This window comes from Haloarchaeobius iranensis, assembly GCF_900103505.1.
GTDB lineage: Archaea > Halobacteriota > Halobacteria > Halobacteriales > Natrialbaceae > Haloarchaeobius > Haloarchaeobius iranensis.
Genome location: NZ_FNIA01000011.1, coordinates 56,019 through 108,905, shown reverse-complemented (window position 1 = coordinate 108,905; position 52,887 = coordinate 56,019). Strand labels below are relative to the sequence as shown.

General features: G+C 69.0%; 65 protein-coding genes (2 of these 65 running past the window's edge). 31 read left to right on the top strand and 34 right to left on the bottom strand.

The window, feature by feature from the left end:
• Positions 1-9, bottom strand: partial view of a tyrosine-type recombinase/integrase gene (locus tag BLT27_RS11390; protein WP_217639136.1) — the 5' end (the start) only. 966 nt of this gene lie to the left of the window's left edge; 9 of the gene's 975 nt are visible here — the first part of the coding sequence; its start codon is at positions 7-9; its stop codon lies beyond the left edge, outside the window.
• Between the two features lie 387 nt (positions 10-396).
• Positions 397-1,164 carry a DUF429 domain-containing protein gene (locus BLT27_RS11385; RefSeq protein ID WP_175526438.1) on the bottom strand — a complete coding sequence of 256 codons (768 nt, stop codon included), beginning with the start codon at positions 1,162-1,164 and terminating at the stop codon, positions 397-399.
• A gap of 228 nt (positions 1,165-1,392) precedes the next feature.
• Between BLT27_RS11385 and heR the strand changes: the two genes are divergently transcribed.
• A complete protein-coding gene (gene heR, locus BLT27_RS11380; RefSeq protein WP_175526437.1) occupies positions 1,393-2,172 on the top strand; it encodes a heliorhodopsin HeR in 780 nt (259 codons plus the stop codon).
• A 101-nt stretch (positions 2,173-2,273) separates the two neighbouring features.
• Complete coding sequence (locus BLT27_RS11375) at positions 2,274-3,059, top strand: HpcH/HpaI aldolase family protein (RefSeq protein ID WP_089733959.1); 786 nt, start codon at positions 2,274-2,276, stop codon at positions 3,057-3,059.
• A gap of 21 nt (positions 3,060-3,080) precedes the next feature.
• On the opposite strand, the gene BLT27_RS11370 is transcribed toward BLT27_RS11375, so the two are convergent.
• Complete coding sequence (locus tag BLT27_RS11370) at positions 3,081-4,526, bottom strand: MATE family efflux transporter (RefSeq protein WP_089733957.1); 1,446 nt, start codon at positions 4,524-4,526, stop codon at positions 3,081-3,083.
• Positions 4,527-4,821: 295 nt separating this feature from the next.
• On the opposite strand from BLT27_RS11370, the gene BLT27_RS11365 reads away from it, so the two are divergent.
• The 3 genes from BLT27_RS11365 (at position 4,822) to BLT27_RS11355 (ending at position 6,842) form a co-directional block, all read left to right on the top strand.
• On the top strand, positions 4,822-5,478 hold the full coding sequence (locus BLT27_RS11365; protein ID WP_089733956.1) for a helix-turn-helix domain-containing protein: 657 nt from the start codon (positions 4,822-4,824) through the stop codon (positions 5,476-5,478).
• A gap of 122 nt (positions 5,479-5,600) precedes the next feature.
• The gene (locus BLT27_RS11360) at positions 5,601-5,936 is read left to right on the top strand and encodes a CHY zinc finger protein (protein ID WP_089733954.1); all 336 of its coding nucleotides are present in this window, start codon (positions 5,601-5,603) and stop codon (positions 5,934-5,936) included.
• Positions 5,937-6,035: 99 nt separating this feature from the next.
• Positions 6,036-6,842: a hypothetical protein gene (locus BLT27_RS11355; RefSeq protein WP_089733952.1), complete on the top strand. Its 807-nt coding sequence runs from the start codon at positions 6,036-6,038 to the stop codon at positions 6,840-6,842.
• 12 nt (positions 6,843-6,854) lie between these two features.
• Here the strand turns inward: BLT27_RS11355 and BLT27_RS11350 are convergent, their stop codons facing one another.
• Positions 6,855-7,334: a deoxyuridine 5'-triphosphate nucleotidohydrolase gene (locus BLT27_RS11350; RefSeq protein WP_089733950.1), complete on the bottom strand. Its 480-nt coding sequence runs from the start codon at positions 7,332-7,334 to the stop codon at positions 6,855-6,857.
• A gap of 209 nt (positions 7,335-7,543) precedes the next feature.
• On the opposite strand from BLT27_RS11350, the gene BLT27_RS11345 reads away from it, so the two are divergent.
• The 8 genes from BLT27_RS11345 (at position 7,544) to BLT27_RS11310 (ending at position 12,892) form a co-directional block, all read left to right on the top strand.
• Entirely contained in the window at positions 7,544-9,517 is a 1,974-nt protein-coding gene (locus tag BLT27_RS11345) for an aconitate hydratase (protein WP_089733948.1), read from the top strand.
• 75 nt (positions 9,518-9,592) lie between these two features.
• Positions 9,593-10,081, top strand: coding sequence for an HPP family protein (locus BLT27_RS11340; RefSeq protein ID WP_089733946.1), 489 nt, complete (start codon positions 9,593-9,595; stop codon positions 10,079-10,081).
• Complete coding sequence (gene rimI, locus BLT27_RS11335) at positions 10,078-10,551, top strand: ribosomal protein S18-alanine N-acetyltransferase (RefSeq protein WP_089733944.1); 474 nt, start codon at positions 10,078-10,080, stop codon at positions 10,549-10,551. The genes BLT27_RS11340 and rimI overlap by 4 nt, the downstream gene beginning before the upstream one ends.
• A gap of 41 nt (positions 10,552-10,592) precedes the next feature.
• Entirely contained in the window at positions 10,593-11,000 is a 408-nt protein-coding gene (locus BLT27_RS11330) for a DUF5810 domain-containing protein (protein WP_089733942.1), read from the top strand.
• Between the two features lie 24 nt (positions 11,001-11,024).
• Positions 11,025-11,438, top strand: coding sequence for a DUF5809 family protein (locus BLT27_RS11325; protein ID WP_089733940.1), 414 nt, complete (start codon positions 11,025-11,027; stop codon positions 11,436-11,438).
• Positions 11,439-11,475: 37 nt separating this feature from the next.
• A complete protein-coding gene (locus tag BLT27_RS11320) occupies positions 11,476-11,853 on the top strand; it encodes a hypothetical protein (protein ID WP_089733938.1) in 378 nt (125 codons plus the stop codon).
• Complete coding sequence (locus BLT27_RS11315; RefSeq protein WP_089733935.1) at positions 11,846-12,382, top strand: NUDIX hydrolase; 537 nt, start codon at positions 11,846-11,848, stop codon at positions 12,380-12,382. The genes BLT27_RS11320 and BLT27_RS11315 overlap by 8 nt, the downstream gene beginning before the upstream one ends.
• Positions 12,383-12,544: 162 nt before the next feature.
• Positions 12,545-12,892 (top strand): rhodanese-like domain-containing protein, encoded by a 348-nt coding sequence (locus BLT27_RS11310; protein WP_089733933.1) that lies wholly within the window; start codon positions 12,545-12,547, stop codon positions 12,890-12,892.
• A gap of 40 nt (positions 12,893-12,932) precedes the next feature.
• Here BLT27_RS11310 and yciH read toward each other — a convergent pair whose 3' ends face one another.
• The 5 genes from yciH to BLT27_RS11285 form a co-directional block, all read right to left on the bottom strand.
• The gene (gene yciH, locus BLT27_RS11305) at positions 12,933-13,226 is read right to left on the bottom strand and encodes a stress response translation initiation inhibitor YciH (protein WP_089733931.1); all 294 of its coding nucleotides are present in this window, start codon (positions 13,224-13,226) and stop codon (positions 12,933-12,935) included.
• A 96-nt stretch (positions 13,227-13,322) separates the two neighbouring features.
• Positions 13,323-15,599, bottom strand: a complete 2,277-nt coding sequence (locus BLT27_RS11300; protein ID WP_089733929.1) for a transglutaminase TgpA family protein — start codon at positions 15,597-15,599, stop codon at positions 13,323-13,325.
• The gene (locus tag BLT27_RS11295) at positions 15,596-16,603 is read right to left on the bottom strand and encodes a DUF58 domain-containing protein (protein ID WP_089733927.1); all 1,008 of its coding nucleotides are present in this window, start codon (positions 16,601-16,603) and stop codon (positions 15,596-15,598) included. Before BLT27_RS11295 ends, BLT27_RS11300 begins: the two co-directional genes overlap by 4 nt.
• Positions 16,600-17,592 (bottom strand): AAA family ATPase, encoded by a 993-nt coding sequence (locus tag BLT27_RS11290; RefSeq protein WP_089733925.1) that lies wholly within the window; start codon positions 17,590-17,592, stop codon positions 16,600-16,602. Before BLT27_RS11290 ends, BLT27_RS11295 begins: the two co-directional genes overlap by 4 nt.
• Before the next feature lie 202 nt (positions 17,593-17,794).
• The gene (locus tag BLT27_RS11285; RefSeq protein WP_089733923.1) at positions 17,795-18,013 is read right to left on the bottom strand and encodes a DUF7573 domain-containing protein; all 219 of its coding nucleotides are present in this window, start codon (positions 18,011-18,013) and stop codon (positions 17,795-17,797) included.
• Between the two features lie 72 nt (positions 18,014-18,085).
• On the opposite strand from BLT27_RS11285, the gene BLT27_RS11280 reads away from it, so the two are divergent.
• Positions 18,086-18,319, top strand: a complete 234-nt coding sequence (locus BLT27_RS11280) for a DUF8024 family protein (protein ID WP_089733921.1) — start codon at positions 18,086-18,088, stop codon at positions 18,317-18,319.
• Here BLT27_RS11280 and BLT27_RS11275 read toward each other — a convergent pair.
• Together BLT27_RS11275 and BLT27_RS11270 are read right to left on the bottom strand one after the other, a co-directional pair.
• Positions 18,270-19,259 (bottom strand): 5,10-methylenetetrahydromethanopterin reductase, encoded by a 990-nt coding sequence (locus BLT27_RS11275; RefSeq protein ID WP_089733919.1) that lies wholly within the window; start codon positions 19,257-19,259, stop codon positions 18,270-18,272. The genes BLT27_RS11280 and BLT27_RS11275 overlap by 50 nt on opposite strands.
• Complete coding sequence (locus tag BLT27_RS11270; protein WP_089733917.1) at positions 19,252-20,013, bottom strand: coenzyme F420-0:L-glutamate ligase; 762 nt, start codon at positions 20,011-20,013, stop codon at positions 19,252-19,254. The genes BLT27_RS11275 and BLT27_RS11270 overlap by 8 nt, the downstream gene beginning before the upstream one ends.
• A 129-nt stretch (positions 20,014-20,142) precedes the next feature.
• Between BLT27_RS11270 and BLT27_RS11265 the strand changes: the two genes are divergently transcribed.
• Complete coding sequence (locus tag BLT27_RS11265) at positions 20,143-21,402, top strand: eIF2B alpha/beta/delta subunit family protein (RefSeq protein ID WP_089733915.1); 1,260 nt, start codon at positions 20,143-20,145, stop codon at positions 21,400-21,402.
• A gap of 233 nt (positions 21,403-21,635) precedes the next feature.
• Here the strand turns inward: BLT27_RS11265 and BLT27_RS11260 are convergent, their stop codons facing one another.
• Positions 21,636-22,082: an NUDIX domain-containing protein gene (locus tag BLT27_RS11260; RefSeq protein ID WP_089733913.1), complete on the bottom strand. Its 447-nt coding sequence runs from the start codon at positions 22,080-22,082 to the stop codon at positions 21,636-21,638.
• Positions 22,083-22,124: 42 nt separating this feature from the next.
• Positions 22,125-22,742, bottom strand: coding sequence for a GTP-binding protein EngB (gene engB / locus BLT27_RS11255; RefSeq protein WP_089733911.1), 618 nt, complete (start codon positions 22,740-22,742; stop codon positions 22,125-22,127).
• 91 nt (positions 22,743-22,833) lie between these two features.
• Here engB and BLT27_RS11250 point away from each other — a divergent pair, with 91 nt between their 5' ends.
• Both BLT27_RS11250 and BLT27_RS11245 read left to right on the top strand, forming a co-directional pair.
• Entirely contained in the window at positions 22,834-23,106 is a 273-nt protein-coding gene (locus tag BLT27_RS11250; RefSeq protein WP_089733909.1) for a hypothetical protein, read from the top strand.
• A 192-nt stretch (positions 23,107-23,298) separates the two neighbouring features.
• Positions 23,299-24,669, top strand: a complete 1,371-nt coding sequence (locus tag BLT27_RS11245) for a TIGR00341 family protein (RefSeq protein ID WP_089733907.1) — start codon at positions 23,299-23,301, stop codon at positions 24,667-24,669.
• Here BLT27_RS11245 and BLT27_RS11240 read toward each other — a convergent pair.
• From BLT27_RS11240 to BLT27_RS11220, 5 genes are all read right to left on the bottom strand, one after another.
• Positions 24,666-25,634 carry an NOG1 family protein gene (locus tag BLT27_RS11240; protein ID WP_089733905.1) on the bottom strand — a complete coding sequence of 323 codons (969 nt, stop codon included), beginning with the start codon at positions 25,632-25,634 and terminating at the stop codon, positions 24,666-24,668. The two genes, BLT27_RS11245 and BLT27_RS11240, sit on opposite strands and share 4 nt — an antisense overlap.
• A 65-nt stretch (positions 25,635-25,699) precedes the next feature.
• On the bottom strand, positions 25,700-26,011 hold the full coding sequence (gene hisE, locus BLT27_RS11235) for a phosphoribosyl-ATP diphosphatase (RefSeq protein ID WP_089733903.1): 312 nt from the start codon (positions 26,009-26,011) through the stop codon (positions 25,700-25,702).
• Positions 26,008-26,457 carry a bifunctional nuclease family protein gene (locus BLT27_RS11230; protein ID WP_089733901.1) on the bottom strand — a complete coding sequence of 150 codons (450 nt, stop codon included), beginning with the start codon at positions 26,455-26,457 and terminating at the stop codon, positions 26,008-26,010. Before BLT27_RS11230 ends, hisE begins: the two co-directional genes overlap by 4 nt.
• 39 nt (positions 26,458-26,496) lie before the next feature.
• On the bottom strand, positions 26,497-27,105 hold the full coding sequence (gene pdxT / locus BLT27_RS11225) for a pyridoxal 5'-phosphate synthase glutaminase subunit PdxT (protein ID WP_089733899.1): 609 nt from the start codon (positions 27,103-27,105) through the stop codon (positions 26,497-26,499).
• A gap of 84 nt (positions 27,106-27,189) precedes the next feature.
• On the bottom strand, positions 27,190-27,351 hold the full coding sequence (locus BLT27_RS11220) for a preprotein translocase subunit Sec61beta (RefSeq protein ID WP_089733897.1): 162 nt from the start codon (positions 27,349-27,351) through the stop codon (positions 27,190-27,192).
• Positions 27,352-27,476: 125 nt separating this feature from the next.
• Here BLT27_RS11220 and trxA point away from each other — a divergent pair, with 125 nt between their 5' ends.
• Complete coding sequence (gene trxA, locus BLT27_RS11215; protein WP_089733894.1) at positions 27,477-27,746, top strand: thioredoxin; 270 nt, start codon at positions 27,477-27,479, stop codon at positions 27,744-27,746.
• A gap of 82 nt (positions 27,747-27,828) precedes the next feature.
• On the opposite strand, the gene npdG is transcribed toward trxA, so the two are convergent.
• The 4 genes from npdG to BLT27_RS11195 all read right to left on the bottom strand — a co-directional run bounded on the left by npdG (position 27,829) and on the right by BLT27_RS11195 (position 30,080).
• Positions 27,829-28,497: an NADPH-dependent F420 reductase gene (npdG, locus tag BLT27_RS11210; RefSeq protein ID WP_089733892.1), complete on the bottom strand. Its 669-nt coding sequence runs from the start codon at positions 28,495-28,497 to the stop codon at positions 27,829-27,831.
• Positions 28,498-28,706: 209 nt separating this feature from the next.
• Positions 28,707-29,111, bottom strand: coding sequence for a hypothetical protein (locus BLT27_RS11205; RefSeq protein WP_089733890.1), 405 nt, complete (start codon positions 29,109-29,111; stop codon positions 28,707-28,709).
• A 51-nt stretch (positions 29,112-29,162) separates the two neighbouring features.
• Positions 29,163-29,690, bottom strand: a complete 528-nt coding sequence (locus BLT27_RS11200; RefSeq protein WP_089733887.1) for a hypothetical protein — start codon at positions 29,688-29,690, stop codon at positions 29,163-29,165.
• A 99-nt stretch (positions 29,691-29,789) separates the two neighbouring features.
• Positions 29,790-30,080, bottom strand: a complete 291-nt coding sequence (locus tag BLT27_RS11195; protein ID WP_089733885.1) for a MarR family transcriptional regulator — start codon at positions 30,078-30,080, stop codon at positions 29,790-29,792.
• A gap of 116 nt (positions 30,081-30,196) precedes the next feature.
• Between BLT27_RS11195 and BLT27_RS11190 the strand changes: the two genes are divergently transcribed.
• From BLT27_RS11190 to BLT27_RS11170, 5 genes are all read left to right on the top strand, one after another.
• A complete protein-coding gene (locus tag BLT27_RS11190) occupies positions 30,197-30,535 on the top strand; it encodes an EMC6-like membrane protein (RefSeq protein ID WP_089733883.1) in 339 nt (112 codons plus the stop codon).
• 3 nt (positions 30,536-30,538) lie between these two features.
• Entirely contained in the window at positions 30,539-32,353 is a 1,815-nt protein-coding gene (locus BLT27_RS11185; protein ID WP_089733881.1) for a ribosome biogenesis/translation initiation ATPase RLI, read from the top strand.
• Positions 32,354-32,426: 73 nt separating this feature from the next.
• Positions 32,427-32,972 (top strand): hypothetical protein, encoded by a 546-nt coding sequence (locus BLT27_RS11180; protein WP_089733879.1) that lies wholly within the window; start codon positions 32,427-32,429, stop codon positions 32,970-32,972.
• Between the two features lie 158 nt (positions 32,973-33,130).
• Positions 33,131-33,721 carry a 50S ribosomal protein L15e gene (locus BLT27_RS11175; protein ID WP_089733877.1) on the top strand — a complete coding sequence of 197 codons (591 nt, stop codon included), beginning with the start codon at positions 33,131-33,133 and terminating at the stop codon, positions 33,719-33,721.
• Between the two features lie 109 nt (positions 33,722-33,830).
• Positions 33,831-34,697 (top strand): DMT family transporter, encoded by an 867-nt coding sequence (locus tag BLT27_RS11170; protein WP_245707725.1) that lies wholly within the window; start codon positions 33,831-33,833, stop codon positions 34,695-34,697.
• A gap of 39 nt (positions 34,698-34,736) precedes the next feature.
• Here BLT27_RS11170 and BLT27_RS11165 read toward each other — a convergent pair whose 3' ends face one another.
• Positions 34,737-35,177, bottom strand: coding sequence for a hypothetical protein (locus BLT27_RS11165; protein WP_089733875.1), 441 nt, complete (start codon positions 35,175-35,177; stop codon positions 34,737-34,739).
• Between the two features lie 308 nt (positions 35,178-35,485).
• Here BLT27_RS11165 and BLT27_RS11160 point away from each other — a divergent pair, with 308 nt between their 5' ends.
• Both BLT27_RS11160 and BLT27_RS11155 read left to right on the top strand, forming a co-directional pair.
• A complete protein-coding gene (locus tag BLT27_RS11160) occupies positions 35,486-36,370 on the top strand; it encodes a mechanosensitive ion channel family protein (RefSeq protein ID WP_089733873.1) in 885 nt (294 codons plus the stop codon).
• 114 nt (positions 36,371-36,484) lie between these two features.
• A complete protein-coding gene (locus tag BLT27_RS11155) occupies positions 36,485-37,522 on the top strand; it encodes a sensor histidine kinase (protein WP_089733871.1) in 1,038 nt (345 codons plus the stop codon).
• Between the two features lie 18 nt (positions 37,523-37,540).
• On the opposite strand, the gene BLT27_RS11150 is transcribed toward BLT27_RS11155, so the two are convergent.
• Genes BLT27_RS11150 through BLT27_RS11140 form a run of 3 tightly spaced genes read right to left on the bottom strand, consistent with a single transcriptional unit; the run spans position 37,541 to position 39,422 of the window.
• Entirely contained in the window at positions 37,541-38,551 is a 1,011-nt protein-coding gene (locus tag BLT27_RS11150; RefSeq protein ID WP_089733869.1) for an AIR synthase family protein, read from the bottom strand.
• Between the two features lie 50 nt (positions 38,552-38,601).
• Positions 38,602-39,003: a low molecular weight phosphatase family protein gene (locus BLT27_RS11145; protein ID WP_281241457.1), complete on the bottom strand. Its 402-nt coding sequence runs from the start codon at positions 39,001-39,003 to the stop codon at positions 38,602-38,604.
• Positions 39,000-39,422, bottom strand: coding sequence for an ArsR/SmtB family transcription factor (locus BLT27_RS11140; protein ID WP_089733867.1), 423 nt, complete (start codon positions 39,420-39,422; stop codon positions 39,000-39,002). The genes BLT27_RS11145 and BLT27_RS11140 overlap by 4 nt, the downstream gene beginning before the upstream one ends.
• A 201-nt stretch (positions 39,423-39,623) precedes the next feature.
• Here BLT27_RS11140 and psmA point away from each other — a divergent pair, with 201 nt between their 5' ends.
• From psmA to BLT27_RS11125, 3 genes are all read left to right on the top strand, one after another.
• Positions 39,624-40,370: an archaeal proteasome endopeptidase complex subunit alpha gene (gene psmA / locus BLT27_RS11135; RefSeq protein ID WP_089733865.1), complete on the top strand. Its 747-nt coding sequence runs from the start codon at positions 39,624-39,626 to the stop codon at positions 40,368-40,370.
• On the top strand, positions 40,367-41,056 hold the full coding sequence (psmB, locus tag BLT27_RS11130; RefSeq protein ID WP_089733863.1) for an archaeal proteasome endopeptidase complex subunit beta: 690 nt from the start codon (positions 40,367-40,369) through the stop codon (positions 41,054-41,056). Before psmA ends, psmB begins: the two co-directional genes overlap by 4 nt.
• Before the next feature lie 181 nt (positions 41,057-41,237).
• Positions 41,238-42,158 carry a thiamine-phosphate synthase family protein gene (locus BLT27_RS11125; RefSeq protein WP_089733862.1) on the top strand — a complete coding sequence of 307 codons (921 nt, stop codon included), beginning with the start codon at positions 41,238-41,240 and terminating at the stop codon, positions 42,156-42,158.
• On the opposite strand, the gene BLT27_RS11120 is transcribed toward BLT27_RS11125, so the two are convergent.
• Together BLT27_RS11120 and BLT27_RS11115 are read right to left on the bottom strand one after the other, a co-directional pair.
• Positions 42,159-42,731: a hypothetical protein gene (locus BLT27_RS11120; protein WP_089733860.1), complete on the bottom strand. Its 573-nt coding sequence runs from the start codon at positions 42,729-42,731 to the stop codon at positions 42,159-42,161.
• Positions 42,728-44,071, bottom strand: a complete 1,344-nt coding sequence (locus tag BLT27_RS11115; RefSeq protein WP_217639135.1) for an NRAMP family divalent metal transporter — start codon at positions 44,069-44,071, stop codon at positions 42,728-42,730. The genes BLT27_RS11120 and BLT27_RS11115 overlap by 4 nt, the downstream gene beginning before the upstream one ends.
• Before the next feature lie 113 nt (positions 44,072-44,184).
• Here BLT27_RS11115 and BLT27_RS11110 point away from each other — a divergent pair, with 113 nt between their 5' ends.
• Together BLT27_RS11110 and thiD are read left to right on the top strand one after the other, a co-directional pair.
• Positions 44,185-44,568, top strand: coding sequence for a hypothetical protein (locus tag BLT27_RS11110; RefSeq protein ID WP_089733858.1), 384 nt, complete (start codon positions 44,185-44,187; stop codon positions 44,566-44,568).
• Positions 44,569-44,667: 99 nt separating this feature from the next.
• The gene (thiD, locus tag BLT27_RS11105) at positions 44,668-46,032 is read left to right on the top strand and encodes a bifunctional hydroxymethylpyrimidine kinase/phosphomethylpyrimidine kinase (RefSeq protein ID WP_089733856.1); all 1,365 of its coding nucleotides are present in this window, start codon (positions 44,668-44,670) and stop codon (positions 46,030-46,032) included.
• Between the two features lie 466 nt (positions 46,033-46,498).
• On the opposite strand, the gene BLT27_RS11100 is transcribed toward thiD, so the two are convergent.
• The gene (locus BLT27_RS11100) at positions 46,499-48,376 is read right to left on the bottom strand and encodes a PINc/VapC family ATPase (RefSeq protein ID WP_089733855.1); all 1,878 of its coding nucleotides are present in this window, start codon (positions 48,374-48,376) and stop codon (positions 46,499-46,501) included.
• A gap of 310 nt (positions 48,377-48,686) precedes the next feature.
• Here BLT27_RS11100 and BLT27_RS11095 point away from each other — a divergent pair, with 310 nt between their 5' ends.
• Positions 48,687-49,838, top strand: a complete 1,152-nt coding sequence (locus BLT27_RS11095; protein ID WP_089733853.1) for a tubulin/FtsZ family protein — start codon at positions 48,687-48,689, stop codon at positions 49,836-49,838.
• Here BLT27_RS11095 and BLT27_RS11090 read toward each other — a convergent pair.
• From BLT27_RS11090 to kdgK1, 5 genes are all read right to left on the bottom strand, one after another.
• On the bottom strand, positions 49,835-50,071 hold the full coding sequence (locus tag BLT27_RS11090) for a DUF8132 family protein (protein ID WP_089733851.1): 237 nt from the start codon (positions 50,069-50,071) through the stop codon (positions 49,835-49,837). The genes BLT27_RS11095 and BLT27_RS11090 overlap by 4 nt on opposite strands.
• Before the next feature lie 188 nt (positions 50,072-50,259).
• Positions 50,260-50,721 (bottom strand): Hsp20/alpha crystallin family protein, encoded by a 462-nt coding sequence (locus tag BLT27_RS11085; protein WP_089733849.1) that lies wholly within the window; start codon positions 50,719-50,721, stop codon positions 50,260-50,262.
• An 87-nt stretch (positions 50,722-50,808) separates the two neighbouring features.
• Positions 50,809-52,215, bottom strand: coding sequence for a dihydrolipoyl dehydrogenase family protein (locus BLT27_RS11080; RefSeq protein ID WP_089733847.1), 1,407 nt, complete (start codon positions 52,213-52,215; stop codon positions 50,809-50,811).
• Positions 52,216-52,287: 72 nt separating this feature from the next.
• The gene (locus BLT27_RS11075; RefSeq protein WP_089733845.1) at positions 52,288-52,770 is read right to left on the bottom strand and encodes a universal stress protein; all 483 of its coding nucleotides are present in this window, start codon (positions 52,768-52,770) and stop codon (positions 52,288-52,290) included.
• Positions 52,771-52,842: 72 nt separating this feature from the next.
• Positions 52,843-52,887: the 3' portion of a bifunctional 2-dehydro-3-deoxygluconokinase/2-dehydro-3-deoxygalactonokinase gene (gene kdgK1 / locus BLT27_RS11070; protein ID WP_089733843.1), read on the bottom strand. Its footprint extends 912 nt past the window's final position; 45 of the gene's 957 nt are visible here — the last part of the coding sequence; the start codon falls outside the window, past its right edge; its stop codon occupies positions 52,843-52,845.

Below are 52,887 nucleotides of genomic sequence, written 5' to 3'. Positions count from 1 at the left end.
GAGGTACATTTCTACGGCTTCTCTCGGACGAATCGATTCGAGCTTGTACTGATTTTCCGTGGGCATTTGTGGGTCCGATGCCCATGTGTTCCGAGAGTGGTGCGCAGGTTCTACCAAGATGTCGCGGGTTCAAATCCCGTCGGGTCCGTTTTGCAGTTCTCTGCGACGAGTGAAGCGAGGAGCCTGAACTGCAAAACGCAACAGCGGGATTTGAATCAGGAAGGACACGCGCAGCGAAGCGAGCATGTCCGACCGAGGTTCAAATCCCGTCGGGTCCGTTCCCTCGTTTCACTTCGGTCACTCCCCCGACGTACTCCCACTCGCTCGCTAGCGCTCGCTCGCGGGAGTCCCGTCGGGTCCGTTCTGCAGTGTGTGTCGATGACCCGTCACCCGCAGTCACTGGTGTGCGCTCAGACTCGACAGCCGTGTCTGCCTGGTGTTGGAGGGGTAGACCATCTGCATCGGGAGTCCGCGCTCGTCGGTCGGCGGGGCGTCCGGGAGGGTCAGGCGTTCGTCGGCTGGGCGTCGTGCCGTCAGTGCTGCGACCAGGGCGTCGAGGATGTCGTCGGCACCACCGACCATCGGTGCGTAGTCGGGGGTGGTGTACCGTGGGAGGCACTCCGCGACGATCTCCTTCGCCTCGGGTGTCTCGTCGACGAGGAGCGACTTGCGCTGTCGGAAGCCGTCGCGGGTCGTCTTGGCGCTGTCGAGCGGGGTCTGTCCGTGGAGTGAGTAGAAGCAGACCTCGGGATGCGTTTCCCGCAACCGGTCGCGGGCGCCGGGGTTCGCGTCGAGGAACTCGTCGACCTCCCGGATGCGCGGCACGATGCCCCACGCCTGGTTCTGGATGCTGAACCCGGCTCGCTTCTCGTTCGTCGCCTTCGCCTCGTCGATGTTCTGTGAGTACACGGCCTCTCGGATCGGGGTGTAGAACACGCTGCGCTGTTGTCGAGAGAGCTTCTCCTTCGCCTTCACGTCACAGACCCGCTTCCCTTCGCTGGGGAGTCCGATGGGGACGTCGACGAGGATGCTGGCGGCGTCGCTGTGGTACTTCCAGACGCTCCAGATGGATGGAAAGAGGTCGGTCTCCCAGCTCCCGTCGTCGCGGAGCACCACGCCGAACCACCCTTTCGAGGCCCAGTCGAGACCGACGTACTTCGCCATACTGCCACCTACACGAATATCCGTGTTAACTCTTGATTCCCTGCGGACCCGGGGCGGTTCGTGCCCGGACGATGGTCGGGTCCGTCGGTGTGGACGACCGTCTCCCAGTGCTGACCAGTCTGTGGCACTGTTCTCCGTCGTCAGCGCCGTGTGGTCGGAATGGGGACGGGTTCGAATCTGTCGGTCCGGGGGCATAGCCTCATTGCTATCGAGTTCCTTGCAGTAGGAATGGCACCTTCGAACCAGCCCTATCGCCGGCTCCGCCAGTTCAACGCGGCGATGGCCGTGCTGCACTTCGTGCAGGGCGCGCTGATGATCTACCTGAGCACCTCGCTCAAGTGGACCATCACCGTCACGCGGCTCGACTTCCAGGCGGACGCCCAGCGTCTCGAACCCGTGCTCGAACCCTGGACGACGATCCAGTTGTCCTACCTCGTCGCCGCGTTCCTGCTCATCTCGGCGCTTGCGCACCTGCTCATCGCGACGGTGCTCTACGACTCCTACGTCTCGTACCTCGAACGTGGGATGAACCCCTACCGCTGGTACGAGTACGCGGTCAGCGCCTCGGTGATGATAGTCGTCATCGCGATGCTGGCCGGCGTCTGGGACCTCGGGACCCTGGTGGCGCTGTTCTCGCTGGTCGCCGTGATGAACCTCATGGGCTGGATGATGGAGCTCCACAACCAGACCACCGAGCGGACGGACTGGACGGCCTACATCATCGGGAGCTTCGCCGGTCTCGTCCCCTGGGTCGTCATCGCCATCACCATCCTGAGCACCGTCGCTGGGAGCGACGGCGGCGGACCGCCGGACTTCGTGCTGGCGATCTACGCCAGCCTGTTCGTGTTCTTCAACCTGTTCGCCATCAACATGGTGCTGCAGTACCGCGAGACCTGGAAGTGGGAGGACTACCTCTTCGGGGAGAAGAGCTACATCGTCCTGAGTCTGGTCGCGAAGTCGCTGCTGGCCTGGCAGGTGTTCTTCGGCGCGCTCAACGCCCCGGTCTGAACGCCCGGTCAGTGGCGGCGACGGTGCTCCGACGATGATGCCGTGGCGCGCCGGACCACCGGCAGCCAAACATCCTTCACACCGCTCTCCGAAGCGCCGCCATGGACCGGCTGGAACGATTCGAGCGGCTGTGGCACCGATTCCACGACGGCGAGCAGCTCCGGGGCGGCTGGGTCTCCATCCCACACGGGGAGGTCGCCGAGCTGACCGCTAGACACGACTATGACTTCGTGGTCGTGGACATGGAGCACGCACCGACGGACGTGGGCGACCTGGGCGACCTCGTTCGAGGCATCGACGCCGCGCCGGGCGACACGGTCCCGCTGGCCCGCGTGCCGAGCAACGACGAGGTGGTCATCAAGCGGGCGCTGGACGCCGGCGTGGGTGGCCTGATGGTGCCCAGAATCGACACTGCCGCGGACGCCGAAGGGGTGGTCGCGGCCTCGACGTACCCTCCCGATGGCATTCGCGGGACGGCCGGCACCCGGGCCTCCGGCTTCGGCGCGGACCTGCCGGCGTATCTGGACGGGGCCGACGACGCGCTGACCAGAATCGTGCAGGTCGAGACGCTGGCGGCGGTCGAGAACGCCACGGAGATCGCCGCCGTGGCGGGTATCGACGCCCTGTTCGTCGGGCCGGCGGACCTCTCGGTGGCACTCGATGCCCCACTCGACTACGGGGCCGCGGCGTTCGAGGAGGCGGTCGCCGAGGTCGTCGCGGCGGCCGACGACGCGGGGGTGCCGGTCGGCGTGTTCGCCACGGACCCCGACCGCTTCAGGACGTGGGCCGGACTCGGCTTCGACTTCGCCGTCTTGGGCTACGACGCCGGCTTCCTGCGGGCGGGGAACGAGCGGCTGCTGGCGGCGTACGACGAGGACTGGGGTTGAGTCCCGGCGGGCGACCTGGGTTCAGTCGTCGGCGACGGGCTGGTCGGGACGGTACTCGCGGCTGATAGCCTTCCACTCGCCCGAGGCGAACCGCCAGTAGTTGATGGCCGCCGGGACGCTCGTCTCGGCGAGGAACGAGAGGTAGAGCCCGTAGATGCCGAGCGGCGTGGTCGCGCCGAGGTACGCGAGCGGGATGGCGACACCGAACATCCCGATGGCCTGGCTGTAGAACGGCCACCGCGTGTCGCCGCTTGCGTCGAGCGGGCCGGCGGTCGCGGCCTTGACGCCGCCGGCGATGACGGCGATGCAGGCGGCGTAGACGAGTCCCCTGGCGACGGGGATGGCGGTGTCATCGGGATCGCCGACGAACGAGGCGACGATGGGGTCGGCGAAGACGGCGACGACGATGGCCGCGACGGCGTAGGTGGCGACGGAGAACGCGATGATGTCGCGGGCGTAGGACTCCGCGGCTGCCTCGTCGCCCGCGCCGAGCTCCTGGCCGACGAGGCTGCTGGCGGCGAGTCCGAACCCCCAGCCGGGCGTGTTCATCAGGCCCCAGATACGGCGGCTGATGACGTAGGCGGCGACGACCGTCGAGCCGAACAGGCCGACGATGGCGAGCATGGGGAACTTCGCGACGGTCCAGACGAGGTTGCGTCCGACGACCGGCAGCCCGATGCGGACGAGGTCGCGAAGGTCGCCGAGGACCGCGTAGGGGCCGGTCGGCGAGACCCGGACTGGGAGTTCGCCCAGGAGGGGGAGTCGGCCGGCTGCCAGCGCGACGGCGAAGACGCCGGTGATGAGCGCGTTCGAGAGCACGGTGCCCCACGCCGCCCCCTCGACACCGAGGTCGAACCCGAAGATGAGCACGGCATTGAGGGCGATGTTCATGACTGCGCCGCCCGCCCGGAGGACCATCGGCGTCCAGGCGTCGTCGAGCCCGATGTAGATGCGGCTCCCGACGAGGTTCAGCCCGGCGAACGGCACCCCGAGGGCGAGGATCTTGAGGTACGCCCCGCCGAGTTCGACCGGGCGTGCCTCGCTGGTCAGGAGGCCGACGAGTTCGGTCGGGACCGACCAGAAGACCGCTGCAACCGGGAGCGTGACGACGACGACGAGGAGCGCGCTCGCCCGGATGGCGTCGCCGAGTTCGTCGAACGCCTCGCCCCCGAATCGCTGTGAGACGAGGGCGATGGTGCCCGCGGCGAAGCCACCGCCGAGTGAGAAGGCGACGCCCCAGTACGGAGAGGCGAAGCCGACGCCGGCGATGGCAGTGCGGCCGACGGCGACGCCGACCATCGCCACGTCGACGGCGTTCTTCGACATCCGCGCGAGCCCCGTGACGATGCGCGGCCAGGCGAGGTCCGTCGTCCGGTGTACGTGCTCCCGGGAGACGAGGCCGACGCGGGCCAGGGCGAGGCCGATCCAGAGGATGACGAGCCGGACCGGGTTCGGCGGACGGTACACAGCGTACCTATTTCGAACCGAAACAAATGAGTTGCGTCTCGTCGGCAATCTGGTTCCGTGTTCTGTACAACGACACGTCTCGAAAGTTCAACTGTTGGTAATATGATGTTATAGCGGTGGTGCAGAATACACGGCAGAAACGCCCGGAAAACCTGTATATTCAGGCATCACAGATATATGGGTCTGCCATCCAGCGAGTAGTAGTGGTCACACCTACGTCATGTCCTCTCGACTACGGAACCGAGGCCAGACTGCAGCGAGCAACCCCTCCTGAGTCTCTCCAGTCGCTCCGCTAATGTACGTTCAATTCACTCACGACTCGCCACTTCTCGACCGGGCCGTCTCTGCAGTCCCCGACGTCAGCCTCGACATCGAGAAGCTCGACGCCTCGCCGACTATCCCGCTCCGTATCATCTTCCGGGCGCACGGCGTCCCGTTCGAGGAGTTCGAAGCAGGGCTGGAGCACGACGCCACCGTCGCGGAGTTCAACATCCTCGCGGACGACCAGCAACAGCGGCTGTACTGTGTTGTCGCCGCCGAGACCATCCCCTGTGTCGAGCTGTACAGCCGCTCGATCGAGCTCCAGGGCGTCATCGTCGACGCCACCCGAAACGCGTCCGGCTGGACGATGGGGATGCTGTTCCCCGACCGCGACGCGTTCGGGTCGTTCAGGCGAGCCTGTGAGGCGGCCGACCTGACAGTCTCCGTCGAGTCCATCCACAGCGGGCAGGTCGACTGGTCGAACGACGATGCGGACCTCACGCCCGCCCAGCGCGAGATTCTCTCCCGGGCCGTCGAGGTCGGCTACTTCGACATCCCGCGCGAGACGACGCTCCGGGGACTCGGCGACGAGGTCGGCGTCTCCGGACAGGCCGCCTCCGAACGACTCCGTCGCGGGATGGAGACGCTGGTCCGCGACACCCTCTCCGACCAGCTGGGCGACGAACAGTAGCTCAGTCGTCGGCGGTGCTCCCGTCGCCGGGGCAACCCCCCGCCTGCGCCTCCCGACTAACGACCCACACGGCAGCGCCGTGAACCACAAGACAGGTGTCGTCGCCACCCGACACATCCTTCGTGCGACGAATCGCCGACCACCACGTCTTCGGCGTCGCCGTCGACCCGGAGACGCGCTGTGCCCACTACGACGACGAGTACGACGTGCTGGCGCTGCGGTTCGGCTGCTGTGAGCGATTCTTCCCCTGTTTCGAGTGCCACGCCGCCGTCGCGGACCACGCCCCCGAGCCGTGGCCGCGTGACCGGTTCGACGAGGTGGCCGCGCTCTGTGGCCGCTGTGGCGCGGGCCTGACCGCGAGCGAGTACCTCGCGGCTCCCGAGACGTGTCCGGTCTGTGGCGGGGCGTTCAACCCCGGCTGTGCGGCCCACCACGACCGGTACTTCGAGGGCGAGTAGCCTCGCAGCCGTGGTCAGCCGTCCCGACGTTGGCGACGCCGCCGGACCAAAAAGGTTGTAGCGACGTGGCCGCAACCCTCGCCGCAACGGCCGACCGCAATGTCCACACGAACCCACCTCCTCGTTCCACTCGCGCTCGCCCTCCTCGTCGCGCTCGCCGGCTGCACCGCCCTCGGCGGCGGTGGCGGCCCCCAGGACGACGACCTCGGTGAGGGCCAGGAGATCCGGAGCGAGGTCGCCAACGAGATGGCCACCGTCGACTCCTACAACTTCTCCATGGTGACCGCCGTCGAGTTCGGCGAGAACGAGCAGGTGACCGAGTCCGCCGGCACCGTCGACGTCGCCGCCCAGCGGATGGTCACCGAGAGCGTCACCACGATCCGGACGAACTCCTCGCGGACCCGTCAGGGCTCTACCGCCTACGTCTTCGGCGAGCAGCAGTGTCTCAACCTCGGCGGCAGCTGGGAGCAGTCCACCGTCGACCGCAGCCCGTGGCGCTCGGCCACGAACGTCAGCGTCCTCACGGACCTGCTCAACAGCTCCGACGCGCGGCTCTACAACGACACGCTGGACGGCCAGGACGTCCACGTCATCGTCGTCGAGCCGAGCAACGAGGCGGTCCAGTCGCTGCTCGGGGACACCGAGACGGACGTCGAGTTCAACGACGTGACCTACACGCAGTACGTCGACACGGAGTCGAAGCGGCTCGTCCGGTCGGACATGAACGCGACCTACTTCACCAGTGGTCGGGAGGTCGACATCACCGTCTCGATGCGCTTCTCGGACTTCAACACGAGCCACGAGATCGAGCTGCCCCGGTCCGCGGCGAACCCGGATCGGGAGCGCGGTCCGTGCTGGGAGATGGCGAACAGCTCGGACAGTACGACCGCCAGCGTCGCACCGTAACCGCGACTCCCACTACAGGTTCTCGCCCTGATAGCTGCCGTCGTACTCCCCTACGTGTTCGGCCTCCGCGAGCACCAGCTGGGCGATGCGAGCGCCCGCCTCCAGTTCGACGTCGTGGTGGACCTGCAGCAACCCCTCGCCGCGCCCCTCGTAGCCGGCGTCCCAGACCGCCGTGTTCAGCATGCAGGAGTTGCGCATGAGCGACGAGCGCGGGTAGACGAAGCCGACGTGGTCCCCGGGGATGGCGATGCGCTCGCCGTAGCGGGCGACGTAGGTGCCGGCCTCGAGGTAGTACGTCGGTGACCCCTCGTCGGTGTACTGCTCGGACTCGACCGCCTGTCGCTCCCCGATCTCCTTCCCGTCGGTCCGGATGCGCCCCGGTTCGCGCTGCTCGAAGACGGCCTCGACGGTGAGGTCGACGCCGTTGGGCTGTATCTGGTCGTCGGTCGTCGGCGACACGTGCTCCGCGACGAACTGCCCGGAACGGTACATACTCCGACGGCCGTCCGATGCCGGCAAAGGCGTTGTCGTTTCGGCGCGCTCGAGGGCGGTCCGTCCCTCGACGGTCGCCAGTCGCTACATTCCGACCCCCCGGCTGGCAAGCATTGCGTGAATCGACAGCAATAGGCCCGAAATCCGCACGGTCGTCCATCCAAAACACGCGGGATTTATGGTCGCGGGCGGCCGAACTTTACCTTGCTATGGGACAGACGCTTACAGAGAAGATTCTCGATGACCACCTCGTCGAGGGGGAACTCGAAACCGGCGAGGAAATCGGTATCGAGATCGACCAGGTCCTCACACAGGACACGACGGGAACGATGGTCTGGCTGCAGTTCGAGGCGATGGGTCTGGACGAGGTCCAGACGGAGATCGCCGCGCAGTACTGCGACCACCAGACCTATCAGTTCGACTTCAAGAACACTGACGACCACCGCTTCCTGCGGTCGGCCGCCGGCACCTACGGGGCACATTTCTCTCGCCCCGGCAACGGTATCTGCCACAACGTCCACAAGGAGAACTTCGCCGCACCTGGCAAGACGATGCTCGGCTCGGACTCCCACACGCCGACCCCGGGCGGGCTCGGTGAGCTCGCCATCGGCGCGGGCGGGATCGACGTCACCGTCGCGATGGGCGGTGCGCCGTACTACATCGAGATGCCCGAGGTCGTCAACGTACGCCTCGAGGGCGAGCTCCCCGAGTGGGCGACCGCGAAGGACGTCATCCTCGAGATGCTGCGACGCCTCTCCGTGAAAGGCGGCGTCGGCAAGGTGCTCGAGTACACCGGTCCGGGCGTCGAGACGCTCTCCGTGCCCGAGCGGACCACCATCACCAACATGGGCACCGAGCTCGGTGCGACCTCCTCCATCTTCCCGACCGACGAGAAGACGAAGGACTACCTCGCCCGCCAGGGCCGCGAGGAGGACTTCGTCGAGGTCGGGCCCGACGAGGACGCCGAGTACGACGACGAGATCGTCGTCGACCTCTCCGACCTCGAGCCGCTCATCGCCGAGCCGTCCATGCCCGACAACGTCGTCCCCGTCCGCGAGGTCGAGGGCGTCGAAGTCAGCCAGGTCATGATCGGCTCCTGTACGAACGGCGGCTACGAGGACATCCTCCCGGCCGCGAAGATGCTCGAGGGTCGCGAGATCAACAAGAAGACCGAGATGATCGTCGCGCCCGGCAGCAAGCAGGCCTCCGAGATGCTCGCCCGCGACGGCTGGGTCGCCGAGATGATGGCGGCTGGCGTCAACTTCTCCGAGGCGACGTGTGGTGCCTGTATCGGCATCGGCCACGTCCCCGCCAGCGACTCCGTCTCCCTGCGTACCTTCAACCGCAACTTCGAGGGCCGCTCCGGCATCGACGACGACTCCGTCTACCTCTGCTCCCCGGAGGTCGCGGCCGCCGCCGCGCTCAAGGGCGAGATCGTCGACCCGCGCGACCTCGCCGACGAACTCGGTGACCTCGAGGACCCCGGCTTCGAGCTCCCCGACGAGTACGACGGCTCCAAGGCCGACCTCATCTCGCCCGACGAGGCCGTCGACGACGAGCTCGTCAAGGGCCCGAACATCAAGGACGTCCCGCTGAAGGACGCGCTCGACGCCGAGCTCTCCGGCGAGAACCTCCTCAAGATGGAGGACAACATCACGACCGACCACATCACGCCCGCGAACGCGGACGCCCTGATGTACCGGTCGAACATCCCGGAGTACGCGAAGTTCACCCTGACCCGGATCGACGAGACGTTCCCCGAGCGCGCCGAGGCCGCCGACGGTGGCGTCCTCGTCGCCGGCGAGAACTACGGCCAGGGCTCCTCGCGCGAGCACGCCGCGATGTGTCCGATGTACCTCGGTATCGACGCCGTCTTCGCACAGAGCTTCGCCCGCATCCACAAGGCGAACCTGTTCAACTTCGGTATCGTCCCGTTCATCATCGACGAGGACACCTACGCGAAGATCGACCAGGGCGACGAGCTGACCGTCGTCGACGACATCCGCGAGGGCGTCGAGTCCGGTCAGGAGGAGTTCACCGTCAGCGTCAACGGCGACTGGGAGTTCACCGCGACGCTCGACGCCTCCGAACGCGAGCGCGACATGCTCGCGGTCGGCGGCAAGCTCCCGTGGACGAAGCAGCGCGCTCAGGGCGGCGACGGCGCCGCGCCCGCTGACGACTGAGCTCGCACTCGCGACTGCAGCACCGACCTCGTTCTTTCGACGCGCTCAACACGGACGAGTCACAACGCCAGCCCGATGCACTCCCTCAGGCACGCGCTGGCGGGGCTGTTGCTCGCGATTCCGGCCGCCGTCGCCTGGGTCTCGGGTGCGGCGTTCGTCTTCCCGAGCCTGGGCCCGACGGCGTTCGTGCTCACCGGCGGCGACGACCCCGGCCCGCGACGGGTCGTCGGCGGCCACGTCGTCGGTGCGCTCGCGGGGCTGCTCGCCTACCGCGCCGTCGCTGCGGGACTCGTCGTCCAGACCGAGGCCGCGGCCTTCGCGCCCGCACAGGGCCGTATCGCCCTCGCGGGCGTGCTCGCCGTCGCTGCGACGGCGGTCGGAATGCGGGCGACCGGGACCGTCCACCCCCCGGCGTGTGCGACCACGCTCATCGTCTCGCTGGGGCTGCTCGCGACAGTCCCCGACGTGGCGGTCATCGTCTTCGGCGTCTGTCTCCTCTACGCCGCCTTCCGGGCTGGCACCCACGTGATTGATAATCGCGCCAGCCCAACGGTCGGGGCGTGACGACCGTCTCCCGGGACGCTGCGGACGACGACCTCCACATCCGGCAGGCCGAGCACGCGGATCTGCTCGCGGTCTTCCGCATCGAGAAGGCCGTCTTCCCGCAGCCGTGGCCGTTCGACGCCTTCCAGCAGTTCCTCGGCGAGCCGGGCTTCCTGGTCGCGACGGAGAACGGGAAGGTGACCGGTTACGTCGTCGCCGACACCATCCCGAACCACGGCCGCGCACTCGGGCACATCAAGGACCTCGCCGTCCACGAGTCGCGGCGCGGCGAGGGCATCGGCCGACGGCTGCTCGCCCGCGCGCTCGCGACGCTCGCGACCCGAGACGCGACCTCCGTCAAGCTGGAGGTCCGCGTCGGCAACGAACCCGCCCGCTCCCTGTACGAGGACTTCGGCTTCGAGGCGCTCCGGCGCGTCCCCCGGTACTACGACGACGGCGAGGACGCGCTCGTGATGGTCCGGGACCTCTGAGAAGCGCAAGGGCCTTTCCGCACGAACACCTGCACCCTGCCATGGGATACGAGTGTCCGGTCTGTTCGGTGCCACACGCCGACGCCGAGCATCTGGCGAACCACCTCGCGTTCACCGCGATGCTCCACGGCGACGAGCACGAGGACTGGCTCGCGGAGCACGCGCCGGCGTGGGAGTCGGCGAGTCCCGAGTCCCTCGCGCCGGTCGTCGCCGACGCCGTGCCGGAGACGGAGTTCGAACAGGTGTTCGAGGACACGACCGACGGACACGACCACGCCAGTTTCGAGGACGCCGTCGCCGAGGGCGTCCGCGACGGCAACCGGGGCTCGCCCCCGACGACTGCCGATCACGACGAGGTCCTGCAGGAGGCTCGGGAGCTGACTCGACGGATGCACGAGGACGGCGAGACCGACGCGGAAGACGATGCGTCCGACACCGAAAGCGAGTAACCGCTCCCGTTCTGCAGTTCACCCATGCACACCGTCGGAGAGCTTCGCCCCGAGACCGAGGAATCGGCACGCGAGGTGTACGAGGGCGTCGGCCCGACCGCACAGCTCGTCGTCAAGGAGGTCGCGAAGTCGATGCAGTTCGACCGCGAGGAGTACCAGGCACGCGTCGACTCCGACGTGGTCGAGACGGCCCGTGACGTGCTCTTCGCGGCCGAACTCGCCGTCAACGTCGGCACACGCGAGGAGTACGACGAGTGGGCCGCGGCGTTCGACGGCGAGATCCACGAGACCGGGAGCGAGCAGGTCGGACATGTCGCCTGGCACGTGGCCCCCTTCGCCGACGAGGCGGTCGCCGCGACGTTCGCCGACGAGGAGGACGCCGCGGTCGACACGCTCCGACGGCAGGCGCTCGGGCGCATCTACCGCGAGCGGCTGTGACGAAACCCCCTTACTCGTCCCGTCCTAACCGCCGCGTATGCGACAGCGCTACCTGCTGCTCCTCATCGGGCTGGTCCTCGCCCTGCTGGCGCTCGGCGCGCTGCCCTCCCTCCTCGCGAGCGGCGACCCGTACTACGTGACGGCGACCGAGGCCGACACCGACCACGCGGCCGTCGACGTGTCGAACTTCTCGGCGCAGCAGTACCCGTACCTGTTCGCGGCGCTCTCCGACGGTCGCTCCGGCAGCTACTACGAGGGACCCGTCGGCATCAAGGGGGCGTTCACGCACTCGCCGTTCGACGAGTTCGGCGCGCTCCGGACGCGGTCGCCCGACGCGGTCGAGGGTGACGTGGCCTACGTCCAGCACAACGGCACGGTTTACCGCCTGGAACTCGCACGGGAGACCGATGAGTGATCCCGACGAGTGGACGCTGGAGGAGTCCGTCACAGAGTACGAGACCGGCTGGTACACCGGTGGCTACGACCGCGTCACACAGCCCGACGGCAGCGAGAAGCGCTACTACTGGGCGGAGCTTCCGGACGCGGTCGTCGTCGTCGCTGTCGCCGACAACCAGGTGCTGTTCGTCGAGCAGTACCGCCCGGCCATCCGCCAGACGCATCTCGAACTCCCCGCGGGCATCGTCGAGGACGGCGAGTCGTTCACCACCGCTGGTGCGCGCGAACTCCGGGAGGAGACCGGCTTCGACCCAGCGGGCGTCTCGTTGCTTCAGGAGTTCTGGTGCTCGACCGGGGTGCTCCGGCACCGCCGCGGCATCGTCTTCGCGGAGGGGCTGGAGCCGGCCGAGCGCGAGCTGGACAGCAACGAGTTCCTGACAATACGGACCGTGCCGGTCGACGAGGCGCTCGACCGGGCGCGAGCACAGCCGACCAACGACGCGACCGTCGAGGGTGTGCTGCTCGCGAAGGAGGAGGGGCTGCTGTAGGGGGTGAACAGGCGGCGCTGGTACTCGCCGCGTCGGTGCGCCACACTCCCGCCGAGGCCGACGCGGGCCGTCGTCACTGCATCGCCGACCCTGCCCCGGGCTTCCCACTTGAACCCTCGCCGTCCAGCAGGCTTACTTCCGTCCGGGCGTACGTTCGTGACGATGGACGGCGAGATTCGACCCGAGGACGTGAAGGAGCGACTGGACACCGACGACGACCCGCTCGTCGTCGACATCCGGAACGAGCTGGCGTTCGAACGGGGACACATCCCCGGCTCGACGAACCTGCCCTTCCAGCGGCTCGCGAGCGAGGTCGAGCGTGTCGCGGGTCACGACCACGTGGTGACGGTGTGCCCCCACGGCAAATCGAGCGTGCAGGCAGCCCGACTCATCGCGTCCTACGAGGGGTTCGACGGCACCGTCGAGAGCATGGCTGGCGGGCTGACCGAGTGGGAGTGGGAGCTAGAGCGCGCCGAGGCGACCGGAGAGCCCGGCGACGCACCGTTCTAACGCGGTCGCTCGACGCGGGACGGCCGGAGAAGGCGTTGGGTCAGGCGACGTTGAATCCGCGCTCGCGGAGGAAGTCCTCGATGCGGCCCGAGTGATTCCCCTGGAGTTCGATGTGGTTGTCTTCGACGGTGCCCCCACAGGCGAACTTCGACTTGAGGTCCGACGAGAGGCTGTCGAGGTCGACGTCTTTCGCGTCGAACCCTTCTATCACCGTTACTTCTTTACCGTATCTTCGCTCGTCAATGCGGATGGTTATCTCAGTGTCGCCCTTGGCAACGTCTTCGCAGACGCAGAGTTCCTCGGGCAGTCCGCACGTCGAGCAGACTTCCGACATTACAGCTTGGACCTACGAATTCGCCATATTAAACACTATCGGGTGGCCGCGCAACAAATCGGGCGTCACGGCGGTGGTGCCCGTCCCCTGTGCCGGTCAGCTGGCGAACCGACGGAGGAGGGGTGTGTTCGAGCGGACCATCGCATCCACGAGCTCGATGGCCTCGTCGGCCTCCTCGCGGCTCACGCCGGGGCCGTACACCGCTTTCTCGTGTAGCTCGACCACGCGGTCGGCGCGCCTGTCGACGCCGGACATGGACAGCCGCTGGACGTACTGCGACGGCGACTCGTTCGGTTCGCGGGGGCCGTACTGCCGTTCGAGCACGAGTTCGAGGCGCTCGACGGCCCGTTCGACGTCGGTGTCGGGTTCGCGTCTCGTCCCCTGCCAGCGCAGTTTCGCGGCGCGACGGACCGCCCGCGTCGCACCGGCGCGGTGGGCACCGGCGGCGAGCCCGACCATCGCGACGAGTCCGAAGGCGGCGTAGCGCTGCTGTTCCTCGGAGAAGCCGCCGGGCCCGCCGCCGTTGGGCTCGCCGACGGTCGGACCCGGCGTCGAGCCGGTGCCGTCGATTGGGCCACCGAGGTTGTCGGAGCCGACGCCCGGCAGGTCGGGGTCGCGGAACGTCCGGTTCGCGTCGGAGCCGTTGTCGGTCAGCCGGTTGGTCGGGATGGCGGTCGTCGTCGTCAGCGGTTGGTCCTCGCTCCCGCCGACGTCGACCTGCCCGTCATCGCTCTGTCTGGCGTCCTCGATGCTCGCAACTTCGGTGTCGCTCCGCGGGCCACCCGGGGTGGGGTCGAACTTGACCCAGCCCACGTCGGGGAAGTACACTTCGACCCACGCGTGGGAGTCGAGGCCGCGGACGACCCACTGGTTCTCGTCGACCTGCTGGCCGGGCGTGTAGCCCACGACGTACCGCGCGGGGATGCCCTGCGAGCGGAGCATCATCGTCATCGTCGTCGCGTAGTAGACACAGTACCCCTGCTCCATCTCGAACAGGAACGACTCGGCGACGTTGCCGTTCGGCCGGTTCACGTCGAGCGAGTACTCCCGGTTCTCCTCGAGCCAGTCCTCGATGGCGACGGCGGTCTCGTAGGGGTTCTCCGCGCCTGCCTCGTCGACGATCTCCTGGGTTCGCGACTCGAACGCGTTCGAGAAGTCCGGCTGTTTGTCGTCGGCCAGGTACACCTGCCGCACCGCCGCCGGATAGTCGGTACCGGCGCTCTGCAGCGTCGCCTCGTCGGCGTTCGGCACCTCACTGATGACCCGGTAGGTGTCGTTCGGCTGGAACGTGACGGTGGACTGGAGGCTGCCGTGGCTGGTCACCTGGGTGTACTCGCGGACCTGCCCCTCGACGCGGACGGGCTGGTTCGCCGCGGGCATCACGTTCGTCCGGTCGTGCATCCGGACGAGCTGGGAGACGGTCTCCGTCTCGCCGGGCGGTGACTCGAGCTGGCCGCCGTAGGCTCCCGCCTGTCCGGTCCGGAGCCACGACCCACCGGTGAAGCGGTCGTAGACGCCGACGCGCCAGTACTGCGGGTCGTCCGCGGTCACGGTGAACCGGACCTCCGGCGAGAGTTCGATGGAGCCCTGGATGGTCGTCTCCCCGGGCGAGCTGGTCAGGCTCCCCTCGACGGTCGTCGGCCCGCCCTCGACGAGTCGGAGGGCCGTCCCGGTGAACGGGAGCTGGATGGCCGACCCGATGAGCATGAGCGTGAAGAGGACGACGAGCACGTCGGCCTGCAGCACCGAGCCGCCGTGGCGTTCGAGCTCGCCGAAGCCGATCATCGCGATGCCGCCCAGCGTCGCACCGAACAGCATCCCGCGCTGTATCCAGCCGCCGCTGAACGCCGTCGCGGCGTCGCCGGTCAGCACGAGCACGAGGAAGGCGAGCCCGCCGACGACCGCCGAGAGGACGTAGCGCCGCCGGAACGCCAGGTACCACGAGAAGAAGGCCGGTGCCGGCGCGAACCCGAGCACCCAGAGGTGGGCCTCCTTCAGCCGCAGGACGGTGAGCCCCGTCAACAGCGAGATGGAGTCGGCGATGATCTTGTCCCACGCCTGGAGCAGCAGCTCCAGGCCGTTCGGCGTCGAGAGGATGTACGAGCCGTAGGAGACGACGAGCAGGCCGACGGTGAGGACGGCGGCGACCCGCTCGCTGATGAGCCGCGAGAGCACCGCCGCGAGCGCGATGGACCCGGTGACCAGCAGCAGGAGGGGTATCGACCCGCCGAGGGTGATGGTGAGGTCGTACAGCACCGCGACCCAGGTCGCCGTCATCACGGCGAGGCCGCCGAGGGCACAGAGCCGGAACCAGTCGACGCCGTCGTCGACCTGGGTTTCGCTCCGAGCTCGGTGAGCGGTCGGCGCGCTCATGCCGTCACCTCCCGGCTGGACGGGACGTCGTCGCTCACGAACTGCTCGAACGGGACCTCGTTGTCCTGCATCCGCACGCTGACGGCGGTCCCTTCGCTCGCCGTGATGTGGATGTCGGCCTTCTCGCGGTAGTGCTCGGGCACCTGACCGGGGCCGACGGTCGCGAGCAGACTGAGCAGGCGTTCTCGCTGGTCGGCACCGGCTGCGACCTCGAGCTCCCCGTTCGGCGTCGCGATGCCGACCGCGATGCCGTTGTCCAGCAGATACAGCGCGATGCTCGCGGCCGCCTCGGCCATGTCGTCGTCCCAGCCGTCGGCTGCCTCGGCGGCGATGCGGACGTCACCGAGGTCGGTCTCGGCCAGGAACTCCTTGACGACGAGGTCGTCGGTGGGGCGCTTCGCGCTCGACTTCCAGTGGACGTCGCGCAGCGAGTCGCCGCGGTCGTACTCGCGGAGGCGGTCGAACTCCTCGCGGTTGTGGTCGAAGCCGCCTTCGGGGAGGAGGTTCAGGTCGTGTCTGGTCGCCCCCGTGAGCGTGTACACGCGGGGGTAGACGAGGACGGAGTCGTACATGCTGTAGGTGTAGGTTCGTTCGGCGAGGGCGAGCACGTCGGTCACCGTGACGGTGAGCGGGCCGAGCTCGTGCTCGCCACGGGCGAGGTACTCGACGTCGTACTCGAGGATGTCGTCGCCGATGGTCGTGTCGAACACGTTGCCCGTTGCGCCGATCGCTGCCGGGTTCTCGTCCACGACCCGCGCCGCGACCGGGGAGGAGACGTCGAAGCGGAGCCGTACGGGCCTGGTCTCACCGATGTGCCCCGCGTCGGGAACGACGCGTTCGACCGCCGGCCGGCCCGTGAGGGCGATCTGGATGACGGCGCCGAGGCAGGCGACGACCACCGGGATGACGATGGCACCGAGCTGACGCGACCCGAACTGGACGGCCATCGCTATCGTGACGACGAGGAGGACGACCGCGCCGATGCCGCGTCTGGTGAGTCTCATTCGACGGGGACTGTCTCGATGGCCTCCTCGACGACCTGGACGCCCTGGTCGCGGGGGCCGCTCGCGGAGAGTCTGATACGGTGGCTCAGCACGCGGGGTGCCTCGGCCTGGATGTCGTCGGGGATGACGTAGCCGCGACCGCGCAGGACCGCCCGCGCCTGTGCTGCACGCAGGAGCGCGATGGTCCCACGCGGGGAGACGCCGAGCTTCGCGTGCTCGCGGGTGAACTCGGCGATGCGGGTCGCGTAGTTCCGGACCGGCTCCTTCACCGTCACCTCGGCGACCGTTCGGCGCGCGCGTCGGACGGTCTCGACGTCCGTGACGGACTCGAGCGAGTCGATCGGGTGGTCGCCGACGACCCGTGCGAGCATCTCGGACTCCTCGGCCTGCGAGGGGTAGCCGAGGTTGAGCTTCTTCATGAAGCGGTCGACCTCGGCCAGCGGGAGCTCGTAGGTGCGGTTCGGTTCGACGGCGTTCTGGGTCGCGATGACGGTGAACGGCTGGGGGAGCTTCCGTGTGGTGCCGTCGACGGTCACCTGCTCCTCCTCCATCGCTTCGAGGAGCGCCGACTGGGTCTTCGGCGGCGCGCGGTTGATCTCGTCGCCGAGGACGATGTTCGCGAACACCGGCCCCTCCTGGAACTCGAACTCGCGGGTCTTCTGGTTGAAGACGTTGACCCCGGTGATGTCCGAGGGGAGCAGGTCCGGTGTGAACTGGACGCGTTTGAACGAGCAGTCGATGGAGGCAGCGATCGACCGGGCGAGCATCGTCTTCCCGACGCCGGGAACGTCCTCGAGCAGGATGTGGCCACGCGCGAGGATGGCGGTGAAGACGTGTTCGATCTCGTCGGGGTGCCCGACGATGACGTCCTCGACGTTGGCGAGGACGTCGCGGCTGACCTGTGCGGCCTGGTCCACGGTGAGCGCGTCTGTAGTGGTTTCTGGTCGACTCGGCTGGTGTGAAGCGTCTGGAGTGTTGGCGTCCGTCATGGTGGTGCTTCCGACCGCTCGTGTCCGTCTAGAGGGCTGCTGCCTCGGTCTGGGTGGGGTAGCGGGATAGTTTTTTTGTTGCCCATAGTCACGATTGTAGTCATTCTGCCTCGAGCGACCCACTCTCGTCTGTCTGTGCTTGTGTATCGGTCCCGAACTTGTAACGTTGCCGTGCCATCACGTGACAGCGGTTACCGGGAAGTTACCACTCCTTGCAGTCGGCACACAGCAGCCGACCGCCGTCGGTCCACGCACGCTGGGTTCGGGTGCCACAATCAGTACACGGCTGTGGGTTCGTGCTCCAGCGCGAGGTCGGTCGGACGGGTTCGGGGCCGTCGGTCGCCGACGCCGCGTTCGTCGCCACCGGCTCCTCGTCGTCCCCGCCGTCTCCGAACTCCGTCAGCGAGGCGTCCCGGGTCATGACCCACCGTACGGGTGGGACACCCTTGAGGGCAACGGACAGAACCAAGTACTCCCGCTCGAACCCTCGGGTATGTTCAGCATCGAGACGGTCGCACTCCAGGTCGACCCGGTCGCGAACGTCGAGCAGCTCGTCGAAGGCTTCGGACAGGTCGTCGCCAACGGCGACCCGCTCTCCATCGCGCTGCTGGTCGTCGGTGGCGTGCTCACCGGTCTGGCCGCCGGCGGGTTCGGCCTGCTGGCCGCCGGGAGCGTCCTCAGCGGTCTCGCCCGGTCGTTCTCCCGAGAGCCTCCGCGAGGAGCGTAGGCGCGGCGGTCCGGTCCGGCCCAAGCGGGCTCCCGGCCACGAAGCTGTCCGCGTACGTCGACACCGCTTCTATCCGTTCGCCGACCTGCTCCGGCGTTCCCGCGATACAGAACACGTCCAGCATCCGCTCCGTCACCGCCTCGAACGCGGCGTCGAACGAGCCGTCCGAGAGGTGTTCGCCGACCGTACTCGCGGCCTCGTGGTCGACGTCGTGCCGGTCCAGCACCGGCGGTGCAGTGCCGGCCGCGATGAACGCCACCGGCGGGCGTGCCGCGGCACGTGCCGCGGCCTCGTCCTCGGCGACGCTGACGCTCGCGAAGGCCGCGAAGTCGAACTCGCCGCGTGAGTCGGGCCGTTCCTCGAGCCCCTCCGCGACGCGGTCGGCCGCCCACTCGAAGTCCCGCGGGTGGGAGGCGTTCAGCAGCACGCCGTCGGCGTGTTTCGCCGCCATCCGTGTCATGTGTGGGCCCTGCGCACCGACGTACACCGGAATCTCGCCCACGTCGAAGTTCAGCTCGGCGTTCCGGGCGGTGAACGTGCCATCGTGGTCCACCGACTCGCCGGCCCAGAGCCGCTGTGCCACCTTGAACGTCTCCAGCACCCGCCGGAGCGGTCGCTCGTGCTCGTAGCCGAGGTTCGACAGCGCAGAGCGGTCGCCCGCGCCGACGCCGAACACCGCCCGCCCGTCGGTCGTCTCGTCGAGCGTTCCCGCTCTGGTCGCCAGCGACACCGAGTGGGTCTCGTACGGGTTGACCACACCCGGTCCCACGTCGAGGCCGGTCGCCTGGCCGATGCGGTCGGCGACGACGAACGGGTCGCGGTTGAAGTGGTGGGAGGAGACGAACGCCGTGTCGAAGCCCGCTTCCTCGGCAGCCCGGGCCGTCTCGACGATCTCCGCGGTCGGGTGTTCCGGCGTGAGCTCGATACCGAGTCTACGCATCGTCGAACTCCCACCCCCGGAGCGCCTGCCTGACGAAGTCGCTGTCGACGTCCCGGAACACCGAGTCGTGGCCGTCGTGGTCGCCGAACGCCCAATCACGGACGACGACGATGGGCTTCCCGCCGTCGCCCTCGCCAGCGACGAGGTTCGCCGCCCCGGCGAGCTCGTCGACGACGCACTGGACCGTCACGCCGAGCTCCCGGCCGTCGCGGTCGTGTTCCCCGCGCCAGTCACGGTTGCCCGGCATCCCGTCCCAGCCGACCGCGACGGCCGCCTGTCCGTGGCGGAACGGTCGCCCCGACGTGTCGGTCACCACGACCGGGTTCTCGTGCGGGAGTCCCGCCCGGATGCGGGCAGCGCTCTCGCTCGGCCGCTCCGGCAGCAACAGCAGGTCGTGGCCGGGCACGTTCGACCGGTCGATACCCGCGTTCACGCCGACGTGGCCGAACTTCGTCTCCGTGAGCAGGAACGGTGCCTCCATCAGCAGCTCCGTCGACTCCTCGAGGACGGCCTGTGCGAACCGTGGGTCCTTCTCGTCGCCGGTGATCGACTCCAGCCGGCGCGCGATCTCGCGGGCCCGTGGCCCGTCGGGGAAGTCGGCGAGGTCGGCGAACCGCCCCTCGGCCTTCGAGACGACCGTCGAGGCGACCACCACCACGTCGTCCGGACGCAGGTCGAACCGCTCCGTAACCGCGGCCGCGAGGTCGTCGCCCTCGCGTATCTCCGGGACGTCCGGAACCGCCAGTAGCTCCATACCAGTGCGTTCCGGAGGGCCGGACAAAAGGGCCTCGGTGGTGGAAAGTCCCGCCCATGCCGGCTGTCACCGTCGCCCGAACCGGACGCGATGACAACACTCACAGCGTTGGCTTCCGTTCACCGACCCATGAGCGAGGAGACCCACGTCGTGACGGCGTTCCTGCGACACGACGGCGAGGTGTTGCTGCTGCGCCGGAGCGACGCTGTCGGGACGTATCAGGGTGACTGGGGCGGCGTCTCCGGCTACGCGGAGGGCGACCCGGAGTCGCAGGTCGAGACCGAGATCGACGAGGAGACGGGGATCGGCGAGGCTGAGCGGACGCTCGTCCGGACCGGGAATCCCCTCCGTGTCGTCGACGACGACCTCGACCGCACGTGGGTGGTCCACCCGTTCCTGTTCGACGTGACGACCCGCGAGGTGACGACCAGCGAGGAGCACGACACCTACGAGTGGGTCTCGCCGACAGCCATGTTCGACCGCGGCGTGGTCCCGGAGCTGTGGGCAACCTACGGACGTGTCGCACCCTCCGTCCGCAGCGTCACCGCGGACGACGAGCACGGCGCGTCGTACCTCTCCATCCGGGCGTTGGAGGTGCTTCGCGACCGGGCTGCGACGCTGGTCGGCGAGGCGGAGTCCGACGACGACGCGTGGGACGAGCTCGCCGACCTCGGGCAGCGGCTCTGCCGCGCACGACCGAGCATGGCGGTCCTTCGCAACCGCGTGAACCGAGTCCTCGCCGCGGCCGACCGAACCGCCGCGTCCGTGCTGGACACGGCGACCGACGGCATCCACCGTGCCGTCACCGCCGACACCGACGCCGCCGTGCGGGCCGGCGCGCTCGTCAGCGACCGGACCGTCCTGACGCTGTCGCGGTCGGGGACCGTCATCCGGGCCTTCGCCGAGGGGAGCCCCGAGGAGGTGTACGTCGCGGTGTCCGAACCCGGCGGCGAAGGCGTCGACGTCGCCGAAGCACTCGTCGACGACGGCCCGGTGACGTTACTCCCCGATGCGGCCGTCGCCCAGGCCATCGTCTCCGGCGAGGTGGACGCGGTGCTGGTCGGTGCCGACACCATCCTCCCCGACGGGACCGTCGTCAACAAGGTCGGGACGCGCACGGTTGCCGTCGCCGCCGCACACGAGGAGGTCCCCTGCTACGTCGTCGCCGCGACCGACAAGATACACACCGAGCCGTCGGTCAACGTCGAAAGTGGCCGTCGCTCGGCGGTGTACGACGGTGACGCACCGCTCTCGATGTTCAACCCGGTGTTCGACGAGACCCCCGCCCACCTCGTCGACGCCTTCGTCACCGAGCGCGGCGAGCTCGACCCGGGCGAGGTCGACGCCGTGGCCGACGAACTGTCGGCACTCGCCGACTGGCGCGATTGACAGGCGACTCCGGGACGCACGACGGCTCGTCGCACACCCGCCTCGACCGTCGTGGGTGATCGCTCAGGTGATACCGGTGCTGGTCGCGTTCCCGTACTTCAACCGTCGGCCGGAGTCGCAAGTGGGAAACCGTCGGTCGGACTAGTTCCTCTCGGGCGGCGGTGACGAGGGTTACCCCCACCGAGCCCCGTGTGACGAGGCACTCAACCCGAGCCGCCCCATTCTGCGAGCCGCTACCAGCCAAGTGACTGCCGTCGTTCCTCGGCGCGGGCGACGAACGCGGCAGTCCACTCGGGGCAGTCGGGGTGGGACTCCACGTCCGCGGGTGCGAGCCAGTGCGTCGCGGCGACCTCCTCGGGGGCGGCCACGGTCGGCGCGCCCCCGTCGTGGCGGGCGAGGAACACGACGTTCAGACACTCCGCGCCGGTGTCCGCGACGAAGGCGTTGCTCTGGACGTAGGTGAGACCGGTGACGGCCACGTCGACCTCCTCGCGGACCTCGCGGTGGACGGTGCGCTTGAAGGCACCGGTGTCGTGTGTCGTCCCTTCGACCTTGCCGCCGACGAGTGCGAGCTGCCCACTCGCGTGTTCTTCGCCGGCCGCGCGCTCGACGAGGAGGTACTCGCCGTCGCGGTAGATCGCGGCTTCGACGTTGACGACGTAGTGTGACCCGTCTGTCATCGTGACCGGGTATTCGACGGGGGGAGTTAGTCCCGTCGGCCGTCAGAAGTACTGGAACAGTTCGTCGTGGTTCTGCGCGTGGAGGTGGTCGCGGAGCGCCTCGTTGAGTGCCTCGATACGGCCCTGTTTCGCGGTGATGGGGGCGACGACGTCCTGCCACTGCTGCCACGGTGGGTAGAGCCCGAGGCGGTCACAGAGGTCGTCGAGGCGTTCGTCCCGGTCGTCGACCTTGTCCATCTTGTTGACGGCGACGACCGTGGGGACGCCGAGCTCGCGCAGGAAGTGGAACATCTCGACGTCGTAGGGGATCTCGTCCTCGGTGGTGTGGCGGTCGATGATGTCGACGGCGCTCTTGCCGTCGACGACGAGGACGGCGGCGAGGAAGTTGTCGGCGTACTCCTCGAGGTAGGCGACGATGTCGTCCTTGATAGCTTCGCGGCGGTCCGCTTCGACGCCGGACATGAAGCCGAATCCGGGGAGGTCCGTGACGACGAAGTCGTGGGCCGACCAGTCGTAGTGGTTCGGCTCGCGGGTGACCCCGGGTTTGCCGCCGGTATCGAAGGAGTGACCGGTGATCTCGCGCAGTAGCGTGGACTTGCCGACGTTGGACCGCCCGACGAAGACGACCTCGTGGGCACAGTTCGGACGGTTTTCGAACATGGTCGTCCGTACCGCGCCGACGGGCAAAAGGGTGTCTCGTTGGCCGCGACAGTCCAACAAAGTGAGGTGGGCCGCGTTCGACGGCTGGCATATGTCCGGTGTCGTCGACCATCTCGTCGCTCTCGCGTTCGGGTTCCTCGACGGACTCTCCTTCGCCATCGCGTTCGGCGTTCTCTCGTTGCTCACCCTCACCGTCGTCCCGTGGTCCGTCCGCGTGGTGCTGGTCGTCTTCGGTGTCGGTGCCGGAATCGGGCTCCTCGTCACGGCGTACAGCACGCACCGCTTCCACCGCGACGGACAGGCGTTCGCGGCGGTTCGCGGCCTGTTCCGGTTCTGGAAGCGCCACGTCCCGGTGTGGCTCTGACCTCCAGGTTTATCGGGGAGGACGCGCCCAAGCAGGGCGTGCCCTGCCGAGCTACCACCGGGCGGGGAGCGGGTGCGCGACGCGCCGTCCGGTGGGCGGTCCTGCGTCGCCTGTTCGCCAGCTCCACCGGTCGATACGCCCGGAACACGCCCGACCGCGGGCTTTTTCTGCGCGTTCTGCGTCCACGGGGACGTGCGACTCGTCCAGGTCATGATTCCGGCTGGGAAGCGCCGGGCCGTCCTCGACGCGCTCGACGACGCGGGCGTCGAGTACGCACTCACCGACGAGGTGAGCGGCCGGGAGTACACCGCCGTCGTCTCGTTCCCGCTCCCGTCGGATGCGGTCGAACCAATCCTCGAACGGCTCAGAGAGGCGGGTATCGAGCGGGAGTCCTACACGGTCGTCCTCGACGCCGAGACGGTCGTCTCGAAGAAGTTCGAGCGACTCAGCGAGGAGTACGCCCAGGACGAGGAGACGACCGGGCGTATCTCGCGGGAGGAGCTGAAGACGAAGGCCGGCGAGATGGCCCCGAAGCTGTCTGTCTACGTCCTGCTGACCGTCGTGAGCGCCGTCATCGCTACTGCCGGCGTGTTGCTTGACTCGGCTGCGGTGGTCGTCGGGTCGATGGTTATCGCCCCGCTCATCGGGCCCGCGATGGCGGCGAGCGTCGGCACCGTCCTCGACGACCGGGAGATGTTCGTCCGCGGCGCGCGCCTCCAGCTGCTCGGCGTGGTGGTCGCCGTCGCCGCCGCCGCCGGCTTCGCCACGCTGCTCAAGACGGTCCATCTCATCCCGCCGATGGACCCAACGACCGTGGGACAGGTTCAGGAGCGACTGCTCCCCGATTTCCTGTCGCTCGTGGTGGCCATCGGCGCCGGTGTCGCCGGTGCGACCTCCCTCCGAACCGGTGTCTCCGCGTCGCTCGTCGGCGTCATGATCGCCGTGGCGCTCATCCCGCCCACGGCCGTCATCGGCATCGGCATCGCCTACGGCCTCCCGCTCGTCGTCCTCGGCGCGAGCGTCCTGGTGCTCGTCAACGTCCTCTCGATCAACCTCGCCGGCACCGCGACGCTCTGGTACGCCGGCTACCGCCCCGAGCAGTGGTTCCGGACCGACGAGGCCCGCACGGCGACGCTCCAACGCATCGCGGTGCTCGTCGCCTCCATCGCGGTCCTCTCCGTGTTCCTGGGCGGCGTGACCTACATGTCCTACACGACCGCGGCTATCGAGGACGACATGGTCGCCGGGGTCGAAGACACCGTCGCCGAGTACCCGGAGGCGACGCTGGTCGACGTCGAGGTCGTCCACGAGCAGAATGTCTACGAGCGGGCGTTCGACCCGCGACCGGAGCGGGTGGTCATCACGGTTGCGCGGCCCCCCGGACAGACGTATCCACAGCTACCGCAACAGCTCGCGGAGGTGCTCGAGAGCGGGGACGGGCTCGTCGTCGAGGTCCGCTACGTCGACTCGGTGACGGTGCCCGAACGTGAGGGTCGGTCGTCGGTGGCGTCGACGGCGGGACCGCCGGTTCGACCGCCTGTCAACGCCGGGCAGCCGGGTTAGTTCGACTCCTCGAACGGCAGTTCGAGCTCGTAGTCGACGGCTTCGACGGCGGCGTCGAGGACGCCCTCGACGTTCTCGTCTTCGGTGATGCTCATGTAGAGGTCGGCGTCGACGTCGCGGGAGCGGTCGGACTTGTTGCAGACGGTGAGCAGCGGCACGTCCTCGAAGTCGGCGGCGACGGCGTCCCGCAGCGCCAGCTGGGCGTCGAGCGGGTAGCCGCAGTCGCCGCTGGCGTCGACCATGAACAGGAGGCAGTCGCCGAGGTGGGTGAGTGCGGAGACGGCCTGCTGTTCGATGTCGTTGCGCTCGTCGGCGGGGCGGTCGAGGAGCCCCGGCGTGTCGATGACCTGGTAGCGGATGCGGTCGCGCTCGAAGTGGCCGACTCCGATGCCCTTCGTGGTGAACGGGTAGGAGGCGGTCTCGCCGCGGGCGCGGGTGACGGTGTTGACGAACGAGGACTTACCGACGTTCGGGTAGCCGGCGACGACGATGGTCGGCGCGTCGGGGTCGATGTCGGGGAGTGTCTTCAGGTCGTCGCGGGCTTCACCGATGCGGAGCAGGTCGTCCTCGACCTCCTCGACGACGTCCGCGAGGCGGGCGAACGCCTGCTTCCGGAGCTTGCGGGCGGTGTCCGCGTCGTTACGCCGCATCCGGCCCTCGTACTCCGAGCGGATCTCGGCGGTCTTGCGTGCCGCCCAGCTCACCTCGCTGAGCGACTGTCGCAGCTCGTCGACGTCGACGATGGCGTCGGCGAGCTCGTAGTAGAACGGGTCGACCGTGTCGAAGTCGGGCCAGGCCGTGACGACGTTCTCCATGTTGTCGGAGAGGATGTTCGACGCCGTCTGTAGCATCGAGGTCTGGGCCTCGTGCCCGGACTTGGCTCGCCCCGAGCGGGCCGCCCGCGAGAACGCCTTGTCGATGAGCTCCTCCGACCGGGGGGTCGTCGGAAGGTTCTCGAAAATCATGGTCACACGTTGTCTGCGCGGACGTATAAGGCGTTCCTTGTGGGCCCGCGGCGGTGGTCGACGATTCAGCGCCGCTCGGCCAACTCCGCCCGTAGCTCGTCGATGTCGACGTCCTTCATCGAGAGCAGGACGAGCAGGTGGTAGACGATGTCCGCGCTCTCGTGGACGAGTTCGTCGTGGTCGTCGTCCTTCGCGGCGAGCACCAGCTCGGTGGTCTCCTCGCCGAGTTTCTCCAGCACCGCGTTCTCGCCTTTCTCGTGGGTGAACAGGCTGGCCGTGTAGGAGTCCTCGGGGAGGTTCGTCTTGCGGTCCTCGACGACCGCGAACAGCTCGTCGAGCACGTCGTCCGTCGAGCGGTCGGTGGTGTCGCCGCTCATGCGTACTCCGCCACCTCGCGGATGTCGTCCAGTTCGGCGAACTCCTCGGCGTCGCGACGGCTGTCCTCGAACACCGCCTCCGAGATCTCGATGGGCGTGTTCGTGCGGGCCGCGAGCGCGAGGGAGTCGCTCGGCCGGGCGTCGACGACGACGTCGTCACGCGGCGTGGCGACGTGGAGGTCCGCGATGTAGGTGCCGTCCTCGACCGCGCTGACGACGACCTGCGTGATGCGGCCGCCCAGCTCCTCCACCACGTCGAGCAGGAGGTCGTGGGTCAGCGGTCGGCCGATGTCCTCGGCGTCGAGGCCACGCGCGATGGCCATGGCCTCCTCGAACCCGATGAAGATGGGCACCACGTCCTCGGCGTCCGCGACGGTCAGGACGACCACGGGGACGGGTCCGTCGCGGGTGCCGGCGACGCGGACCGCGTCGATGGCTGCGTTCATGGCCGGACGGAAGAGGCCGAGGTAGAAAAGTCCCCGCTCTCAGCGGGCGAGGGGGTCGGCCTCGTCGGCGGCGAAGAAGGCGAGCCGGTGGACCCGCACGTCCGGGGTCAGTTCCGGATGGAACGAGGTCGCCACCACGGGGCCGTCGCGCACCGCGACCGGGCGGTCGTCCCACGTCGCGAGCACCGCGACGTCGTCGCCCACCTCGTCGATGACCGGCGCGCGGATGAAGACCGCCGGGAACGGCTCGTCCAGCCCCTCGACGTCGAGCGGGGCCTCGAAGCTGTCCTTCTGGCGGCCGAACGCGTTGCGGTCGACGCTCACGTCGACGAGGTCGAGGGTGTCGACCCGGTCGTCCTTGGCGTCCCGCGACGTGACGATGAGCCCTGCACACGTCGCCAACATCGGCTTGCCGGCCTCCACGTGGGCGACGATTTCGGTGGCGATGCCCTCCTCGTGGAGCAGTCGCGAGATGGTGGTCGACTCCCCGCCCGGCACGAGCAGCAGGTCGCAGTCGGGGACGAGTCCCGACTCGCGTATCTCGCGCACCTCGACGTCCTCGCCGTGGGCGCGGCCGGCCCGCCGGACGGCGTCGGCGTGCTCGGAGACGTCGCCCTGGACGGCGACGACGCCAGCTACGAGTGTCATGACAGGAGTTTACGGGTGCCGAAGGAAAAGCCTCGCGAGTCCGCTCGATGCTGCCGGTGCCGTGGGTGCGTGGCGTGTCCGGGCCTACAGCGCGACGCGCAGCACCATCACGAGCGCGCCGAAGAAGACGCCGAACGCGACGACCGTCTTGGGGTCGATCTGGATGGCGTTGCGGTCCTCGGCGTCGAAGTAGCGGACGAGCCCGGCGCTGGACATCAGCCCGCCGGAGTTCTCTCCCTTGCTCATACCGGCCTCTCGTCGCTGCGCCCGTCTAAACCTTTCGACACCGTGTCCGGGCCGCCGCCGCGCTCGTGTGCGCTCCTCGTCTAACCAAACCCTTATGCGCGCAGCGAGGGAACAGTCGGCCGATTATGGCAGTCACGCTCAAGGACTTCTACGCCGACTGGTGCGGCCCCTGCAAGACGCAGGACCCCATCCTCGACGAGCTCGAGGAGGACTGGGCCGACCGGTTCGAGGTCGAGAAGATCAACGTCGACGAGGAGCAGGACGTCGCGAACCAGTACCAGGTTCGCTCGCTCCCAACGCTCATCGTCGAGAACGACGACGGCGTCGTCGAGCGCTTCGTCGGGGTCACTCAGCGCGAGGACCTCGAGGACGCCCTCGAGAAGGCCGGCGCGTAACCGGGTCGCCGGTGGTGGTCGGGGCGTCAAGCGCCCCTCTCGTTGTTTCAGTACCGACGAGCAACAGCAGTCGCTCGTGCCCTCACTCGAACGTCACGCCGACGTCGTGCATCCCGTCGTTGTAGCGCGCGATGTTGATGACCAGCGGGGTGACGCTCTCGACCTCCGCCGCGTTGGCGAGCGGGCCGGCGTCGAGCGAGCGGAGTCCCTCGATCTCGTCGGCGAGCCGTCGCACGATGTCCTTCGCGTCCGGGTCGTCGCCCACGACCAGCGTGTCGAGGTCGAGGGCCACGTCGAGGTTCGCGAGCCGGTCCGCAGAGAGGTTGTGGAACGCGCCGACGACCGAGACGTCGTCGGGTGCGGCCTCCGCCGCGATGGCGGTGACACTCCCCGCGCCGGGCCGGTGGTAGTGCATCCCGTCCTCGTCGCCTTTCATCCCCACCGCGGGGGAGACGAGGATGGTGTCCTCGTCCAGCTTCCCCGCGACCGAATCGACCGTGTCGCCGACGTGGTACGGCGGCACCGCCAGCACGACGACGTCCGCGCGGTCGGCCGCCATCTCGTTCGCGAAGCCGTTCACCGTGCGGTCGACGCCCCGGCTGTCCAGCTCCGTCTCGTACGACTCGGCCGCCGTCCGCGCCTTCTCGGCGTCGCGCGAGCCGATCAGTACCTCGTGGTCCGTATCGTAGGCCCAGCGGAGCGCGAGGCCCTGGCCGATATCGCCCGTGCCACCGAGCAGTGCGATTCGCATACCCGTGACGTGGACCCGGACGGTGAATAAGCGTTCGGAGTCGGCAGGTGACCGTGTGTCGCCGACCGATGGTCGCTGGGTGGCGGGGACACGAACAGCCGGCGTACTCCGGGGGGCTCGTCCGGCGGCCGCTCACGGCGTCGCGCTTCGCACTCTGCACCGCTTGAGGCACTACTCGGAAGACTCTCCCGCAGACCGTCTCCAGCCGGCTACTCGTCCCGTGCGGGCGTCTCGTTGTACTCGCCGGCGCGCCAGAGGAAGGTGAAGAAGGCGAGGAAGTAGCCGAGTGCCGCGCCGGTCCAGCCGGCGAAGCTCGGTATCGCACCTTCGAGGGCGGTCGCGGCGCCGAGCGCGCCGATGACGGCGGCGAGCTCGACGAAGACGAGGTCGCCGAACTTCCCGGCCCAGGAGCGCTCCGCGAGGTAGCCGTCGGTGTCGAACGTCCCCGCGACGAGCGCGAAGACGGCGATTCCGACGGGCGTCGAGAACGCGATGCCGAGGGCGGTGCGCTGGGCGTCGGACATGCCCGCTATCGGCGTCGTCTGGAGCGTGCCCGCGACGATGCTCCCGACGACGAGGAAGACGAGGACGACGACGATGCGCTTGAGGTTCATGCGCTGGCTACCGTCCCCAGGCACAAAAGGCGGTTCGACTCCCGCCGGCGGTCAGCCGCCGTCGCCGACCGTGCCGTTGGCGACCGCGGCGTCCAGGTCGCCGGCGACGTAGCGGACGGTCAGTTCGTCGCCGGGTTCGACGCCGACGAGGACGACGCTGTCACCGGCGCTGATGGTGTCGTCGTCGTCGACGCCGAAGCGCAGGTCGGCCCACGTCGCCCGGTCGCCGTCGACCTCGACGACGATGTTCCCCGCGAGGACGCTGTCGCCGCCCGTGTAGGTGAGCGCAGTCCGCTCGTCTCCCTCGTAGCTGTGGTCGAAGGCGGCGGTCGGGACCGTCGCGTCCGTGCTCCCGGTCTGGGTGACCGCCCAGGCGATACCGCCGACGCTCGCGGCGAGCATCAGGACGACGACGCCGACGACCACCAGCCGCCGTCGCGGGTTCGCCGGCTCGGGGGCGCGGGGGTCGGTCGCCGGTGACCGGGCGCTCGCCGGGCCGTCCGGCCCTGCGGTGCCGGCTGCACGCTCGTCGTCGGCCGCCCCGTCGTCGCCGTCGGCAGGCGCTCCCGCATCGGTCATGTCCGACACCTCGCCGGCCTCGGATAAAGTCGGTGTGGCCGCGGCTGAGCGAACGCTGGCAGCAGTCGCGTGTTCGCGACCGTCAGAACGCGTGGTTCGTCACTCGGCGCAGCAGGGTTCGGCTTCGTTGCAGTCGGCCTCGCCGCCGTCGGCCGCCACCTTCTCCTCCTCGATCTCGTAGAGACTCTGTCGAGCGTCGGCGAAGTAGACGTCCTGGCTGACGAGGTCGATCTCCTGTAGCCGTTCCAGTGCGTACCGGACCGTCCGGGCCGAGAGCATCGACTCCTGGACGATCTGCTTCTGCGTGAGCGGGCCGTCGTATTCGAGCACCTTGTACACGAGCTTGGCGCTGGGCGGTAGCTCCTCGAGTTCCTCCCCGGTTGTGCTCATCGTTACGAATCGAAAACCGCCACGACCTTAAACTTCACCCCAACGACCCGATCTGGGACCTGTTCGGACGAGAGACAAGCGAACGCCTTTTTACCGGCGCTCCCACACCCACGAACATGGCTACCGACACGGCTGGCTCCGACACGGCGGATTCGGAGGACCAGCACTTTCATACGGTCACGCGGACGGCCCTCTCGGCGGGGGTCGGCGTCGCGGCGGCCTTCCTCTCGGCGTCGCTCACCGCTGGAGCCGAGACGGCGGAGATTGCGGCACAGAACCAGACCGCACAGCTCGTCGTCATCGTCGCCATCGCCGTCCAGCCGCTCCTGCAGCGGCTGCTCGGCGTCTACAAGAACGACTTCGGGGCGAAGGACTTCCTGTTCATCGCGTTCATGACCTTCTCCTTCTGGTTCGTCACCTGGGGGATCATGCTCACCGCGCAGCACACGGGGTGACCGATGGCGGACGACAGCATCGCGGTGGTCGACCTGGAGCGATGCCAGCCCGACCGCTGCAACTACGAGTGCAAGAACTTCTGTCCGCCGAACCGCACCGGGAAGGAGTGTATCACCGTCCGCGGCGAGGACACCATGGAGGGGAAACCCGACCAGGTGCGCATCTCCGAGGAGATCTGTCTGGGCGAGACCTGCGGCATCTGCGTCGAGAAGTGCCCGTTCGACGCCATCGAGATCATCAACCTGCCACAGGAGCTCGACGACGAGCCGGCCCACCGCTACGGCGAGAACGCGTTCTCGCTGTACGGGCTGCCCGCCCCCGACGAGGGTCGCGTGACGGGTATCCTCGGCCCGAACGGCATCGGGAAGACGACCGCGGTCCGCATCCTCGCCGGGGAGCTCACGCCCAACCTCGGGAACTACGGCACCGAGCCGGAGTGGTCCGACGTGCTCGACCGCTACCGCGGCACCGAGCTGCAGGCGTTCCTGCGGGAGCTCCGCGACGGCGACGTCAGCGTCGCCCGCAAGCCGCAGTACGTGGACCAGATCCCGAACCAGTTCGACGGCACCACGCGCGAGCTGCTCGACTCGACCGACGAGCGGGGCGACCTCGACGCCATCGTCGACCGGCTGAGCATCCGGCCCGTGATGGACCAGCACATCGGCGACCTCTCGGGGGGCGAGCTCCAGCGCGTCGCCCTCGCCGCGACGCTGGCCCGGGACGCCGACTTCTACTTCCTCGACGAGATCACGCCGTACCTCGACATCGGCCAGCGCGTCACCGCCGCGCGGCTCATCCGCGACCTCGCCGCCGACGGCGACCGGTCGATGCTCGTCGTCGAGCACGACCTCGCCATCCTCGACCTGCTCGCGGACAACCTCCACGTCGCCTACGGTGAGCCCGGCGCGTACGGTGTCGTCACGGACCCGAAATCCGTCAGGAACGGCATCAACGAGTACCTGAAGGGCTACCTCGACAACGAGAACATGCGCATCCGGCCGAACGCCATCGAGTTCGAGGAGCACGCTCCGCGCACCGTCGCGAAGGGCGACGTGCTCGTCGAGTACCCCGACCTCGAGATGAGCTACGGCGAGGGTGAGTTCTCGCTGTCGGTCGACGGGGGCACCGTCCACGAGAACGAGGTGCTCGGCATCGTCGGCCCCAACGGCATCGGGAAGTCCACGTTCGCGAAGCTGCTCAACGGGGCGCTCGAACCGGACGAGGGCGAGCTCGACTTCCAGCTCGACATCTCCTACAAGCCGCAGTACATCGAGATCGACAAGCCGATGCGCGTCGACGTGTTCCTCCAGTCCATCACCGACCAGTTCGGCTCGTCGTACTGGAACACCGAGATCGCCCAGCCGCTCCAGCTGGAGCGCATCATGGAGCAGAACCTGGAGGACCTCTCCGGCGGCGAGCGCCAGCGCGTCGCCATCGCGGCCTGCCTCTCCGAGGAGGCCGACCTCTACCTGCTCGACGAGCCCTCCGCGCACCTCGACGTCGAACAGCGCGTGCAGGCGACCAGCGCCATCCGGCGCTACGCCGAGAGCCAGGACGCGACCGTCATGGTCATCGACCACGACATCTACATGATCGACCTGCTCGCCGACCGACTGATGGTGTTCGACGGCGAGCCCGCCGAGCACGGCCACGCCGGCCGCCCGCAGGCGATGCGCTCGGGCATGAACGAGTTCCTCGCGAACCTGGACGTGACGTTCCGCCGGGACGAGCGAACGAAGCGACCCCGGGTCAACAAGCCCGGCTCGCAGCTCGACAAGCAGCAGAAGAACGACGGCGAGTACTACTACTCGGCCTGAGAATCCAGGCACCCCCCAAACAGCGTTTTCAGCCACCTCAAGGCACTTACCGGGCGGGGGCCACGGCCCGACTATGCGACGCCGCACCCTCCTCGCAGCGACTGCGACGGCACTCGGCACGGTGACAGTCGCCGGCTGTCTCGGCGACGATTCGAACGACGGCGACGGGACGACAAGCCCCGTGCCGACGACGCAGTCGATGTCGGGCCGGACCGACACGGTGACGACGACTGGGGCGGACTCGTTCCCCGAGAACTGCCCGGACGAACCGGACATCGACGGGCTGCCCGCACGGCCGGAGAACCCGACCGAGTCGACCGTCGTCGACTACGTGCGCGAGTTCGAGGCCGCGTACGTCGTGGCGACGGACGAGAACTACGCGGCTATCGACTCCATAACCGTCACCGGGACCACGGCGGGGGACGACGGCTACGAGGTCGAGATGGCCGTCGAGGGTGTCGAGGCCACGCGGACCGGCACCGCGACCCAGCAGCCCGACGACGCGACCTCGCATCGCGTCACCTACCGACTCCGGGGGCAGACGCTGGTCCGCGAACTCCGGGGCTACGCCGCTGGCCGAGCGATCTCGGAGGACTGCTGGACGGTGTCGACGGCGTGATTTGCGCGCCCGCCTTTCGAAGCCCTTAACCCCCTCAGTGGAGAATTTCGGGTAACTCGCTGGCGGACGGGCTCCAGCGGGCACCTGCGCACAACAGGTCATCGGAATGTGGTTCGCCGACGCGAACTGAACCGGACAACGCCCGTGGTGATACACACATGGCACGAAGCTTCTACTCCCACATTAAGGAAGCCTGGCGGGACCCGGACGACGGGAAGCTCGCCGAGCTGCAGTGGCAACGAAAACAGGACTGGCGGCAGGAAGGCGCAATCGAGCGCGTCGAGCGCCCGACCCGGCTGGACAAGGCCCGCGAGCTGGGCTACAAGGCCAAGCAGGGCATCGTCGTCGCCCGCGTCTCGGTCCGCAAGGGGAACGCCCGCAAGCAGCGTCACAAGGCCGGTCGCCGGTCGAAGCGCCAGGGCGTCAACCGCATCGGTCGCCGGAAGAACATCCAGCGCATCGCCGAGGAGCGCTGCGCGCGTAAGTACCCGAACCTGCGCGTGCTCAACTCCTACTGGGTCGGTGAGGACGGCTCCCAGAAGTGGCACGAAGTGATCATGGTCGACCCCGAGCATCCGGCCATCGAGAACGACGACGACCTCAACTGGATCTGCGACGACAGCCACACGGGCCGTGCGTTCCGTGGCCTCACCAGCGCCGGCAAGCAGAACCGTGGCCTGACGTTCAAGGGCAAGGGTACCGAGCACACCCGTCCCTCGAACAACTCCGGCCGCGGCCGCGGCAAGTAACCACGCCGCTTTCTCCCGGTTTTCCTCCGCCCCGGAGCCACGGCGCTGTCTCGCCGGGAACGCTGCCGAAACCGCACGGTTCATCCCGGTCCGCGAGGGAGCACGACCCGTGAACGGTATCGCCCTCGCCCTGTTCGCTGCGGTCCTCCTCGGGTGCTACATGTTCGGCGTGAAACGGTACTTCGCCGACTACGCGGCGTCCGTCTACATGTTCGGCGTGTACGCCGCCGCGGTCGCCTGGTACATCCCGGTGGCCGTGGCGACGACGGACGGGCCGCCCGTGCCGACGTCGGCGGTCGGGCTGGCCGCGTCGCTGGCGGTGAGTGTCGGCGTCGTCGTCGCGCTGCTCGCGTTCTTCCGGGCGCTCTCGACCGGCGACGTGAGCTACGTCGCGCCAATCAGCAAGGTCGTCCCCGCCTTCGTCCTACCCATCGAGGTGCTGTTCCTGCACGAACGGCTCTCGGTGATGCAGGTCGCGGGTGTCGTCGTCGTCACGCTCGGGCTCTACCTCGTCAACTACGAGCCGGGGACGCTGCTGGAGCCGCTCCGGCGGGCGGTCCGCGCTCGCCCCGCACAGCTCGCGCTCCTGAGCGCGGCGACGTTCGGCGTCGTCGACGTCGGGAAGCGGCTCGTCCTGCAGGAGCTGGGCGTCGAGCCGACCGCGTTCGTCGTCGTCATGCTCGTGACGACGTTCGTCGCCATCTCGCCGCTGGCGCTCCTGAAGGTCGACCGCGCGGCGATGACGGCCGACTGGCGGAAGTTCGTCGCCTTCGGCGCGGTCGTCGCGGGCGGCCAGCACGTCATCTCGCTGGCGTTCACGACGTTGCCCGCCAGCGTCGCCTCGCCCATCGTCAACGCGCAGGCGGTCGTGGCGGTCCTGCTCGGCGGGGTCGTGCTGCAGGAGCGGAACTTCCGGCTCCGGCTGGCCGCTGCGAGCGTCGCCATCGGTGGCGTCGCCATGATCACCCTCGGCTGAGCCGCCGGTGGACCAGTGCCGCGGCCGGGGCGTCCGCGTTCAGGACGCGGCGTCCGTCGAGTCCTCGTGTCCGTCGAGGGTCGGGAGGTCGACGCGGTCGGAGTACACCCGGATGTACCCGGTGGCGAGGCCGAACAGCAGCGCCAGCAGGAACGGCTCGCGGCTCCCGGCCGGCGCGTCGATGCCGAGGAGCGACATCATCCCGCCGACACCGAGGAGCCAGAACGGCATGGTGCAGACGGTGATGCCGATGAGGCCACCGAAGCTGCTGTGTGACCAACCACGGCGGACGAACAGCGACGCGCCGAGCACGCCCACGACGGCCGTGAGACCGAGGACGCCGCGGCCGAGCGGGTCCCCGAGTATCCCGTCGGCGAGCGCGGTGGTCGGGAATGCGATGACGACGATGCCCAGGAACGCGAGGGCGAAGTCGGCAGCCGTATCGAGTGCGCTCCGAACGTCGTGTCCGGTTCGCTCCATGGGCGGACGGATGGCGCTCGCGCCCATTCAACGTGCAGCCAAACGTCTTCACGAAACCGACCCGATGTACATTGGCTGGGGTTTCAACTTGGGGGTCTCCAGTGCGGCCGATGCGCTCGCCCGTGCCCGCACAGCGGACGACGGCTGGTGCCGGTGCCGGTGGTGCGCCCGTCACGCGCGGTTCGTGAGCGTCCCGTATCGACGCGGGCAGCGCCGCGAGCGAGCGCCCGGGGCGTCCACGACTGCCGGAGCCGACCATGGATGGGCCGTCGCCCGAACTTTAGTGCCTGACTCACGTTGTGACCGCCATGCTCTCCGACGCGATGTCGCTACTACTCCAGGCGACGCCCCCCGATTTCTGGCCGTCGCAGTTCGCCGACGACTGGTCGTTCGTGGTCCGTCTCGGCTGGGGTGCGCTGGCGTTCGCGCTCGTGACCCTCTTCGGCCTGTTCGTCCTCGACCCGACGGTGAGTCGCATCGTCACCGCCCGGAACCGAAACAACCCGACCGTCGAGGAGGCGGTGTCGCGGTACCTCCGGCTGGCGGTGGTCGTCGTCGCGTTCCTCGTCGGGGCGCTCGTCACGGGCTACGGCGCGTTCCTGCAGTCGTCGGCGCTCGTCGTCGCGGCCGCCACGCTCGCGCTCGGCGTCGCCGGCCAGACGGTCATCGGCTCGCTCGTCAGCGGGATGGTGCTCGTGCTGGACCCGGAGTTCAACGTCGGCGACTACATCCAGTGGGAGGGCGGCGAGGGCACCGTGCGCTCCATCACACTCCGGGTGACGCGGGTCCAGACACCCGACGGCGGGCTGGTGACGCTTCCGAACACCACGTTGACGAGCCAGGCGATCACCCGGCCGTACGGCTACGACCGCACGCGCATCGCCGAGCACGTCGGCATCGCCTACGAGGACGACGTGGACGAGGCGCTGTCGCTGCTCACGGCGGCGGCACGCGACGTCGAGGGGGTCGTCGAGGGGCCGAGCCCGAGGGCGTACGTCGACGAGTTCAGCGGCGACGCGGTCGTCCTCCGGGGCGAGTTCTGGGTCTCAGACCTGGACCGGCGCGGGCTGTTCCACGTCCGGTCGGAGTACGCTCGCCACGTCAAGCAGCGCCTCGACGGTGCCGGGATCACCCTCGCGCCGGCGTCGAAGCGGGAGCTGCTGGGTCGGGTCGCGGTCGACAGTGGGGAGTGACGGCAGCGCCGTTGCCGATAACTATTCGTACCCGAACCGTCATCCCTGTCGCATGGACGGGAGCGCTGTCGAGTCCGATGGAGGAGCACGGCCGCGGGGTCCTCGTTCGCAGCGATGAACGAGGCAGTCCGACTGCCCGAGGAGTTCGGCGCGTTGAAGACAGGGGTGATGCTCCACGACGCGGAGACGGGGGGTATCCTCGACGTGAACGACCGACTGGAGACGCTGTTCGGCTACGATACCGCGACGCTCCGGACCATGCAGGTCGAGGACTTCACCGCGCCGACGACGAAGCTCACGCAGGCGATGGCCGTGCGGCGCATCCGGGCGGCGGCCGACGGTGACCCGCAGTCGTTCGAGTGGCAGGTCGAGCGACGGAGCGGGGAGATACTCTGGGTGTCCGTCGACCTCACCGCGGTCGGCGTCGACGGCCGCGACTGCGTGCTCGCCGAGGCCAGGGACATCACGGAGTACAAGACGCGCGAGCGCCGGCTTCGACTGCTCAACCGGGCCGTCCGGCACAACCTCCGGAACGACAGCACCGTCCTCATGGGCTACGTCGAGGAGGCCATGGAGTCCGTCGACCAGGAGCGGCTGGTGTCGGACCTCGAGACCGTCAACGACATCGCCGCCGACATCGGCTCGCTGAGCGACTCCATCGAGGAGTTCGAGGAGATCGCGGACTCGAACCGGACGGGTCGGTCGCGGACCTCGGTCAACGAGGTCGTCCGCGAGCAGGTCGTGGCGATACAGCAAGCGCATCCGGAGGCGGCGGTCCGACTCGACGAGCAGGCGGCGGTCTGGGTGCTGGCCGACGACGGCATCGACTACGCCATCGGCCACGCGCTCGAGAATGCCATCGTCCACAACGACCGGGACGCGCCCTCGGTGAAAGTGACCGTCACCAGGGACCCCGCCGGCGACCGCGGCGAGGTGCGAATCATCGACGACGGGCCGCCCATCCCCGACATCGAGGTCGACGTCCTCGACGCCTGGGAGTCCAAGACCGACACCTACCACGGCTCCGGGCTCGGGCTCTGGGTGATGCAGTGGTCCATCGACTCGCTCGGCGGCGAACTGGTGTTCGAGGAGCGGGAGCCGCGCGGCAACGTCGTCCGGATGCTGCTCCCGCTCGACGGCGAACAGGGCTGAGCGGCGGCCGCAGTCGGGTCACCCCCCGCCGGACAGCTCGGCCCAGACGCGCCACGCCGGGTCCTCCTCCGGATGTTCGACCCGCTCGCCGTCGACGTACACGCCGTCGCCGTCGCGCACGCGGCCGGCGTCGGCGACGGGCGTCCCGCGCGACTCGAGCGCCTCGACGACGGCATCGACGCCCTCGGGTCGGACGGCGACGAGGAGGCTCCCGCTGGTCGTCGCCGCCCAGGGCTCCATCTCCAGCGCGTCACAGATAGCGGCGGCCTCGTCCGAGACGGGGGTCGCAGCCGAGTCCACGTCGAGCCGGACGCCCGCCCCGGCGGCGAGTTCGACGAGCGCGCCCTGGAGCCCGCACTCGGTCGCGTCGTGCATCGCGGTGACGGGGCCGCTGGCGGCCGCCAGGAGGGCGTCCCGGACGTGCTCGGTGGTCGGGAGTCGCTCGGCCTGCCGCGCGAGCACGTCGTCGGGCAGGTCGATGTCGTCGGGGAACAGCGCGGCGAACAGCGCGGTCGCCTCCACCGCGGGCCCGTGGGTGACGAGCAGGTGGTCGCCGGGGCGTGCGCCGTCCGGGCGGACCACGTCCTCGTGGTCGCCGACGCCGAGGACGGTCGCGCCGCCGACCCAGGGGAACGAGCAGCCGGCGTAGCGGGCGGTGTGGCCGGTGAGGACGGTCGTCCCGAGGTCCGAGAGGTCGTCGGCCATCGTCTCCCAGACGGCCGCGAACTCGTCGTCGCGCAGCTCGGGGGGGAGCGAGAACGAGATGGCGAGGTGGCTCGGCGGGATGCCGGAGACGGCGACGTCCGCGAGGACGACACCGAGGGCGAATCTGGCGGCGCGCTCCCAGCCGAGGTCGGGGAGGATGGAGACCGGGTCCGTCGCGGCGACGATGGCCCGTCCACCCACGTCGAGCACGCCGAAGTCGACGCCGTGCCTGGGTCCCAGCGCCACGTCGTCGCGCTCGGCCCCGAGGTTCGGGTAGATCACGTCGTCGAAGAACGAGCGGTCGATCTTTCCGCGGTCGGTCATCGCCCCGACCTACCGGCCGCGGGTGGAAAGGCGTACCGTTCGAACCGCCGTCAGGCGTCCGCGAGTTCGTCGAACAGCGCGACCACCCGTCGCTCGACCTCCTCCCGTATCTCGGCGACCTCGTCGGGCGATCTGCCGTCGGGGTCGGGAAGGTCCCAGTCGCGGACGTCGACGCTCGTGTCGAGCGAGAGGGTCGAACAGCCCATCGTCGCGACGACGTCGCAGGAGTCGAGCTCGTCGTCGCTCACCTCCCGCGGGGTCCGCCCGGAGAGGTCGATGCCCACGTCGGCCATCGCGTCGACGACCTCCTCGTGGACGTGGTCGGCGGGGAGCGTGCCGCCGGTGACGATGGTCCAGTCGAGCTCGCGGCGCTCCCGCTCGCGCTCGGCGAACGCGGTCGCCATCTGGCTGCGTCCGGCGTTCTGGACGCAGACGAACCCGACCGTCCTCACTCGGCGACACCTCCGGAGACGGTGCCCGCGCCGTCGAGTCCGGGGTCGGCGGCCGCGAGCAGCGCCGCGGCACGGTCGGTCGGCCGGTAGTAGCGCCAGCGACCCTCCTTCCGCCGCTCGACCAGGCCGGCGTCGGTCAGCGTCGAGAGCGCGTGGCTCACCGCGCTGTCGCTCACGTCGACGAGGGGTTCGAGCTCGCAGACACAGAGCTCGCCATCGGCGGCGACGAGCAGCCGCACGATGTCGAGTCGCGTCTCCGTCGAGAGCGCGTCGAAGACGGCGGCGTCCGTCGGTGTCCGCTCGAGGCTCGCCCGGTCGCGCACGGCCTCCAGTTCGGCGACGCGGTCGTCCACGTCACCGTCGCAACAGCTCCCGCACTCGTCGGCGATGAGTCGTTCCAGGCGGTCTGTCGTGGCCATACCAACGCATGAACAACTGTTCATATGAGCGTTCGGGTGCGGGCTGGCCCCCCGGCCCTGCGGGCGCTCTGGCTTGCCGAGTGCAACGTCGTTATGGGGCTGGGAGACCTCGGTGGAGATACACAGCGGTCCCCATCCTGCCGCCGGGGAGTACAAAAAAGTACTTAAAAACGCGACGCTAACTTCAGGTTAACGCAGACAATGCAAGGTCAGAACCAGCAGCAAGCGTACGACCGGGGAATCACTATCTTCTCGCCGGACGGACGTCTCTACCAGGTCGAGTACGCACGTGAGGCCGTCAAGCGCGGCAGCGCGAGCGTCGGGATTCGAACACCGGAGGGCGTCGTCCTCGTGGCCGAGCGTCGCAGTCGCTCGCCGCTGATGGAGCGCGACTCCGTCGAGAAGCTCCACAAGATCGACGACCACGTCGGCATCGCGAGCGCCGGCCACGTCGCCGACGCGCGCCAGCTCATCGACGTGGCGCGCCGGCAGGCGCAGGTCAACCAGCTCCGCTACGACGAGACCATCGGGGTCGAGACGCTGACGAAGGCCGTCACCGACCACATCCAGCAGTACACCCAGACCGGTGGTGCGCGCCCGTTCGGCGTCGCGCTGCTCGTCGGCGGTATCGACGACGGCGAGCCCCGCCTCTTCGAGACCGACCCCTCGGGCACGCCGTACGAGTGGAAGGCCATCGCCATCGGCGGCAACCGCGAGGAGATCCAGGGCCACCTCGAGGACGAGTACTCCGACGAGCTCACGCTCCAGGGCGGCATCGACCTCGCCATCGAGGCCATGGCCGTCGGCGAGGAAGACGGCTTCCCCCCGGAGGGACTCGCCATCTCGACGGTCGAGACCGAAAGCGGTGAGTACCGGACCCTCGAACTGGACGAGATAGAGAACAGACTCGCGGAACTCGACCTCCTCACGGAGGGTGACGACGAATGATGCTCGACAACACCGACCCCTACGAACCCGAACTCGGCGCGGCCGAGTGGCGAGAACAGGCCGGCGACGAACAGAACGTCAACAAGACCGGGACGACCACCATCGGCATCGCGACCGACGAGGGCGTCCTCATCGCGACGGACCGTCGTGCCAGCCTCGGCGGCCGCTTCGTCTCGAACAAGCAGGTCGTGAAGGTCGAGGAGATCCACCCGACCGCCGCGATGACGCTCGTCGGCAGCGTCGGCGGTGCCCAGTCGTTCATCAAGTCCCTCCGTGCCGAGGTCAACCTCTACGAGACCCGCCGCGGTCAGGACATGAGCATCGAGGCGCTCGCCACGCTCGCGGGTAACTTCGCCCGCGGCGGCCCGTTCTTCGCCATCAACCCCATCCTGGGTGGCGTCGACGAGGACGGCAGCCACGTCTACTCCATCGACCCCGCCGGCGGCGTCATGAAGGACGACTACACCGTCACCGGCTCCGGGATGATGGTCGCCTACGGCCTGCTCGAGGGCGAGTGGCACGAGGACATCGAGATGGACGAGGCCCGCCGCCTCGCCGCCCGCGCCGTCGAGAGCGCGGCGGAGCGCGACACCGGCTCCGGCAACGGGCTCGTCCTCTGCGAGGTCACCGAGGAGGGCGTCGACATCACCGAGTACGACGGCTTCCCGGACGAAGACGAGCTGTAAGCGCCGGTCCCGTCTCAGTGCGGTCTTTTTCGCGTGTTCGACCGTGAGCGGCGGCTGTCGAGAGCAGCGGCCCTGCAGCCCCGGCTCGGCCACCAGCCCAGGGCGACCGTGACACGGGCGGATGGTCCCGCACCGCCCGGTACGGGCACAACTTAACACGGCGGGGATCGAACCGGCGTCCATGCCAGTGGTGCTGCCGAGCGAGATCGTCGTCGAGCGGTTCCTGCCGACGGCGCGAGCGATGCTCGTCGACGACCTCGCGGACCGGGGACTGACCCAGCGGGAGATCGCCGGCCATCTGGGGGTCACCCAGGCCGCGGTCAGCAAGTACCGGAGCGGCGAGGTGACCGTCGAGGACCGATTCAGCGAGGACGCCCGCATGGCCGCGACCGTCGAGCGTATCGGGGAGGGGCTCGCCGAGGACGAGATGGACCACTACGAGGCGCTCTCCGAACTCCTGGCGCTCGTCGAGGAGTTCGAGGACCGCGGTCCCATCTGTGCGGTCCACGAGGACGTGATGCCCGCGCTCCGCGGCGTGGGCTGTGACCTCTGTGTCCGTGGGCCGGACAGCGGCGTCCTCGACGAGCGCGCGGTCCTCGACAACGTACGGGAGGCGGTCCGCCGGCTGGCCGGTGCGCCCGCCGTCGTCGACCACGTGCCGAACGTCGGCACGAACGTGGCGATGGCGCTGCCCGAGGCCGACGAGGGCGGCGACGTCGCAGCGGTCCCGGGCCGGCTCCACGCCATCCAGGGTCGGCTCAACGTCCCCGGCAACCCGGAGTTCGGCGCGTCACAGCACGTCGCCGGGCTGGTGCTCGCCGCGACCGCGACCGACCCGGCGGTGCGGGGTGCGGTGAACCTGAAGACCTCCGAGGCCCTGCTCGCCGCCGCGCGCGACGCCGGCTACGAGCCCCTCGAGTTCGACGCGGGCTACGAGGACCGCGACGAGCACCTGCGCGAGCGCTTCGACGAAGAGGGCGTCCCCAGAGTCGCCTACCACGACGGGGACTACGGCGTCGAGCCCATCCTGTACGTGCTCGGTGCGGACGCGGCCGACGCGGTCTCGCTCGCCGTCGACCTCTGTGCCGCGGCCGAGGCGTAATCAGCCGAGCCGGTGTCGTTCCTCGGCCCAGTCGCCGAGAACGTCGAGCGCCGCGCGCTCGTTCCGTGACACCGCGTCTCCGGTCCCGAGTTCCTCGCTCTCGAAGGCGTTGACGACGGCGAGGTCCGCTCCCGTACAGGCGTCGAGCACCGGGGCCGGATCGCCGGCGGCCTGCGCCGGGATGGTCGCGTCGTTGACGAAGACGGCCCGCGGCGACGGCGCGGCGTCGAGGAGCGTCCTGGCGCGCTCGGCGTTCGACCGGGCGAGCGTGAGCGCCTCGTCCCCGTCACGGCCGTCGGTTCGCGGTGCGTGTGCGTCGAGTACACCGACCCAGCAGCCGTCGGGTGGCCGGTAGAACCGGTCGAGCCGTCCGCCGAGCAGCCGGCCGTCGCGCTCGACCTCGGGTGCGAAGTCGAGGACGACGACGCCGTCCGGTCCACGGTCGGCGACCCAGCGCGCGAGCGTCGCGGCGGTCGTCCGGGTCTTGCCGCTGTTCGACGGGCCGACGACGAGGTGGCGGCCCGAGTCGACGGGGAGCGGCTCCGCGCCGGCGAGGGGGTCGGTCTGCGTCACGCGTCGCTCGCCCGCGTCCGGGCGGTCGCGCGCTCGTGGACGAACCGTGCTCCGAGCGCGAGGGTCGCCAGGGACAGTACCACAGCGAACACCCCCGCGAGCAGCGTCCCTGGGTCGCCGAGCAGCCCGAGCGGTTCGCTGGCGTACGGCGAGAGCGTCGAGCGGACCCACGAGCCGGCAGTGACGGCCGTGACAGCGAGCAGGACGACGCCCCCCACGCTCGCGAGGACCGGCGGTCGCTCGGCGACCGTCCCCGGGTCGTGCAGCAGGTAGAGGACGAGCGCGATGGCGAAGGGCGTGCCGACGAGCCCGAACGCGAGCACGAGCACGAGTAGTTCGAGGACGTTCCCGCCGAGTGCCGGGCCGAGTGCGGCGGCGAGTGCGGTGACGGCGACGGCGGCCCGGTAGCGGGTGCCGTCGCGGTCCCAGCCCAGCTTGTCCGCGAGTGCGTACGGCGGCACGGTGGTGTTCCCGCCGAGCGTCGAGACGGCCGCACCGAGCAGGCCGGCGAGGAACAGCGACTCGGCGAGCCCGCCGACGGCCGGGCCGAGCGCCGTCGCCGCCGTGGTCGTCGTCAGGTCCGCGAGCGGGACCGGCCCCTGGTGGAAGACGCTCGCGGCGACGAGGAAGATGGCCAGCGAGTAGACACCGAAGGCGACGCCCATCGAGGCGACCACGTCGAAGCGTGCGAGGTCCCAGTCCTCGCTGGTCCAGCCGCGCTCGCGCATCGTGTAGCTCTGCATCGTGACGAGCGTGACGTGGACCGCGCCGCCGAGGATGCCCGCGGCGACGAGGGCGGTGTCGGCCGTCGGGAGCGAGGGCACCGTGCCCCCCGCCGCCGCGCCGAGGTCGACAGGGACGACGGCCAGCGAGCCGACGAACGCGAGCACGACGAGCGAGACGACGACCTTCGCGGCGAGTTCGGCCGCCCGGTAGCCGCCGCCGACGAGCCCGGCTGCGAGGACGACGGCCCAGACGACGCCCCATATCGTCGCGTCGATGCCGGTCGCCAGCTCGGTCACGTCCGCGACGGTCTTCATGATGACCAGCTGGGCGAGGCCCGCGGCGACGACGACATCGACGACGAGCAGCCACGCCCACCGGTTGCCCAGGTTCGCCTCGACCGTCGAGACCAGCCCCTCGCCGGTCAGGACGCCCAGCCGCGCCGCGAGGTACTGTGCGGTCGCGCCGAGCACCGCGGAGAGCAGGACCACCCACAGTAGCTCGTAGCCGTGCCCCGCGCCCGCGCCGAGCAGGCTCGCCATCGTGGCCGGCCCGGCGGCGATCGCCCCGGCCAGCCACGTCGGTCCCATCGAACGAATGCGTGCCCCGAGTTCCATGTGCTCGGAGTCGCTACCGCACGGACAAGAGTGTTTTCACTCGGTGGTACCACCCGGATGTTCGGGTCGTCGTCCGGGAAAAGCCTATAACGGGACGTGTCGAACCGCCGCGCATGAACGAGCGTCGCATCGTCGTCGCGAGCCTCGCGGTCGCCGTCCTCCTGGCCGGGGTGACGACGCTCGCGACGGGCCAGCCGACGGTGTTCGCCCGGACGCCCCTCGGCGTCGCCATCTACGCCTTCGTCGGCGTCGCCGTCCCCCAGCACGTCGTCGCGATGCGGACCGGCTCGGAGGTCCGCCTCGGCTTCGCCGGCATCGCCGGCATGGGTGCGCTGGCCGCCGTCATGGCCGGCTACGCACGCGGCGGCGTCAACGAGGCGTGGTCGGTCGGCTTCGCGAGCCTGCTCATGGCCATCGTCTTCGGTAGCATCATCGGCAGCGTCGTGCGCGAGTTCCGCGCGGGCTACCGCGCCGGGACCGCCGAGGGCTCGCGCTGAGGCCGTTCTCGTGACCGCGTCGCCCGCGTGCCGAGCGACAGCGCTCGCTCGCCAGCCGTCCCATCACCGATTTGTACTACCAGCTAATACATCCCTGGTATGGACCACGACACGACACGCGAGCGACGGCCGGCAGCCGACGCAAGACCCGTCGCACTGACGGTCGCCGGCAGCGACTCGGGCGGCGGCGCCGGCATCCAGGCGGACCTCGCGACGATGGGCGCACACGGGGCGTGGGGCACCAGCGCGCTGACGAGCGTCACGGCACAGCACACCCGCGGCGTCGACTCGACGCACGTCCTCCCTCCCGACGAGGTCGCCGCGCAGGTCGACGCCGTCTTCGACGACTTCGACGTTCGAGCGGTGAAGACCGGGATGCTCGCCACCGCGCCGGTCATCGAGACCGTCCACGAGCGACTCGCCGCACGGGACGTGCCCGTCGTCGTCGACCCCGTGATGGTCGCGACCTCCGGCGACCGACTGCTCGACCGCGAGGCCGAGTCGGCCTACGAGGACCTGGTCTCGGACGCGACCCTCGTCACGCCCAACGCGGACGAGGCGGCCGTGCTCACCGGAACCGAGCCGACGGACACCGGGAGCGCGTGCGACGCCGGCGCGGACATCGTCGCGATGGGGGCCGACGCCGCGCTCGTGAAGGGCGGCCACATCGACACCGACGGCGTCGTCGACGTGCTCGTCACCGCGGACGACGCCATCGCCTTCGAGCACCCCCGCGTCGCCGACGCCGCGACCCACGGCTCCGGTTGCACGCTCTCGGCCGCGGTCGCCGCCAACCTCGCGACCGGCGACGACCTCACCGACGCCGTCGAGGCTGCCGTCGACTTCGTCGCGCGGGCAATCCGCTACCACGCCGACGTGGGCGCGAACGGCGCGGTGAACCACCACGTGGCGCTTCGGAACCGGGCCGCCGCCCGCGAGACCATCGCCGACATCGAGCGCGTCGTCGACGACCTCGTCGCCGCCGACGCGAGCGCTCTGATTCCCGAGGTCGGCACCAACGTCGTCGGCGCGCTCCCGTTCGCCGAATCCGTGGACGAGACGGTCGCCGTCGACGGCCGGGTCGCCAGCGTCCACGACGGCGTCCGCCCCACCGGCGGCGTGCGCTTCGGCGCGTCCAGCCACGTCGCCCGGTTCCTGCTCTCGGCCCGCGAGTACGACCCGGCCCTCCGCTTCGCCTGCAACTGTCGGTTCGACGAGTCGGTCGCGGATGCCGTCGAGGAGCTCGACTGGCCCAGCGCCACCTACGACCGCAGCGAGGAGCCCGCCGACGCGAGCACGATGGACTGGGCCGGCCGGTCGACGTTCGGCGCGGCCGACGAGACGCCCGTCGCCGTCCTCGACCACGGCGCCCACGGGAAGGAGCCGATCTGCAAGCTGGTGGCCCCGGATGCAGGGACGCTCTCGAAGCGGGTGCTGGCACTGCTGGACGTCGTCGAGGGGTGAGATTCGGGTCGAACCGCGGACTGAATTTTCTACGTGGCGCGCGGCTGGCGAGACGCGCGACCGCCAGGGAGCGTGTCGAGCCATCCGCGTGAGGGATGAGCGAGGGAGCCTGCGACCGAGCGAATCGGCTGGGGAGGTGCGTGGTGCGGTTCGGGGTGGGGACCCTGTACGGCGAACCCTGACGACGCAAGCACCGGAACAGAGTGAGGAGTGTGCTTCGAGAGAGCTTCGCTCTCTCGTCATCACCGGAAATCTGCGATTTCCGGTTAACAGCCAGAAAGCCCCGCTTTCTTGCGACAGCACGAAAGACGCCCCGGCGTCTTTCGAACGACAGCGAATCGTGGGAGTCGAGACGGCCGGAGCTTTCTGGCTGTTGGTATCGACGGTAATTCCAACGACTGGCGGGCCGTTTTCGTCACTACCGGTCACGAGCCATCGACGAGAAAACAAGCGCCCTATACCGAGGTCAGGCCGTGTGCACGGTGATGGTCTGCTTCCGGTCGATGGCCTGCTCCAGCTCCTCCGCGATGGCCGACCCCCGGGAGACCTGCACTTCCCCGCCACGCCCGACGGTCGCGGTGAACAGATACTCGCCGCCGGCGCGGACCTCGACCGTCTCACCGGTGTGGCCGTCGACGGGCACGATGACGTGCCGCGACGTGATTTCGGGCGTGACGAGCTGGCCCTTCTCCTCCGCACCCGACCCGCCACCGCTTCCACTCGAACCACCCGAACCGCCGGTCCGGTAGTTCGGGTTCTCGTCGTGGGTGCGGACGTCGATGTCGATGCCGAGGCGGTCCTCGACGTCGGTGATGCGGCCGCCGCCCTTGCCGATGACGGCGGAGATGTCGTCGTCGTCGACGTAGACGACGGCGGTGTTCTGGCCCTTCAGCTCGACGGAGACGTGGCCGCGGGCGATGGAGCGGATCTCCCGTTCGATCTCCTGCTTGGCGATGCGGTCGACGCCGGAGTCCTCGCTCCCCTCGTCGTCGGTGAGCGGGACGGTGACGACCTGCCGGTTGAACGTGTAGATCTCGTACTCGGGGCGGCCGGTCTCGAAGTCGGTGATCTGGATGACTGGACGGGCGAGGTCCTCGGCGGTGAGGCCGGAGGGCACCTTCACCTCGGTCCGGACGTCGTACACCTTCGCTATCTGGCCGGCCTCGATGTAGACGACGGTGTCGACGACCTGCGGTATCATGCCGAGCTCGACGCGGCCGACGAGGCGCTGGAGCGCGTCGATGGCGCGGGTGGCGTGGACGACGCCGATCATGCCGACGCCGGCGAGGCGCATGTCCGCGAACACCTCGAAGTCGTCGGTCTTCCTGACCTCGTCGTAGATGGTGTAGTCGGGCCGGACCATCAGCAGCGCGTCGGCGGTGTTGGCCATCTCCCCGTCGAGCTCGGTGTACTGCGTGATCTCGGGTCCGACCTGGAGGTCGCGGGGCTTCTCCATCGTCTTGACGGAGTAGTCGTTGTCCGCGATGAACCGGGCGACCGCCTGTGCGAAGGTGGACTTCCCGGCCCCGGGCGCGCCGGAGATGAGGACACCGCGCTGCTGTTCGAGGAGGCGCTCGCGCAGCTCGTCGGCGTGCTCGTAGTCGTCGATGTCGGTCTGTGCGATGGGCCGGACCGCGGTGATCTCGATGCCGTCCGAGAACGGCGGCCGGGCGACGGCGATGCGGTAGTCGCGGAACTGGACGATGTCCATGCCGTTCCGCGAGAGCTCGAGGAAGCCGTCGCGTGACTCCTTGGCGGCGTTGACGACCTCGGTGGCGTACTCGTCCATCGTCTCGTCGGAGAGCGGCTCGTCGGCGACCTCGACGTAGTGCATGTCGCCGAGCGCGCCGCGTTTGGCCATCGGGGCCGCGCCGGCGCGCAGGTGGACGCTCATCGTCTCGTCGTCGAAGTAGTTCTGCACCTGCAGCCGGTCGATCTCGGTCTCGCCGCGGACCTCGGCGGAGACGAACGCCACGTCGAGGCCCTTCGCCTTCGCGACCTCCGCCTGGACCACGTCGCTCGTGAGGAACGTGGCGGCCAGTTCCGCGGCGAGGTCGCGGATGAGCGCGTCGATTTCGCCCTCGGCGGCGTGGCCACGCTCGACCGCGTCGGGGCGCTCGCCGACGTACTCGAGCTCGATGGTCCCGGCGTCGGCGAGGTCGGCGAGGCGCTGGAGCTCCTCCAGGCCGTCCCACCCCGTGTCGAACCCCTCGTTTGCCTGCGATTCCAGCTCCGCGACGACGGCTTCGGGGACCTGTATGGTGGCCCCCTCGTACTCGCCGTCGTCGACCTTGGCGGACACGCGGCCGTCGATGACCACGCTCGTGTCCGGTACGACGTTCATACCTGCAGTAGGGCCGTGGCGGTTGATAAGGGGCCGGGTCCCGTGTGCAGTGTTCGAGTGTGACTGGGAGGGCTGTGGCGTCCCCGGCGGACGCTCCATCGACCCCGCTTTCGGCTGCACCACGTCCGGCGTACTGGTGATGGGAGCTTACAGCCATGTGAACGTCGGGTGGCCGCGGGGCCCACACTCCACGCACTCCACTCGGGACCCTCGGCTGTCGTCTGCATTTATCTCCTCGGGGAACGTAACTGGTCGCTATGAGTACAGTACCGGCGCGATTCCCCGGGGTGGGTCAGCAGTGAAGCTCGTGATGATCGGCTTCGGCCAGGCGGGCGGGAAGGTCGTCGACCGGTTCGTCGAGTTCGACCGGCAGACCCGGGGGAAGACCGTCCGTGCGGCCATCGCGGTGAACACGGCGACGGCCGACCTCCGCGGGCTGCAGCACATCCCGAAGGACAAGCAGGTCCTCGTCGGCCAGACCAGGGTGAAAGGACACGGCGTCGGCGCGGACAACGAACTCGGCGCGGAGGTCGCCGAGGAGGACGTCGAGGAGATACAGGCCGCGCTCGACGACGTGCCCGTCCACGAGGTCGACGCGTTCATGATCGTCGCCGGACTCGGCGGCGGCACCGGCTCGGGCGGCGCGCCGGTGCTGGCGAAGCACCTGAAGCGACTGTACGAGGAACCCGTCTACGGGCTGGGCATCCTGCCGGGCTCGGACGAGGGTGGGCTGTACACGCTGAACGCGGCGCGGTCGTTCCAGACGTTCGTCCGCGAGGTGGACAACCTCATCGTCTTCGACAACGAGTCGTGGCGGCACACCGGCGAGTCGCTGGGCGAGGGCTACGCGGACATCAACGAGGAGCTGGTGCGTCGGCTCGCGGTGCTGTTCGGCGCGGGCGAGGTCGACGAGGGCGGCGCGGTCGGCGAGTCGGTCGTCGACGCCTCGGAGATCATCAACACGCTCGGCAGCGGCGGCGTCTCGACCATCGGCTACGCCATCGACCACGTCGAGTGCGAGAAGGGCGGGCTGTTCTCCAGGTTCTCGACGAAGGAGCTGGACGAGACCGACACGACGAACCGTATCACCTCGCTCGTCCGGAAGGCCGCCCTCGGCCGCCTCACGCTGCCCTGCGAGCTGAACGGCGTGGAACGGGGGTTACTCGTCGTGGCCGGGCCGCCGGACTACCTCAACCGGAAGGGCATCGAGCACGGCCGGCGGTGGCTGGAGGAGCAGACCGGCTCGATGGAGATCCGCGGCGGGGACTACCCGCTGCCGGACGAGCACTCGGTCGCCTGCGTGGTGCTGCTGTCGGGCGTGACCGACGTGCCACGCATCAAGGGGCTCCAGCAGGTCGCCATCGAGGCGATGGAGAACCTGGAGGAGATCCGCTCGCAGTCCGACGCGAACCTGGAGGCGCTGCTGGACGACGGCGACGAGGAGCTGACGCCGCTGTTCTAAACCTTCTCGTTGCTGGGGATGACGCGCTCGTCGCCGCGTCCGGCGTCGATGCGACTGCTCAACCCCCAGCCGAAGACGATGATGCCGAAGACGAAGAGCCCCGTCGCGGCCAGAATGTAGGGTAACGGGGGTGTGCCGAACCCGAAGAACGGTCCCTTCGCGATGTACCAGCCGGAGCCGAGCGAGACGACGAGCCCCAGCAGCATCACGGTGGTACTCAGATACGCAGCCATACCCGCCGGTTATCGGCCAATAGATTAAAGTTAACCAATAGTTTCCTCCACTAGACAGTAGGTTGAAAAGATATAATCTAAGAATTTTAAAACGAACGTCGGGGAGATCATCGAAGAGCGAACCGGCGGGGCCATCAGCCTGCTGGACCCGTCACGGACGCCCGTCGTGGGTGGTTCGTCCGGAAGCCTCAGTCCTGGATCGAGATGTGGTGGTCGTCCTCGCCCTCCATCATGGGGAGGTGAACTTCGAGGACGCCGTTGCGGTAGGTCGCCTGGATCTCCTCGGCGACGATGTCACCGGGGATGTGGACGCGCTCGCTGCTGCGGCGCGACTGGTGCATCGAGACGAACTCCGAGTCGTGGTCGACCTCGGTTGCGGCGTCGACGTGGAGGACGCCGTTCCGGAGGGTGAGCTCGATGTCCTCGCGCTCGAAGCCGGGCAGGTCCATCACGAACACGTAGTTGCCGTCACGCTCGGTGAGGCTGGTCGCGCTGGCGCCGTCGGTCGTGAGGCCGGCCTCGTGTCCGGACTCGAGCTGGGATGGCATGCCGTGGGGGGTCATGCCCATCCAGTTCGTTCGCATCTCGTCGAACATCTGGTCCATCTGGTCGAACATGCTGTCCATGTCGTCGAAGGTTCTGATTGCCATACCAGCAGTACGAGATATGAGTAGATAAACACGTATGGACAGCAGCTAGCACGCGTCTGCTGCCCGAACTCTGGATTTTGCTGAGGGTTATGCACTATCGCCGACCGTTTCTGCGGCGTCGCGGAACAGCCCGTCGAGTATCTCCGGCGTGGTCGGGTGGAACGCCCGGTCGGGCAGCTCGCGCACGTCGAGCCCGAGCTCGACGACGACCTGCATCGTCTTCGCCATCGCGTCAGCGTGGTAGTGCAGGCCCTGGTAGCCGAGCACCGTGCCGTCGGGCCCGACGACGAGCGCGGCACGGCCTTCGGGGACGTCCTTCGTCCTGAACACGCCGTCGTCGCTGGCCTGACGGGTGACCGCGACGTGGTCGATACCTGCCGCTTCGGCGCTTGCCGCCGAGTGGCCGACGCGAGCGTAGGGGTAGACGCCGAGGCCGGAGAAGACGACGTGATGGTGCACGTTCTCGTACGGCTCCAGCGGGTCGCCGCGGCTGTGGGCGAGGATGTTCTCGGCGGCCACGAAGCCCTGCTCCTTGGCGACGTGGAGGATCGGCTCCTTGCCGTTGGCGTCGCCGACGACGAACACGCGGTCGTCGTCGCGGGCCTGCATCGTGTCGTCGACCCAGCCGTCCCCGGGGACCAGCCCCGTCGCTTCGAGCCCGAGACGGTCGAGGTTCGGCCGCCGGCCGGTGAAGAGGAACAGCTCGTCGGCCTCGTGGACCGTTTCCTCGCCGTCGCGCTCGACGTGGAGCCGAACCCCGCCGTCGTCGGTGGCTTCGAGCCGTTGCTCCCGTGTGTGGCGAAGGATGTCCACGTCGAAGTTCTCCTCGTAGAGGTCCGCGAGCGTGTCGCCGAAGGCGGGGTCGGCCTCGTCGAGGGGGCGGGCGTCGTGCTCGACGACGGTCAGCGCGGTGTCACCGGCTTCGGCGACGTAGGGGACGAGTTCCATGCCGACGTAGCCGAAGCCCATGACGAGCGCGGAGTCCGGGAACGACCGCGAGTCGAGCACGTCCGCGCTGGTCCGGAAGTCGACCTCGTCGATACCGGGCAGGTCGGGGACGTTCACCGTCGACCCGGTTGCGACGACGACGTAGTCGGCGTCGACGTCGCGGTCACCGACGGCGAGCGTGCGGTCGTCGACGAACGTCGCGGTGTCGCGCAGGAACTCGACGTTCTCGCGCTCGGCGAGATCGTGGACGGCCGCCCGTCGGTGCTCGGCGAAGCCGGCGACGTGCTCGTCCTTCGTGTCGACGACGGCGTCGAGGTCGACTGCGGGGAGCTCGCCGGCGAGCCGGTCGTCGTGTCTGGCCTGGAACCGGTGTGCGCCCGCGGAGAGCACCTCCTTCGACGGCATGCAGCCACGGAGGATGCAGAGCCCGCCGCCGGGCTCGCCGTCGTCGATCAGCGTGAGTTCGACTCCCGGTTCGTCGGCCAGCTCGCCGGCGACCGCGACGCCGGCGCTCCCGTACGCACCGACGATAGCGACGTGTGTCATGTGCGCTCCTCGGAGGGGGACGTCAAAAGGAGTTCGCCAACCGTGTGCGCCCGCCGCACTCGCGTCGGCCGCTCAATCCTCGAACAGGTGGGAGTGCTCGTCGAGCGCGGGCACGCCGGTCGCCCGGGCGTGGCGGACGATGTGGACGTCGTAGGTGTCGTCGGCGGCGACGCTGTGGCCGACGCTCCGGAGCGTGGTGAGCATCCGGCCGGCGTTCTCGCTCCCGACGAAGACGACCGTGGCGTCGAGTCTCCGTGCCTCGCGGCGGATCTTCGAGGCGATGGTCCCCGGCGACGCGTACCGGTCCGCGAGGACGTACTCGAACTCCGCCTCGGGGGCGATGGTGTCCACGGTCTCCGCGACGCGATCGAGTATCGCCTGCAGCTCGAAGCTCTCGTCGGGGTCGAGCCAGTCGCGCTCCCTGGCGTAGCTCGGGTTCCTCGGGACGACGGTGACGGCGACGACGCGTTCGCCGGTCAGACTGGCGTAGGACTGCGCACGGTCGAGAGCGACGCGGGCGAGGCGCCGGTCGTCGAACGGCACGACGTAGGTCATACCCGATGCTTGGTACCGGGCCACATTAAACAGGCGACACCGCTCTCAGATTCCGACGATGGCGGCCCGCCGTCAGCGCGAGATGTCCTCGGTGCGGTCGGCGACGATGGCGTCGAC

Coding starts and splice junctions, on each gene's coding strand:
- BLT27_RS11275 (WP_089733919.1), bottom strand. CDS start 19,259: ATGCGTAGACTCGGTATCGAGCTCACGCCGGAACACCCGACCGCGGAG.
- BLT27_RS11230 (WP_089733901.1), bottom strand. CDS start 26,457: ATGAACGCAGCCATCGACGCGGTCCGCGTCGCCGGCACCCGCGACGGA.
- engB (WP_089733911.1), bottom strand. CDS start 22,742: ATGTTCGAAAACCGTCCGAACTGTGCCCACGAGGTCGTCTTCGTCGGG.
- trxA (WP_089733894.1), top strand. CDS start 27,477: ATGGCAGTCACGCTCAAGGACTTCTACGCCGACTGGTGCGGCCCCTGC.
- BLT27_RS11100 (WP_089733855.1), bottom strand. CDS start 48,376: ATGAACGTCGTACCGGACACGAGCGTGGTCATCGACGGCCGCGTGTCC.
- BLT27_RS11150 (WP_089733869.1), bottom strand. CDS start 38,551: ATGACCGACCGCGGAAAGATCGACCGCTCGTTCTTCGACGACGTGATC.
- BLT27_RS11290 (WP_089733925.1), bottom strand. CDS start 17,592: ATGACGGACGCCAACACTCCAGACGCTTCACACCAGCCGAGTCGACCA.
- BLT27_RS11185 (WP_089733881.1), top strand. CDS start 30,539: ATGGCGGACGACAGCATCGCGGTGGTCGACCTGGAGCGATGCCAGCCC.
- BLT27_RS11175 (WP_089733877.1), top strand. CDS start 33,131: ATGGCACGAAGCTTCTACTCCCACATTAAGGAAGCCTGGCGGGACCCG.
- BLT27_RS11375 (WP_089733959.1), top strand. CDS start 2,274: ATGGACCGGCTGGAACGATTCGAGCGGCTGTGGCACCGATTCCACGAC.
- BLT27_RS11115 (WP_217639135.1), bottom strand. CDS start 44,071: ATGGAACTCGGGGCACGCATTCGTTCGATGGGACCGACGTGGCTGGCC.
- BLT27_RS11270 (WP_089733917.1), bottom strand. CDS start 20,013: ATGGAGCTACTGGCGGTTCCGGACGTCCCGGAGATACGCGAGGGCGAC.
- BLT27_RS11260 (WP_089733913.1), bottom strand. CDS start 22,082: ATGACAGACGGGTCACACTACGTCGTCAACGTCGAAGCCGCGATCTAC.
- BLT27_RS11190 (WP_089733883.1), top strand. CDS start 30,197: ATGGCTACCGACACGGCTGGCTCCGACACGGCGGATTCGGAGGACCAG.
- yciH (WP_089733931.1), bottom strand. CDS start 13,226: ATGTCGGAAGTCTGCTCGACGTGCGGACTGCCCGAGGAACTCTGCGTC.
- BLT27_RS11315 (WP_089733935.1), top strand. CDS start 11,846: ATGAGTGATCCCGACGAGTGGACGCTGGAGGAGTCCGTCACAGAGTAC.
- BLT27_RS11350 (WP_089733950.1), bottom strand. CDS start 7,334: ATGTACCGTTCCGGGCAGTTCGTCGCGGAGCACGTGTCGCCGACGACC.
- BLT27_RS11265 (WP_089733915.1), top strand. CDS start 20,143: ATGAGCGAGGAGACCCACGTCGTGACGGCGTTCCTGCGACACGACGGC.
- BLT27_RS11085 (WP_089733849.1), bottom strand. CDS start 50,721: ATGGCAATCAGAACCTTCGACGACATGGACAGCATGTTCGACCAGATG.
- hisE (WP_089733903.1), bottom strand. CDS start 26,011: ATGAGCGGCGACACCACCGACCGCTCGACGGACGACGTGCTCGACGAG.
- BLT27_RS11080 (WP_089733847.1), bottom strand. CDS start 52,215: ATGACACACGTCGCTATCGTCGGTGCGTACGGGAGCGCCGGCGTCGCG.
- BLT27_RS11280 (WP_089733921.1), top strand. CDS start 18,086: ATGTTCAGCATCGAGACGGTCGCACTCCAGGTCGACCCGGTCGCGAAC.
- BLT27_RS11295 (WP_089733927.1), bottom strand. CDS start 16,603: ATGAGACTCACCAGACGCGGCATCGGCGCGGTCGTCCTCCTCGTCGTC.
- BLT27_RS11125 (WP_089733862.1), top strand. CDS start 41,238: ATGCCAGTGGTGCTGCCGAGCGAGATCGTCGTCGAGCGGTTCCTGCCG.
- heR (WP_175526437.1), top strand. CDS start 1,393: ATGGCACCTTCGAACCAGCCCTATCGCCGGCTCCGCCAGTTCAACGCG.
- BLT27_RS11180 (WP_089733879.1), top strand. CDS start 32,427: ATGCGACGCCGCACCCTCCTCGCAGCGACTGCGACGGCACTCGGCACG.
- BLT27_RS11160 (WP_089733873.1), top strand. CDS start 35,486: ATGCTCTCCGACGCGATGTCGCTACTACTCCAGGCGACGCCCCCCGAT.
- BLT27_RS11345 (WP_089733948.1), top strand. CDS start 7,544: ATGGGACAGACGCTTACAGAGAAGATTCTCGATGACCACCTCGTCGAG.
- BLT27_RS11155 (WP_089733871.1), top strand. CDS start 36,485: ATGAACGAGGCAGTCCGACTGCCCGAGGAGTTCGGCGCGTTGAAGACA.
- thiD (WP_089733856.1), top strand. CDS start 44,668: ATGGACCACGACACGACACGCGAGCGACGGCCGGCAGCCGACGCAAGA.
- BLT27_RS11095 (WP_089733853.1), top strand. CDS start 48,687: ATGATCGGCTTCGGCCAGGCGGGCGGGAAGGTCGTCGACCGGTTCGTC.
- BLT27_RS11075 (WP_089733845.1), bottom strand. CDS start 52,770: ATGACCTACGTCGTGCCGTTCGACGACCGGCGCCTCGCCCGCGTCGCT.
- BLT27_RS11240 (WP_089733905.1), bottom strand. CDS start 25,634: ATGATTTTCGAGAACCTTCCGACGACCCCCCGGTCGGAGGAGCTCATC.
- BLT27_RS11300 (WP_089733929.1), bottom strand. CDS start 15,599: ATGAGCGCGCCGACCGCTCACCGAGCTCGGAGCGAAACCCAGGTCGAC.
- npdG (WP_089733892.1), bottom strand. CDS start 28,497: ATGCGAATCGCACTGCTCGGTGGCACGGGCGATATCGGCCAGGGCCTC.
- BLT27_RS11340 (WP_089733946.1), top strand. CDS start 9,593: ATGCACTCCCTCAGGCACGCGCTGGCGGGGCTGTTGCTCGCGATTCCG.
- BLT27_RS11110 (WP_089733858.1), top strand. CDS start 44,185: ATGAACGAGCGTCGCATCGTCGTCGCGAGCCTCGCGGTCGCCGTCCTC.
- BLT27_RS11250 (WP_089733909.1), top strand. CDS start 22,834: ATGTCCGGTGTCGTCGACCATCTCGTCGCTCTCGCGTTCGGGTTCCTC.
- BLT27_RS11090 (WP_089733851.1), bottom strand. CDS start 50,071: ATGGCTGCGTATCTGAGTACCACCGTGATGCTGCTGGGGCTCGTCGTC.
- BLT27_RS11195 (WP_089733885.1), bottom strand. CDS start 30,080: ATGAGCACAACCGGGGAGGAACTCGAGGAGCTACCGCCCAGCGCCAAG.
- BLT27_RS11285 (WP_089733923.1), bottom strand. CDS start 18,013: ATGACCCGGGACGCCTCGCTGACGGAGTTCGGAGACGGCGGGGACGAC.
- BLT27_RS11365 (WP_089733956.1), top strand. CDS start 4,822: ATGTACGTTCAATTCACTCACGACTCGCCACTTCTCGACCGGGCCGTC.
- BLT27_RS11330 (WP_089733942.1), top strand. CDS start 10,593: ATGGGATACGAGTGTCCGGTCTGTTCGGTGCCACACGCCGACGCCGAG.
- BLT27_RS11140 (WP_089733867.1), bottom strand. CDS start 39,422: ATGGCCACGACAGACCGCCTGGAACGACTCATCGCCGACGAGTGCGGG.
- BLT27_RS11220 (WP_089733897.1), bottom strand. CDS start 27,351: ATGAGCAAGGGAGAGAACTCCGGCGGGCTGATGTCCAGCGCCGGGCTC.
- pdxT (WP_089733899.1), bottom strand. CDS start 27,105: ATGACACTCGTAGCTGGCGTCGTCGCCGTCCAGGGCGACGTCTCCGAG.
- BLT27_RS11320 (WP_089733938.1), top strand. CDS start 11,476: ATGCGACAGCGCTACCTGCTGCTCCTCATCGGGCTGGTCCTCGCCCTG.
- psmA (WP_089733865.1), top strand. CDS start 39,624: ATGCAAGGTCAGAACCAGCAGCAAGCGTACGACCGGGGAATCACTATC.
- BLT27_RS11325 (WP_089733940.1), top strand. CDS start 11,025: ATGCACACCGTCGGAGAGCTTCGCCCCGAGACCGAGGAATCGGCACGC.
- BLT27_RS11205 (WP_089733890.1), bottom strand. CDS start 29,111: ATGAACCTCAAGCGCATCGTCGTCGTCCTCGTCTTCCTCGTCGTCGGG.
- BLT27_RS11165 (WP_089733875.1), bottom strand. CDS start 35,177: ATGGAGCGAACCGGACACGACGTTCGGAGCGCACTCGATACGGCTGCC.
- BLT27_RS11355 (WP_089733952.1), top strand. CDS start 6,036: ATGTCCACACGAACCCACCTCCTCGTTCCACTCGCGCTCGCCCTCCTC.
- BLT27_RS11310 (WP_089733933.1), top strand. CDS start 12,545: ATGGACGGCGAGATTCGACCCGAGGACGTGAAGGAGCGACTGGACACC.
- BLT27_RS11385 (WP_175526438.1), bottom strand. CDS start 1,164: ATGGCGAAGTACGTCGGTCTCGACTGGGCCTCGAAAGGGTGGTTCGGC.
- psmB (WP_089733863.1), top strand. CDS start 40,367: ATGATGCTCGACAACACCGACCCCTACGAACCCGAACTCGGCGCGGCC.
- BLT27_RS11200 (WP_089733887.1), bottom strand. CDS start 29,690: ATGACCGATGCGGGAGCGCCTGCCGACGGCGACGACGGGGCGGCCGAC.